Below are 55,437 nucleotides of genomic sequence, written 5' to 3'. Positions count from 1 at the left end.
GCCCAGGCCGCGCTTCCAGCGCACCTTCTCGCCCAGCATCAGCATCGACAGCAGGGTCGTGAACGGCACGCCCAGCTGGATCACCACCGCCGAGGCCGAGGGCGAGGCGGTCTTGAACCCCATGAACAGCAGGGCGAAGTTGCCGGCCCCCATCAGCAGGCCCACCGTGACGATCCGCCAGGGCGGGCGCGGGGCCGGCAGCAGCCACGGCAGGGTCACCGCCGCGACGATGGCGAACCGCACCGCCGCGTAGAACAGCGGCGGCACGCCCCAGTGGGCGACCACGATCTTGGAGATGATGTTGTTGCAGGCCCAGACCAGGCAGACCAGGACCAGCACGCCGAAGTCGCGCAGGGACATGGCTTGAGCGCATACGCGGGTCGAACACCTGTTTGCAACGAAAAGCGCCGCGCCCGCCCTTCGGAACGACCACGCGACGGCGTACCGAGGTTTCGATGTCGCAGTTGACCTAACGGCTAAACGGTCGTTTGTTAGTGAACAGCGTTCACATATTATGAGCGTCCGGATGAGCCGGACCCGGGCGCAAGGGTGGAAGCGGGATGGCCATCGAGCATTTCGACGTACTGATCGTGGGCGCGGGCCTGTCGGGCATCGGCGCCGCCTACCACCTGAAGCGCGACTGTCCGAAGAAGACCTACGCCATCCTCGAGGCGCGCGACGCCATCGGCGGCACCTGGGACCTGTTCCGCTATCCGGGCATCCGGTCGGACAGCGACATGTACACCCTGGGCTACGCCTTCAAGCCGTGGCGCGAGGCCAAGGCCATCGCCGACGGCCCCTCGATCCTGAAATACGTGCGCGAGACCGCCGACGAGAACGGCATCACCCCGCACATCCGCTACAGCCACAAGGTCAAGCGGGCCAGCTGGTCGTCGGAGACCGCGACCTGGACCGTCGAGGCCGAGCATGACGGCAGGACGGTGAAGGTCAGCTGCAATTTCCTGTCGATGTGCAGCGGCTACTACAATTACGACGCCGGCTACACGCCCGACTTCCCGGGCGTCGAGCGGTTCCAGGGCCGACTGGTCCACCCGCAGCACTGGCCCGAGGACCTGGACTACGCCGGCAAGACGGTGGTGGTGATCGGCAGCGGCGCCACGGCCGTGACCCTGGTGCCGGAAATGGCCAAGGACGCCGGCCACGTGACCATGCTGCAGCGCTCGCCGACCTATGTGGTCTCGCGCCCGGCCGAGGACGGCATCGCCAACTGGCTGCGCGCCAAGCTGCCGGCCATGACCGCCTACAACATCACGCGGTGGAAGAACGTCGGCATGCAGCTGCTGTTCTTCAACATCGCCCGCAAGAAGCCGGAGAAGACCAAGGAACGGCTGCTGGGCCTGGTGCGCGAGCACCTAGGGCCCGACTACGACATCGAGACCCACTTCACCCCGCGCTACAATCCGTGGGACCAGCGGCTGTGCCTGGTGCCGGACGCCGACCTGTTCGACTCCCTGAAGGCCGGGACGTCGTCGGTGGTCACCGACCAGATCGAGACCTTCACCGAGACCGGCATCCTGCTGAAGTCGGGCCAGACCCTGGAGGCCGACATCATCGTCACCGCCACCGGCCTGCGCATGCAGCTGCTGGGCGAGATGGAGATGGTGGTCGACGGCCAGCGCATCGCGCCGCACGAGACCACCAGCTACAAGGGCATGATGTTCAGCGGCGTGCCGAACCTGGCTTCGACCTTCGGCTACACCAACGCCAGCTGGACCCTGAAGGCCGACCTGACGGCCGAGTATGTCTGCCGCCTGCTCAACCACATGGACCGGACGGGCACGACGATCTGCACGCCGCGCCTGCCCGAGGGCGGGATGGAGATCGAGCCGTGGCTGGACTTCTCGTCCGGCTACGTCCAGCGCGCCCTGAAGATCCTGCCCAAGCAAGGCGCCAAGACGCCCTGGAAGGTGCACCAGAACTACGCCCTGGACCTGGTGGCCCTGCGCTACGGCAAGGTGGACGACGGCACGATGGAGTTCTCCAAGGCCAAGGCGCCGGCCAGGGCGAAGGCGGCGGCTTAGACCGGGGACATGCGCTCGCGCGTGTCCCCAACAGGCGCGGTGCGGGATTTGGGGACACGCACAAGTGCATGTCCCCGGCCTGTCATTTCGTCTTCTTCTTCGTCACCGAGACGTTCGCCGTCTTGAAGCTCTGGAGCACCTTCAGGGCGTATTCGGCGCGGGTCTTGACCTCGGACCGGGGGTCGCGTTCCAGGGCCGCCTGGTACCAGAGCTCGACCACCTCGATGTCGGCCATCGGTATGCCGCCCTTGAAGGCGTAGGCGCCCGGCCCCGGCTTGCGGCCGCCGGTGATGTCCGAGAACAGCTGGTCGGCCACCAGGATGCAGACGGCCTGGTCGCCCGCCTGCTCGGCCTGGCCCCACAGCTCCAGCGCCTTCTTGGTGTCCTGCTTGCCGCCTTCGCCGCTGGCGTACAGCTGGCCCAGCTTGCGGGCGGCCATCAGCGGGTTCTGCTTGGCGGCCATCTCGTACCACTTGCGCGCCTCGGCCGGGTCGCGGGCCACCACCGCGCCGGTCAGGTAGGCGGAGCCCACGACCAGCTGGGCGTCGCCGTCGCCGGCCCGGGCGGCCTCCTTGCACAGGGCCACGCCCCGACCGACCGTCGCCGTGTCGGCCATCAGCATCTGGCCCAGGCCGCACTTGGACTTTGCGTAGCCCATCTGGATGGCGCGGCCGTAGGCGGCCTCGGCGCCCTTGAGGTCGGGCGCGCTTCCCGTCAGACCGTATTGCAGGCAGCGGGCGCGCAGGTGCATGGCGTCGGGCCGCTGGTCGGCGGCCTTGGCGGCGTAGGCGCAGCCGCGCGGCGGGTCCGCCGGGATCTTGCCCCGCCCGACCACGAACAACAGGCCCGCATAGGCCTGGGCGTCGGCGCGGCCGCCGTCGGCCAGGGCCGCGAGGGCCTCGGGCGAACCCGTGGCCGCCTTGTCCAGCGCGGCCTTGAGATCGGCGTCGGGCGGCGGCGGCGTCCAGGCCTTGGCCGCGGTCTGGGCGAAGGCGGGCGGGCCGCCCGTCAAGAGGATCAGCCCCGCGAGGAGGAAGAGGCTGCAGGCGGCGAAGGGCGCTCTGGCGATGCGGAAGGCGATCGCGGGCGCGCGGGGCGCGGTCATCGGCGTGGACCCCTGGACGGACGCGCCAGCCTAGCTGGCCGCGCCCCGGCTCCCCATCAGGTGGATCACGCGGGCGACGCGGGCGAAGACCCGATGGCCCCCGCTAGGGCGCGAAGTCGACGACCGTGTTGGCGCCCAGCCACTCGGCCGCCCGATGCGGGTCCAGGCCCGGCGGCGGCGCGTCCCACCGCCGCGCGCCCAGGCCGCCGACGTCGAGATAGCGGCCCAGCAGGGTGAACCGGTCGAGGGCGAACGGAACGCCCTCCCCGCCCAGCGGCGTGTCGCCGTCCGCGACGTGGAAATGCAGGTGCGGCCCGGTGGTGTCGCCGGAGAACCCCAGCGCGCCCAGGACCTGGCCGCGCCGCACCCTGTCTCCGGCCTTCACCCGGACGCTGCCCGGCTTCAGATGTTCGTAGAAGGCCGTGCGCCCGCCCGGCAGGCCGAGGGCCACGAAGGTCCCCGCCGCGTCGCCGATCGCGTGCTTGGGATTGCCGGCGATGCTGGCGCTCTCGGCCATGCCGTCGCGCACGGCCACGACCTTCGCGTCGGCCACGGCAAGGACGTCGGCGCCGTAGCCCAGGGCGTCGGCGGGGCGATCCTTGTCGCCGCGCGTGATCCGCCCCTGCTCGTCGACCCGCACGAAGTCGACCGCGAACCTCCCCGGGATGCGCGTCCGCCCGCCGACCGCATAGGTCACCCGGCGATGGCCGCGCGGCCACTCGGCGGCGTGCACCGCCGCCCAGGGACCGCCGGCCAGGGGCGGGCCGAGGACGACGGTCGCGGTCGCGTCGACCGCGATGTCGGGCCCAGCCACGACGAAGGTCGCCTCGCCGGTCGCGTAGTCGATGCGATGACCCAGCCGATGCGGAACCTCGCCCGGCGGCAGGTCCAGCTCGACGAAGACGATCGCGCGGCGGCCAGGCGCGGTGACCGCGTCCTTGCCGCCCGCCGGCACGGACGCCAGTCGCGCGGCCAGGGCCGGGCCCGCGAAGTCGCCGAGCACCCGGCCCGTGGCGGCGTCCAGAACCTGGAGCCGCCTCGGCTCCAGCGGCTCCTGGCTGAAATTGGTCAGGTGCAGTTCGTAGACCAGCTGCGCCCGCCCCTCGACGACGACCGGCGCGGGCGGCTTGGGGACGACGATGTCGAACGCCTCCCGCACCGGCGGCGGGGCTTCCAGCGGCCGCGCGACGACGGGCGTCGACGCCAGGACAAGGCAGGCGGCAAGGCGCGCGACGCGGCTTTTCATGGCGATCTCCCCGATAGGCCGGACGTGGTGTCGCCGCGCCGCCGGATCAATCCTCGTCGTCGAAATCCGCGTCGTCGTCCTCGACAGGGGCTGGCTTGGCAACCGCCCCGCCCTTGCGCCGCACGAAGCGCAGCGCCGTGTGGGTCTTGGAGAAGGCGCAGACCTTGGTGTCCACCAGGCCCCGTTCGCGGACCTCGGCCAGGATCTCGACGTCCTTCAGCGGCGCGCCCTTGCCCTTCTGCGCCACGATCCAGATCGCGCCCTTCGGCCCCAGCCCACCGATCAGATCTTCAAGTTGATCGAAATCGGCCAGGTCCTCGACGCCCAGGAACAGCAGGTCGATGTCTTCCCAGGCCTCGACCGGTTCGACGCGCGTGCGCAGCTCGGCCAGGAACTCCGGATCGTCGAGATTGGCGATCACCACCGTCTGGCCCGGCTTGACGCCCAGCTTGTCCAGGCGGCCCGGCGGGTTCTGGATGGCGTGCAGCCACTTGGCGGCCTGGCCGGCGTCCAGCGTGAACCGCGTGCCGTCGCTCAGCACTAGGTCGTCGCCCTCGGCGCGCAGGCCGCGCAGGGCGTGGCCCTGGAAGTTGCCCTCCACCGCGCCGCGGAAGATCAGCTTCGGCGGCTCCCACAGCAGCTTGCCCGGCCCCTCGCCATCGCGGAGCTGACCCCAGACGCCCTTGGCTTCCCGGCCCATCTCAAGCGCCCTTGAACACGGGAGCGCGCTTCTCGAGGATGGCGTCGACGCCCTCCATGTGGTCCTCGGTGTGGTGCGCGATGGCCTGGGCCGAGGCGCTCATCTCCATCAGGGTGTCGTAGCTGGCGGTCGTGCCGTGCTTGAGCAGGCTCTTGGCCATGCGCAGGGCGTGCGGCGGCTGGGCGGCGATCCGCTCGGCCAGGGCCATGGCCTCGTCCATCAGCGTGTCGGCCGGCACGGTCCTGCTGACCAGGCCCCAGGCCTCGGCCTTGGCCGCGTCGATGACGTCGCCGGTGAACAGCAGCTCGGCCGCCCGGCTCATGCCGACGGTGCGCGGCATCAGCCAGGCGCCGCCGTCGCCGGGGATCAGACCCAGCTTCAGGAAGGTGACGCCGAACTTGGCGGTGTCGGCGGCGATGCGGATGTCGGTCATGCAGGCCACGTCGCAGCCCAGGCCGATGGCCGCGCCGTTGACGGCCGCGATCGACGGGACCTCCAGGCCGTAGATGGCCCGCACGATGCGGTGGATGTTCTTGCGGTAGCCGTCGCGCACCTTGACGCCGTTGCCGCCGAACGCCCCTTCCCGCGCCTTCATCGCCTTGACGTCGCCGCCGGCCGAGAAGGCCCGGCCCGCGCCGGTCAGGATCACGCAGCGGATGTCCTGGTCGTCGTTGATCGCCTCGCAGGCCGCCGCCACCTGGTCGCCGTCGCCCGGCGCGCCCAGGGCGTTCAGGGCGTCGGGACGGTTGAAGGTGAGGATCGCGACGTGACCGCGCTTCTCGGTAAGGACCAGGGGCGATGGGCCTTGGGGGGTGTCTTGCGACATGACGGGGCGCTCCTGCGGACTTTCGTTTTCGCCTGCATAGCGCAAATCCCCCAGCGGGAGGCAAGAGACCGACGCTCGTCGGACTTTGTTTTATAAACTAAGGTGAATCCCCGACTTTGCTGGCCAGTAACAAGACCCTGCGCTCCAGTTTGTGATCACACACAACACCTGGAAGAACTTGCGCGCTGAGAACAAGACGCAACAGCAGACCTGCGACGTTTTAGTCAAGCTGAGCCGTAAAAACCGTTAGCGCAGAAGAGAATCATAGGCTTCTACTACGGCAAGGGACGAATTTGAAAAGCGGTGGCGTGCAGTGCACATGTCCCACAGACATGCTTTGATCATCGAGGATGAAATCCTCATCGCGATGGAAGTCGAGACTTTGCTCGCCGAGCAAGGGTTCGACACCTTCGACATCGCGGAAAGCCCCCAGGAAGCGCTGGATTGCGCGCTCAGGCGTCCGCCGGACTTGATCACCGCCGACTATCGCATCGTCGGAGGCACCGGCGTCGAGGCGGTCACCGCCATCCTCGCCCGGCTGGGGCCCATTCCCGTGGTCTATGTCACCGGCAACGCCGACCAGCTGGGCGCCCGCACCCGCGCCGTGGTCGACAAGCCGATCTCGCCCCATCGCCTGGCCGAGGCCTGCGCCATGGTCCAGTCCGCCAACGCCTAGGCGACGCATCACGACACCCGCTATGCTGGCGGCCCTGCAGGGGAGCCGCGCATGCCCGCCATCGATCACGTCGTCGACAGTCTCGAGGCGCTCGAGGCCCTCTACACGCCGGCTCCGGTCCCGGCCTCGACCGTCAAGGTCGCCGACCACATCACCCCGCACTATCGCGCCCTGATCGAGGCCTCGCCGTTCCTGGCCCTGGCCACGGTCGGCCCCGAGGGCCTGGACTGCAGCCCGCGCGGCGACCAGCCCGGGTTCGTCCGCATCCACGACGCGCGGACGCTGATCCTGCCCGACCGCCGGGGCAACAACCGCATCGACAGCCTGCGCAACGTGGTCCGTGACCCGCGCGTGGCGCTGATGTTCCTGATCCCGGGCTCGGGCACCACCTTCCGAGTCAACGGCCGGGCGGTGGTCAGCGCCGATCCCGGGCTGCTGGCCAGCTTCGCCGTCGACGGCAAGGCGCCGCGCACCTGCCTGGTGGTCACCGTGGTCGAGGCCTACTTCCAGTGCGCCCGCGCCATCGTCCGCTCGAACCTGTGGAAGCCGGAAGCTCAGGTGGATCCCCGATCCCTGCCCACGCCCGGCGCGATGCTGGCGGCGATGAGCGGCGAGACGGTCGGCGGGGCTGAATACGACAAGGCTTGGCCGGAAAGGGCGGCGGCGAGCTTGTGGTGAACCGCCCCTCCCCCTGTGGGGGAGGCGATCGCTCAGCGATCGGTGGGGGGAGTTTCAGGATTGCCGGCCCGGGTGCGGTCGAGGTCGGATCACTCCCCCTCCGTCGGCTTCGCCGACACCTCCCCCACGGGGGGAGGACCAACGAAAAACGGCCCCGCCGGGAGGCGAGGCCGTTTGAAACACATTCAGTCGAGATGTCCCGAAGGATCTCAATCGTCGCGGTGAACCCGTTCCCGACGTTCATGGCGTTCCTGGGCTTCCAGGCTGAGCGTCGCGGTGGGCCGCGCGTCCAGTCGAGCCAAACCGATCGGTTCGCCGGTCTCTTCGCAGTAGCCGTAGGAGCCATCCTCGACTCGGCGCAATGCCTGGTCGATTTTCGAGATGAGTTTTCTCTGGCGATCCCGGGTGCGAAGTTCCAGCGCCCGATCAGTTTCCGACGACGCGCGATCGGCGAGGTCGGCATGGTTTTCAGTTTCGGCTTGCAGGTGGGAAACCGTTTCGCGAGATTCGCGGAGGATTTCTTCTTTCCAAGCCAGGAGCTTCTGCTTGAAATACTCAAGCTGACGCTCGTTCATGAAAGGCTCGTCATCCGAAGGACGATACGAGTCTGGTACCTTAAGAACAGTGGCCGTTTGCATTAACGCCTCACGCCCCGATGAACTTCGCCTAGGTCAGGCCGGGTGCTTATACCAAAACGATAGCCCGGTTCAATGAACGTCGCGTGAGCGGCGTGTTCACGACCGTGCACGGATGCCCCGTTCCTGGGGATATTCGATGAACCGCGTTCTTTAAGATACGGTTTCATCAGCGATCTCAGCCCAGCCGGGCCTGTTCCAGCTTGGCCGCCTCGACCGCCGCGCGGGTCTCGATCTCGTTGAGGATCGCTTCCAGCTTGGGGTCGTCGGTGGCTTCGCGATGCTCGCGCACGGCGCTCTTGAGTCGCGACAGCGTGCCGGTCGAGATCTCGCCGTCCAGGGTGGCCAGCTTCAGGGCGTCCAGCAGGTCCAGAAGGCCGCCGGCCCGCTTGACCGCCCGGCGCTTGCGCTCCATCGGGTCCATGTCGGCCTGCAGGGCCAACAGCGCGTCGAGCGAGCCGATCCCGGCCACGCCGCCCGCCTGGGCGACCCCGGAAGCGGCGCTGGCGCCGCCCACTGTCGGTAGGGAAAACCCCGATCCGCCGCCCGTCGGTTTGGCCCGCGACGCGCCAACCGCGCCCGCGCTCCCCGTGCTGGAAACCTTCATGACGAAACGCTGCTCCGACAAACGTTTGGAGGAGTCACCCCCGCCCCGTTAACCACATCTTGCTGAGCGCCGCTTGCGGTATGGTTAATGCCGGGCAGAATCTGCCGAAGCAGAATGCCGCAGGCGGAAATTGCACGCCTTTCGACTGATTTCATTGAACTTTTTCACCCAATTGAATTGGCCCGGTTCTGGCATGGGACGGCGTGGGGATGCCGCCCCGCCGTAGGAAAGCCATGTCTCGTTCATTCTTTGCTTCCGTTCTGGGCCTTGCTCTCGCCGCCGTGGCGCTCGTCGCGTCACCGGCCGACGCCAAGTCGCGCATCAAGGACATCGTCGCCTTCGAGGGCGTGCGCGACAACCAGCTGGTCGGCTACGGCATCGTCGTGGGCCTGAACGGTTCGGGCGACAGCCTGCGCAACGCGCCGATGACCAAGCAGAGCCTGGAAGCGATGCTGGAGCGCCAGGGCGTCAACGTCCGCGACGGCAACCTCAACACCAAGAACACCGCCGCCGTCATGGTCACGGCCAACCTGCCGCCGTTCTCGGCGGCCGGCGCGCGCATGGACGTCACGGTCTCGACCCTGGGCGACGCCAAGAGCCTGCTGGGCGGCACCCTGCTGGTCACCTCGCTGCAAGGCGCCGACGGCCAGACCTATGCGGTGGCCCAGGGCACGGTGCAGACCGGCTCGGTCTCGGCCGGCGGCGCCTCGGGCAGCTCGGTCACCAAGGGCGTGCCGACCGCGGGCCGCATCGCCGCCGGCGGCATCATCGAGAAGGAGACCGGCTTCCAGATGGTGAACATGGACGTGCTGCGCATGACCCTGCGCAACCCGGACTTCACCACCTCGCGCCGCATCGCCGACGCCATCAACCAGCGCTTCCCCGGCTGCGCCCAGGCCCAGAACCCGACCATCGTCGCCGTGCGCGCCCCGGCCGGCATGGACATGATCAGCTTCGTCACCAACATCGAGAACCTGGAGGTCGAACCCGACTCCCCGGCCAAGGTGATCATCGACGAAGTGGCCGGCGTCATCGTCATGGGCGACGACGTCCGCATCAGCCAGGTGGCGATCGCCCAGGGCAACCTGACCATCTCGGTCCAGGAGAACCCCGCCGTCAGCCAGCCGGCCCCGTTCAGCCAGGGCCAGACCAAGGTCGTCCCGCAGTCGACCGTCAGCGTCAACGAGGAGACCGGCCGCAAGCTGCTGACCCTGGGCGGCGGCGCCTCGCTCAAGAGCCTGGTCGGCGGCCTCAACGCCCTGGGCGTCACGCCGCGCGACATGATCTCGATCCTGCAGGCCATCAAAGCCTCGGGCGCCCTGCAAGCCGACATCGAGGTGATGTGATGAGCCTTCTCGCCGCCGCCATCGCCGCCCCGACCGTGATCGACACGGTCGGCAAGACCGCCGCCTCGACCGCCGAGCTGCTCAAGCGCGGCAAGATCCGCGAGACGGCCCAGAAGTTCGAGGCCTCGTTCCTGTCGGTGATGATGCAGTCGATGACCGCCGGCATGAAGACGCCGGAGATCGGCGGCGGCGGGGCCGGCGAGGACATGTTCAAGTCCCTTCTGGCCGAGGAGATGGCCAAGCAGGTCTCCAAGGCCGGCGGCATCGGCGTGGCCGCGTCGGTGCAGAAGGAAATGCTGAAGATGCAAGGTCTGAAGGAGTAGCCCATGGCCCTCAACGCCACCGATTGCGACGATCGCGTCGAACAGCTGATCATCCTGACCGAGCGCCTGACCGATCTGATCGCCAGGCAGTCCGCCGCCTTCGAGGCCCGCCGCCCGCACGAGGCGGCGCGTTACGTCGACGAGGTGGCCAAGCTGGCCAATCTCTACCGCCACGAGTCGACCAAGGTGCGCGGCAACGTCGCCCTGGTGCAGGGCGCCTCGCCGCAGCGCCGCCAGCGCCTGGTGCGCGCCACCGAGGCCTTCGACGCCGTGCTCGCCCGCCAGGGCCGCGCCGTCACCGCCGCCAAGACCGTCACCGAGGGCCTGGTCCGCGCCATCGCCGAGGAGATCGCCGTCCAGCGCCCCACCGGCGCCGGCTACGGCCCCGGCGCCCAGGCCACCGCCTACAAGCAGAACGGCACCGCGATCACGCTGAACCAGCGGGCGTAGGGCTGGCGGGTCAGCATCACTTCGCCTAGCTTCGCCGCTGAACAGGGGCGAGCGACGATCGATGGTGCAGCTTAGCGTGCTCTTGGCGGCGACCGCATTGGCGGCCTCTCCTGCGCCTGACCAGGATCAGATCCGCGCCGCCATCTTCGATGACGTCCAACTCAACGCCCTGGTCGGCAACGGCAATACGCTTGTTTCCGGCGGCTGGGTCATGGGCTACCAGCACGAAGCCACCGCGCCCCAGATCCAGATCCGTGATCTCGACTGCACTGATGGCGCGACGGACGCACGCTGTGATTTTGTCCTGGCGCGTCTGTCGAAGCCGACCATCGACATCTGGACCGGAAAACCGGTTCCCTTGCTCGTCAAATGCAAGGCGCGTCTCGTCAAGGAGGCCGAAGGCGCCTGGTCCGTGGCCCATACCCCGTCACCGGCGTCCGGAGGCCATTCCAGGACGACAATGACCTGCCGTAAGGCCTAGGCCGTCGCCTCGGCCGCCTTCGCCGTCACCACCTTCTTCCGCCGCTTCGGGTTCCCCACCGGGTTGCCCCAGAACGTGACCACCGCCAGCGTGCCCAGCAGGGTCAGGGTCAGGCCCGACACCGTCATCACCAGGCGATACGGCAGGCCGCCGACCTTGGCCGCGTGCAGCGGGTAGTCGAGATTGGCGATGCGCGAGCCCAGCGGCAGGGTCTGGGCGTCGCGCGTGGCGACCATCTTGCCGGTGGCCGGGTCGAACCAGGCCATGGTGCGGCCGTTCGGCAGCCATTCGGCCTGCTGGCGCAGGCGGATCGCGATCAACCCGCCCGGCTTGGCCGGCAGGCCGATGGTGCGGACCTCGGCGCCGGGATAGCGGGCCTGGGCCGCCCCGATCACCGCCGTCCAGTCCAGGTCCTTGGCCAGCTTGCCGCCCTTGATCTTCGGCGGGGCCGAGGCGGCCTTCATCGTCGCCGCCGACGAGAACGGCGCCCGCAGCGTGTCGGAGAACCACTTCAGGTTCATCGCCGCCCCCGTGGTCAGGGACAGGATCAGCAGCGGCGCCACCAGCACGCCCAGGTCGCGGTGGTGATGGACGATGGCCGCCCGCTTCATCATCCGGGGCCACGGCCGGACGTGGAACATCCGCCGGGTCGGCCACCACAGCCAAAGGCCGGTGCCCACGAAGCCCAGCCCGGCCAGGCCCGCGATCCCGCCGACGATCTCGCCGGTGTCGCCGTTGAACAGGTGGTGGTGGAAGTCGAACAGCCAGACCTCCGGCCGCGTCCAGTTCGACGTCCAGCTCTGGACGATCGCGCCGTCCTGGTCGGCGTAGGCGGCGTGCTCGCCCTTGTAGCTCAGCTTGTGCAGGCCCAGGCGCGGCGTCGCCAGCACGATGGAGCGCGGGCGGTCCTTGGCGGCGAAAATCCGCGTCGCCGCCGCGCCCAGGGCGGCCGCGTCCTGGCGCTGGGCGTCGGCGGCGTGCGGCACGGTGGCGCGCAGGAAGGCGTCCTCGTGCAGCAGTAGCGACCCCGTCAGCCCCATCAGGGCCAGCAGCAGGCCGATCAGCCCGCCGGTCCAGCGGTGGATCTGTCGGACGACCTTCATCAGAAGCGGGCTTCCCAGCCCAGGGTGGCCGTCCGGCCGCGCCCGGCGAAATAGCGGTCGACCGCCGGCGCCGTGGTGTCGGAGTTGTACGAGATGTACTGCTCGTCGAACAGGTTCTGGATCCCCAGCGACAGCGCGCCGACCGGCAGTTCATAGCGCACGAAGGCGTCGGCCAGGGTGTAGCCGGTGAAGTCGTCCTTCACGAGGGCGTTCTGCATGTCGCGCTTGATGTAGTTCTGGATCTGGAAGCGCAGGCCCCACTTGTCGCCCTGGTAATCGGCGGCCAGGTTCAGGCGGTCGGGCGAGATGTTGGCGCCGTCCAGGTCCTTGTCGACCTTGCCGTCGGCGTTGGTGTCGGTCCGGCCCTTCAGGTGGGCGTAGCCGGCCGAGACGACCAGCCCCTGGATCGGCGTGCGGGCCTTCAGATTGGCCTCCAGCCCCTCGATCTCGACCCGCTGGCGCTGGACGTCGAAGATGCCGCCGCTGTTCTTGATCAGCAGCTGGCCCAGCTTCGAGCTGGACCAGAAGTAGCTGACGCTGGCGTCGAACGGTCCGCGCTTCAGCTCGGTCCCGATCTCGCGGTTGTTCGACACGATCGGCTCGATGTTCAGATAGGTGTCGACGTCGACGCCGTCGACATTGATGCCGCGCAGGATCCGGCCGACGTCGGGCACGGTGTAGCCCTCGGCGTAGCTGGCGTAGACGCGCAGGCCCGTCACCGGCTCGACCACGATCCCGCCGTTGGCCAGCGTCGCCTTGAAGTCGGGATTGCCGCCGGCCACCTTGCGCGAGCCGTAGAAGGCCAGGGTGGTGAAGTCGTCGACCTTCAGCTCGACGTTCTCGAAGCGCACGCCGCCGGCCAGGTGCACCTTGTCGCCCAGCAGCGAGAGGTTGCCCTGCACGAACGGCGCGACGCTCTGGAACTTGGTCGGCGGCACCCAGGCGCGGCCGGTCTCGATCAGCACCTGCTCGGTGCGGTCGTTGATGGTGTCCAGGCCCACGGTGCCGGTCAGGCCCTTGATCCCTGGAACGGCCCGCTCGTAGCTGACCCGGGCGCCCAGCTTGCGCGAGCGGTTCGAGGACTGGTCGAACAGGGTGTTCAGCGGCGCGATGCGGACGTCCTGGAACGTGGCGTTGATGTCGCCGCCGAAGGTGTCGCGCGAGCGGTTGAAGAACAGCTGGGCGATCAGGTTGCCGCCCGCCAGGTCGCTGTTGACCAAGGAGGCCGACACCGTCTCGACGCGGTTGGCCGCCGGCTCGCCGGGCTGGACGCCGCGGAAGCTGGTGGTCGGCACATGGAACGTGCGGTCGCCGTTGGTGGCGGGCTTGGGATTGGTCGCCGAGATGGTGGTGGTGACGTAGTCGCCGTCGCCCTTCAGCTCGAAGCGGTTGGCCACCACGTCCAGGCGGGTGTTCTCGCCCAGCTGCCAGCCCAGGCGGGCGAAGAACGACAGGGCCTTGGAGTCCTGGACCTCGCCTTGGGTGCCGTCCATCCCCAAGCGGCGGCCGTCGCCGTCGTAGAAGGCGCCGCGCGCGTCGTAGGCAGCGCCGACGGTGGCGTCGAACGCCCCGCCGCGCCAGGCCACCAGGCCGGCCACCTTGCCGCCGACGCTGTCGCCCAGGTCGTCGCCGGCGCTGACCTGGGTCAGGACCTTGCCGGTGACGCCGTCGGCCTTGGGCGGGCCGACAGTCACCTGGTTGACCACGCCGCCGGTGGCGCCGATGCCCTGCAGGGCGTTGGAGCCGTAGATCACCTCCACCCGATCGATGAAGAACGGATCGATCGTGTAGCCGTCGCGCGAGCCGTCGCGGATCGGGGTCGATTGCGGAATGCCGTTGATGGCGTACAGCGGCGAGCGGCCGCGCAGGGTCTCGCCCGCCCCCGACAGCTTTTGGCGCGTCGGCGAGAACGACGGCGACAGGTTCGAGACCGCGTCGACCACCGAGCCGCTGATGGCGACCTGCTGGGTCAGGGCCTCGGAATCGATCACGTCCACCGTCAGCGGCAGGGCGCTGGCCGGCAGGATGGTGCGGGCGGCGGTGACCACCAGCTGGTCCACGTCGGTGGGCTCGGCCTTGTCCTCGGCGTGGGCGGCGGTCGCGATCGCCAGGGCCGTCAGGCTGAGGCCGGTCAGGATCGAGGCGCGCCGCGCACGGCTGATGGAGATGGTCCGCATGATGATCGACGCCCCGGCAGTTCGAATGATGGCGCCGTATAGCTGCTGTTGAGAGTGATTAGCAACAAACCGTAACGTGTAGGTCACCGCGGCCTAAGGTCGATCCGCCGCTCCACGCCCACCGCCTCGAGGAAATCCTCGTCGTGGCTGGCGATCAGCAGGGCGCCGTCGTAGCCGGCCAGGGCGCTCTCCACCGCCTGGACCGAGTCGAGGTCCAGGTGGTTGGTCGGCTCATCCAGGATCAGCAGCTTGGGCGGGTCGGCCGACATCAGCACGCAGGCCAGGGCCGCGCGCAGGCGCTCGCCGCCGCTGAGCGTGGCGACGACCTGGTGGGCGGCGACGTTGCGGAACAAGAAGCGCGCCAGGGCGGCGTGGGCCTCGTTGGCGCCGGCGGCCGGGTTCAGGCGGCGGAAGTTCTCCAGGATGGTCTGGGTCTCGTCCAGCACGGCGGCGCGCTGGTCCAGCAGGGCCGCCGGAACGCCGCGCGTCACGGTCCCCGTCGTGGGCTCCAACCCGCCCGTCGCCACCTTGATCAGGGTGGACTTCCCCGCTCCGTTGCCCCCGACCAGGGCCACGCGTTCGGGACCGGCCAGGCGGAAGCTCAAGTCAGACAAGACCGGCGGTCCATCCGGATAGGCGAACCCCACCGCGTCGAAGTCCAGCACCGTCCGTCCGGCGGGCAGGCCGCAGGACGGCAGGTCGAAGGCCAGGCGGCGCAGGCGCTCGACCTTCGCGTCGGCCGCTTCGCGGGCCTGGGCGGCCTCCTGGGCGGCGCGGTCGGCCAGCCGTCCTTCGCGTGCGCCGCTATTCTCGGCCCGCTCGGCCTGGGCGCCCAGCAGGATCTTCGGCTCGCTGCCCTTGGCGGCGAACTTGCGCCCGGCGGCGTCGCGGCGCGCCTTGCGCTCGCGGGCGACCTGGGCCTCGCGCGCGGCCTGGCGGACCTGGCGCTCGGCCGCCTCCAGGTCGTGCTCGGCGGCGGCCGCGGCCTTCTCCTTGCGCTCGGCGTAGAGGTCGTAGCCGCCGCCGTAGTTTGCCGCGCCCAGGCTGGTCAGCTCGACGATGCGGTCCATGCCGCGCAGCAGGGCCCGGTCGTGGCTGACCACCACCGCCCCGCCCTTCCAGCGCCGCAGGACGTCGGCCAGCAGCAGGCGGGCCCCGGCGTCGAGATTGTTGGTCGGCTCGTCCAGCAGGATGACGTCGGGCGCGGCCAGCAGCAGGCCGGCCAGGGCCAGGCGGGTCATCTGGCCGCCGCTGAGCTGGGCCGCCGGGCGCGAGGCGTCCCAGCGCGACAGCCCGACCTCGGCCAGGACGGCGGCGACACGGCCCGGCAGGCTCCAGTCGGCCTCGACCAGGTCCTCCTCGCTGCCCTCCTCCGCCTCGATCCGGCACAGCCGGTCCCAGGCCGGGCCGACGCCCAGCAGGTCGGCGACGCGCGCCCCCGGCGGCGGAGCGTGCAGCTGCGGCAGCACGCCGACCACGCCGGCGCGGCTGATCGTTCCCGAGGTCGGGGCGCGGCTCCCGGCGATCAGCGACAACAGCGTGGACTTGCCCACGCCGTTGCGGCCCACGAGGCCGATGCGCTCGGCCCCGATCGCCAGGGTCAGATTGTCGAAGAGGACGCGGCCGTCAGGCGTGTCGGCGCGAACGGAATCCAGGGTGATGAAGGCGGGCATGGGAAACCACGGTCAGGTCAGTGGGAAGGGCGAAACGGTCGTCCATCGCAATGTCCATGGTGGCCTCCATCGGTGAGCCCGGGATTTCGAGCACGGACGATCTAAGCGATCAACCGGCGTTCGGCAAGTTTCGACTCGACCGCAAGGATCGGGTGTCGGCCCGGATCGGCCGCCGTCAGGATCGGGCTCTCATCACAGGAGCCCGTCATGTCGTTCACCGTTTCCAGCCTGCCCATCGAGCCGTTCGCGCCGCTGTTCGCCCTCGACGACGACGCCCTGGCCGAGCGCGGCATGCTGCGCGTCGTCGCCGACGCGCCGTTCGCCTTTCCCTGCCGCGTCACCCTGGACGACGCCGCGCCGGGCGAGACCCTGATCCTGCTGAACCACGAGCACCAGGCCGCCGACACGCCGTTCCGCTCGCGCTACGCCATCTATGTCCGCGAGGCGGCCCAGGCTCCCGCCACGACCAAGGACGCGCTGCCCCCGGCCCTGCGCCGCCGCCTGCTGTCCCTGCGCGGTTTTGACGCGGCCGGCATGCTGCTCGACGCCGACGTGGTCGAGGGCGCGACGGCCGCCCCGGTGATCGAGCGGATGCTGGAAAACCCCGCCGTGGCCTACCTGCACGCCCACTACGCCAAGCCCGGCTGCTACGCCGCCCGCATCGATCGCGCCGCCTAGCTATTGTCCGACAACGGTAGCGCTCTCAATCGCAACTTAACCTTGATCTCCTACGGTGTGCTCAAGCCAGGGGGCTGAAGAGGGCGCGCGGGGGCTCATGAAGTGGACGTTCGGCAAACCTGAACCCATACCGTCGAACGAGATCGTCAGCTCGTACGTGCCCATCCTGCGCGGCTATCTGGCGGCGGCCGCGGCCTATTACTGCGTGATCAGCCTGTCGCATCCCTTCTACGAGAAGGGCGCGGCCCTGGTCCTGCTGGAAGGGCTGGCGGTGGCCGCCGCCGCGACCGGGCTCTGGTTCTGGCGCCGGCTGAAGACCCATTCGCCGGACATGCCGGCGATGGAAACCGCCGCCCTGGCGATGAACACGCTCTTCATGGCCAATGTCGCGGCCTATCAGAGCATCCATTTCGAGCCGGCCAAGCTGGTCTATTTCGTGCTGATGGCCCTGGTGTTCGCCACCTCGGCCCCCACCCGGCGCGTGGCCTTCGTCAGCGTCGGCGCGGCGATCGTCGGCCTGGTCGTCATGGCCCGCAACGCCCCCGGCGACCTGGTCAGCCAGTACGGCTTCATCGGCGTGGCCGGCGCCTTCGCGGCGCTGGGCATGTCGACCCTGATGCGCGGGGCGGTGATGCGCGAGCTGCGCGCCCGCCTGGCGTCCGACGCCCTGAACCGCAAGCTGGAAGCCGAGCTCGACGAGAACCGCCGCCTGCGCACCGAGGCCCAGGACCTGATGGTGGTCGCCCAGACCGCCAGCCGCGTGAAGACCGAGTTCCTCGAGACCATGAGCCACGAGATCCGCACGCCGCTGAACGGCGTGCTGGGCATGGCCCAGGCCATGGACCGCGACACCCTCTCGGCCAAGCAGCGCGCCCGCCTGGCCACCATCCACCAGTCCGGCGCCACCCTGCTGGACGTGATCAACGCCGTGCTCGACATCTCGCGGATCGAGGCCGGTAAGATGGAGATCGTCCGGGCGCCGTTCGACCTGGACGCCCTGGCCGACACCCTGCGCCAGCTCTACGGCGGCCTGGCCCACGACAAGGGCCTGGATTTCGCCCTGGAGGTCGAGCCCGGGGCCGGCGGCTGGCGCGACGGCGACGCCGCCCGTCTGCGCCAGGTGCTCAGCAACCTGATCTCCAACGCCATCAAGTTCACCGACGCCGGCCAGGTGACCGTGCGGATCGGCGGCGACGCCCAGACCCTGACCTGCGCCGTGACCGACACCGGCGTGGGCGTGCCCGAGGCGCGCCGCGCCCAGATCTTCGAGAAATTCGTCCAGGTCGACGGCTCCAGCACGCGCCGCACGGGCGGCAGCGGCCTGGGCCTGGCCATCTGCCGCGAGCTGATGACGCTGATGGGCGGCCAGGTCGGCTTCGAGAGCCCGGCGGCCGGCGGCGCCTGCTTCACCTTCGAGGCCCCCTGCCCCGCCCTGACGCCGGTGGGCCAGCCGACGAAGGTCGAGCCGGTCGCCGACGAGCCGGCGATGGGCGGCGCGCTGAAGATGCTGGTCGTCGACGACAACGCCACCAACCGCACCGTCCTGCAGGCCATGCTGGGCCATCTGGGCGTCGCCTGCGGCGTGGCCCGCGACGGCCACGAGGCGGTGGCGATGTGGGAGTCCGGTCCCTGGGACGCCATCCTGATGGACATCCACATGCCGGGCATGGACGGGCTGGAGGCGGGCCGCGTGATCCGTACCCGCGAGGCGGCCGAGGGCCGGACCCGCACGCCGATCCTGGCCGTCACCGCCAGCGTGCTGAGCCACGAGACCGAGCGCTACATGGCCGCCGGCATGGACGGCTTCGTGGCCAAGCCGATCGCCGCCCAGCGCCTGGTCGAGGCCCTGGACGTGGCCCTGAGCGCCCCGCCCGCGGGCGGCGCGGCGGCGGCGCTGGGGTAGACCTATCCCCTCGTCATCCCGGGCCTTGCGCCAGGGATTCCTGGTTCAGCTCGCACGCGAGGCGCAAGCGGTTCGCTGGCGAGCCGCCTCAACTGCACTTGCGACCGACAGAGGGGTTCCGGGCGCAAGGCCCGGGATGACGGCGCTATTTATGATGCGGAAGAAACCCGAGCTCAGAAGCTCAGCGCGCTCAGGTCGACGATGATCTTGAAGGCCCAGATGGCGCAGGCGACGCAGACGACCAGGGTGATGATGTCGTCGATCTCGGAACGCTGGCGCACGACCTTGGCGGCCTTGCCGCCCTTGCCCTTGGCCGGAGCCTCGGGGGCCGCCGGTTTCGCCTCTTCCTTCGCCGCCGCCTTGGCCAAGCTCGTCGTCCTCGAGGGCGCGCAGGATGCGCGATCCGTCCGCGCCATAGACACCAAGGGTGCTGAAGGTTGCGCTTCCAAAGGCGGTTTATTGTTCGTGAACGCTGTAACCTCCGCCGGTCCCGCCGCGAACTGATCCTCGACGACCAAGGAGGACGCGCGCCATGACACGAACCACGATGCGGAAGACGGCCTGGGCCAGCCTGGCGGCCGGGACGGTCCTGGCGGTCGCCGTCGGGACCTGGTCGATGGCCGGGACCGGCGGCACGGCCCAGCGGCCGGTGGTGCTGGAGCTGTTCCAGAGCCAGGGCTGCTCGTCCTGCCCGCCGGCCACCGCCAACCTCAACGCCCTGGCCGACCGGCCCGAGGTGCTGGCCCTGAGCTTCGGGGTCACCTACTGGGACCAGCTCGGTTGGAAAGATAGTTTCGCCAAGCCGGCCTTCACCGACCGGCAGAAGGCCTACGCCCGCGGCCTGGGCGCCCAGCTGGGCACGCCGCAGATGGTGGTCGAGGGCCGCGAGGACCTGATCGGCACGGACGCCCGCGACGTGGAATTGGCCCTGCGCCGCGCCCGCCCGGCCATGGACGCCACGGTCGCCGTGTCGCGCGGCCGGGTCGAGATCGGGGCCGGCCAAGCCCCCAAGGCCGGGGCCGACGTCTGGCTGGTGCGCTACGATCCACGCGTTCAGCAGGTGGCCATCCAGCGCGGCGAGAACAACGGCAAGACCCTGCCCCACCGCGACGTGGTCCGCGAGCTGACCCGGCTGGGCGGCTGGAACGGCGCCCCGGTGGCGTTCGCGACCACGCCGCCGGCCGATCCGGCCCTGCGGACGGCGGTGCTGGTCCAGGCGAAGAACGGCGGCCCGATCCTGGCGGCGGCGCGACTTTAGGCCCTGCTGACACCTGATGTCAGCAGTCTGTCGCCACCTGCCGCCACAGCGACATTTGTTCGCACCTTGTTCTTGTGTTAATCGCCGGTCTGCGCCCTACATATAGCCGTCTCGCCGTGGCTCCTCCCACGGCCCTACGCGTTCCGGAAAACATGGCTGAACAACTGAACTTCATCCGCGTGCGCGGCGCGCGGGAGCACAATCTCAAGGACGTCAGCGTCGACATCCCGCGGGGCGAGCTCGTGGTGCTGACCGGGCTTTCGGGCTCGGGCAAGAGCTCCCTGGCGTTCGACACCATCTACGCCGAGGGCCAGCGCCGCTACGTCGAGAGCCTGTCGGCCTACGCCCGCCAGTTCCTGGAGCTGATGAGCAAGCCGGACGTGGACCTGATCGAGGGCCTGTCGCCGGCCATCTCGATCGAGCAGAAGACCACCTCGCGTAACCCGCGCTCGACGGTGGGCACGGTCACCGAGATCCACGACTACATGCGCCTGCTGTGGGCGCGGGTCGGGGTTCCCTACTCGCCGGCCACCGGCCTGCCGATCGAAAGCCAGACCATCAGCCAGATGGTCGATAAGATCACCGCCCTGCCGGAAGGCACGCGCCTCTATCTGCTCGCTCCCGTCGTCCGCGACCGCAAGGGCGAGTACAAGAAGGAGATCGCCGAGTGGCAGAAGGCCGGCTTCCAGCGGCTGAAGATCGACGGCGAGTTCTATCCGATCGAGGACGCCCCCGCCCTCGACAAGAAGTTCAAGCACGACATCGACGTAGTCGTGGACCGCATCGTCACCAAGCCGGGCATGGAGCAGCGCCTGGCCGACTCCATGGAGCAGGCCCTGCGCCTGGCCGACGGCCTGGCCGTGGCCGAATGGGCCAACGTCGAGGAAGGTGAGAAGGAGCCGCGTCGGCTGCTGTTCTCGGAACGCTTCGCCTGCCCGGTCAGCGGCTTCACGATCGCCGAGATCGAGCCGCGGCTGTTCTCGTTCAACAACCCGGCGGGCGCCTGCCCGGCCTGCGACGGCCTGGGCGCCAAGCTGGCCTTCGACGCCGACCTGGTGATCCCCGACAAGGACCGCAGCCTGCACAAGGGCGCCGTCGCCCCGTGGGCCAAGGGGCCATCGCCGCTCTACACCCAGACCCTGCAGGCCCTGGCCCGCCACTACGGCTTCTCGATGGACGAGCCCTGGCACAAGCTGCCGGAAAGCGCCCGCCAGATCGTGCTGCAGGGCTCCAAGGGCGAGAAGATCAAGTTCGTCTACGACGACAACGCCCGCAAATACGAGGTGGCCAAGCCCTTCGAGGGCGTGCTGCCGAACCTGGAGCGCCGCTGGCGCGAGACCGACAGCTCGTGGGTCCGCGAGGAGCTGGGCCGCTACCAGTCCGACACCCCCTGCGAGGTCTGCCACGGCAAGCGCCTGAAGCCCGAAGCCCTGGCCGTGAAGATCCACGGCCTGGACATCGCCGCCGTCTCGAACCTGGCGATCCGCCCGGCCCGCGACTGGTTCACAGCGCTGGAAGGCCATCTGACCGACAAGCAGATGGAGATCGCCCGGCGGATCCTGAAGGAGATCAACGACCGCCTGCGGTTCCTGGTCGACGTGGGCCTGGACTATCTGAACCTGTCGCGCGGCTCGGGCACCCTGTCCGGCGGCGAGAGCCAGCGCATCCGGCTGGCCAGCCAGATCGGCAGCGGCCTGACCGGCGTGCTCTACGTGCTGGACGAGCCGTCGATCGGCCTGCACCAGCGCGACAACACGCGCCTGCTGCAGTCGCTGCAGGGCCTGCGCGACCTGGGCAACTCGGTGCTGGTGGTCGAGCACGACGAGGAAGCCATCCTCACCGCCGACTATGTGATCGACATGGGTCCGGCGGCGGGCGTGCACGGCGGCGAGATCGTCGCCGAGGGCAAGCCGGCCGACATCATGGCCAATCCGAAGAGCATCACCGGCCAGTACCTGACCGGCGCACGCGAGATCGAGGTGCCCGAACAGCGCCGCCCGATCAGCAAGAAGAAGATGCTCCGCGTCGTCGGCGCCAAGGGCAACAACCTGAAGGATGTGACGGGCGAGATCCCGGTCGGCACCTTCACCTGCATCACGGGCGTGTCGGGCGGCGGCAAGTCGACCTTCACGATCGAGACCCTGTACAAGGCCGCCGCGCGCCGCCTGAACAACGCCAGCGACGCCCCGGCCTCGCACGAGCGGATCGAGGGCCTGGAGAACTTCGACAAGGTCATCGACATCGACCAGTCGCCGATCGGCCGCACCCCGCGCTCGAACCCGGCCACCTATACCGGCGCCTTCGGCCCCATCCGCGACTGGTTCGCCCAGCTGCCGGAGAGCAAGGCGCGCGGCTACGGTCCCGGCCGCTTCAGCTTCAACGTCAAGGGCGGCCGCTGCGAGGCCTGCCAGGGCGACGGCCTGATCAAGATCGAGATGCACTTCCTGCCCGACGTCTACGTCACCTGCGACGTCTGCAAGGGCCAGCGCTACAACCGCGAGACCCTGGACATCCTGTTCAAGGGCAAGACCATCGCCGACGTGCTGGACATGACGGTCGAGGAAGCCGCCGACTTCTTCAAGGCGGTGCCGCCGATCCGCGACAAGATGGAGACGCTCAAGCGCGTGGGCCTCAGCTACATCAAGGTGGGCCAGCAGGCGACCACCCTCTCCGGGGGTGAAGCGCAGCGGGTGAAGCTGTCCAAGGAGCTCAGCAAGCGCGCCACCGGCCGCACGCTGTACATCCTCGACGAGCCGACCACCGGCCTGCACTTCGAGGACACCAAGAAACTGCTGGAGGTCCTCCACGAGCTGGTCGACCAGGGCAACACCGTGGTCGTCATCGAGCATAACCTCGACGTCGTGAAGACCGCCGACTGGCTGCTGGACTTCGGTCCGGAAGGCGGTGACGGCGGCGGCCAGATTGTCGCCGTGGGCTCGCCCCAGGACGTGGCCAAGGTCGAGGCCAGCTGGACCGGCCGCTATCTGAAGGACGTCCTGGCCCGCCACGAGGAACGGCGGCTGGAGCGCGTGGCCGAGCTGAAGAAGAGCAAGCGGGCCTAGGCTAGAAAACGTCGGCCCGGTCGGCCGGACCTTCCATCAGGCGATGGAAGGCGTAGCCGATCGGGCCGACCTGCACCGCGAAGGCCAGGGCATGGACCAGGCCACCGAAAACCCTGGACGCCATCGCGACAGGCCCGAAGGCCGTGTTCAGCGCGGCGGCCAGGGACGACGCCCGGAGCACCGGCGGCTGGGCCAGGCCCAGCGCGTCGCGCGCCCACGATCCCGCCCATTCGATCGCCATGGACAACAGCAGCGTCGCGACGAAGAGCGTCGCCAGCCGGACATGAAGCTTCCGGCTCGGACCCAACGCGCGCGCCAGGCGCAGGCGTCCGTCGGCGAGGGTCGCCGGCGCCGCCAGGGCCAGGCGGGCGCCCGCCGCGGTCAGCATCACGGCGCCCAGGTGCAGGGCCAGGCTCGTGGTGAGCGGCCCCGGCTCCAGGACCCTTGCGAGCAGGAAGACCCCGATCGGCGCCGCGATCACGATCGACATCACGGTCACCGGCGCCACGAGGACTAGAAGGCGGAGTTCGCCGCCGCCAAGGCGCGGCCAGGCCGCGCGGCGGTCGTCGGGCCGGATCGTCGCGCGAAGGACCGCCGCGCTCGCCACGGTCGTGGTCAGGACGTCCAGAACGAGGCCGCCGAGGCCCAACGGCACGGCGACGTCCGAAAGGCTCCGCCCCGCCGCGAAACCTTGCCAGGCCGCGACCTGGAAGCCGGCCAGGATGGTCCCGCCCACGATGAACACCAGCGCCCAGGACAGCGCCGCCAGCGGCCGTCGGGCGACCAGCCGGAAGCCGGACAGGACGCCGTCGGGCCAGGAAAGTGTCTTCACCCGCTCCCCCTAGTCGAACACCGCCGCCTGGTCGGCGGGATTCCTGCCGGTCAGGTCGCGATACAGAACCGCCATCGGGGCGTAGGCGACGACGCCCGCGAAGGTTCCGACCACCACGCGCGCCAGGTTCGGAACCAGGTGCTCGGGTTCGGCGGCGTAGCGCGCCAGTTCGATGATGAAGGGATCGTCGCCGATCTTCGCGTCGGCGCCGCCTTGCTTGAACACGTCGCCCAGCGCCGACAGCAACCATTCGCCGCCGCCGTAGGCCGCCAGAAAGAGCAGGGCGCAGACGATGGCCAGCCGATAGCGTCCGCGCGTCATCCGCCAGGACTCCGCGATCGCGATCCGCCGTTCGAAGAGCGTGATGGCGGGCGCTGACGAGAACCGCGCCAGCGACACCGCCGCCAGGACCAGAACGGTCACGAGCGTACTGGTCTTCGTCGCCAACTCGGAGTCACGGGCGACCGCGGCGACGATGACGACGAGGACGAAGACGCCGGCGAAAACGGCCACGAACATCAGGCACCAGACGAGTCCGAGGCGGAGCTCGTCGGCGCCCAGGCGCATCCAGCGACCGTCCGTCCGTTCCAGATCGGCGACCGCCCGGAAGACGGCGGCAGCCAGGATCGCCATGCCGAGGCACATCACCAGAAGGTTCGAGAACAGCACGCCGAACTGCAGCCAGCCGGCGCCCCGCTCCGCCCCGACATAGGACCACGGGCCCTTCAACCCATCGTACACGGCGTCCAGCAGGGTGCTGAACACGCTGAGCGGCAACAGGCAGGCGCCCCAGCCCAGCACCGCGAGCGGCGCGCGCCGCAGCAACGGAACGCCCGCGAGCACCAATCGGCTCAGCGTGGTCACGGTCATTCGGAGGGCCCTAGTCGAACACGGCGACCTGGTCGGCGACGGGATCGCCGACCAGGCTCCGACAGATGTAGGTCGCCGACGCGAACGGGATCAGCACGGCCAAGCCCACCAGCAGTCCCTGCGAGAGGAGGTGGCCTAGCACCACAGGCCGGACCAGGCCCGTCAGCGCGACCGCCAGGGACGGATCGTAAGTCAACGCGTTGTCCAGACCCAGCGCGGGGATCGCCGTCGCGAGCAGGAAACTGCCCAGGCCGCCGATAAGCCCGGCGATCAGCAGGGTGACGAGGAAGACGCCCAAGACCTTCCATCGCCGCGACCGCGTCAGCCGCCAGGACGCCATGAACCGCAACCGTCCATCCTGTACGGTCAAGGGGCCGGCCAGCGACAACCGGCTGGCCAGGACGATCGCCACGATCACGCCGAGCGCCAGGGCGGTGAACATGACGATGTCCTCCGAAGTCCCTCGCAAGCCGCCCACCGCGGTGACGGCCCCGCCCACGCCGACCGCCAGGAGGACGATGGCCAGGGCGAGGAAGACCACGAGCGACAGGAGGAACAGCCGGACCTCGTCGCCGCCGACCCTGATCCTTCCGCCTCGGACGACAGCCGCCGCCATGACCGCCATCACCAGAAGGAACACCAGGACGGCGATCAAGGTCGTCGCCGTACTGGCGGCCAGCAGGGACTCCGATTGCGTGAAGGCGGCCACTGTGTAGTGGCTCGAGATCACCGCCGTCACCCGCCCAGCGAACGTGGCCACCGCGCCGACCGCCGCAAGACCGAGAGTCGCCAGCGGTCGTCGACGTAGCAGGTCGAAGCCCGCCAGGACGGCCCGGCCGAACGCGAAATCCCCCACGCCCGGCGCCTAGCCGAAGGCGTCAGTCAGGTCGCGGCCCTTGAGCTGAGCGTAGATGGTCGGGGCCGGGGCGAAGACGATCAGCGACACCAGCACCGACATCAGGCCCTGCAGCAGCGAGCTGATCACCCCGCTCACCGACAACAGGTCCTTCAGCGACTTGGCCTCGTTCTGGAGCGCGTCGCCCACCGAGGCCAGGCCGCCGCCCATGGCGACGGCCGCGATCGAACCGACGGCGGCGATCATCACGAACAGCAGCAGATAGACCACCGCCGCCAGCACCGTGGCGATCAGATAGGTCCCGAACAGCGGCCAGAACCGACCCTTGGTCATGTCCCACGAGGCCTTCAGATCGATGCGGCCGGTGTCGAAGGCCAGGGTGCTGACGAACGACAGGCGCACCGACAGCAGGATCAGGCCGGCGATCAAGGCCACGAACGACACCAGGGCCAGCAGCACGCCCAGGCCCTGGCCGCCGATCGCCGTGCCCACGCCCGCCAGGATCGCCAGGCACAGCACGCCGATGAAATAGGCCCCGAACAGCACCAGATAGAGCAGCACCTGCACGGCCGCCTGACGCAGCTCGGCGCCGCCCAGCCGCAGATAGGCCCCGGCGCTGTCGTGCGGGCGCAGGACCAGGCGGTTGACCGCGGCCACGAGCACCGAATTGGTGATCAGCACATAGACCATGGAGGCCAGGAACAGAGGCCACAGGCCGCTCATCGCCGCCATGGTGGTCTGCGGATCGGGATCGGCCTCCAGCGCCTCGGTCAGGGCGGTCAGCTTGTCGCCGAAGGCCGACAGCACAAGGGCCGCGACGACGAAGGAGAGGATCGCCATGATCCCGGCCCAGATCGCCACCGTCTTGGGTTTCTCGCTCGCCGCCCGAAAGCCGGCCAGAGCCGCGTCCGTGGCCGAAAACTGATCCATCGCCATGCCCCGTTAAATCCCGACCACGCCTATCAAGGTTCGCGACCGTGCGACAGCCCCCGGGCCCGCTCCTTTTGAAGGGGCGGCGGAGATGTTCGCCCTGTGCAAACGCGCCCGCCAATTCTAACGTTCGTTTGACACGGTCGGAACAGGCCGGCGGGAGGACGATCATGAAGCTCTACGGCGAAGCCAATCCGGCTCCCAATCCGCGCCGGGTGCGCATCTTCGCGGCGGAGAAGGGGCTGGACCTGCCGGAGATCCGCATCGGCATGCGCCAGGGCGGCCACAAGTCGCCCGAGCACAAGGCGCGCAACAGCCTGGGCCAGGTGCCGGTGCTGGAGCTGGACGACGGCCAGACGATCAGCGAGAGCGTCGCCATCTGCCGCTATCTGGAAGCCCTGCACCCGGCGCCGCCGATGTTCGGGACCTGCGCCCTGTCGCAAGCGCGCGCCGAAATGTGGGTCCGGCGCATCGAGTTCCAGCTGATGGTCCCGGTCGGCATGTACTGGCGCCACGCCCATCCGCTGACGGCGTCGCTGCTGGTGCAGAACCGCCAGTTCGGCGAGTCCAACAGGCCCATCGCCGCCAGGGCCATGACCTGGCTGGACCGCGAACTGGCCGACGGCCGCGAATGGATCGCCGGCGACGCCTACGGGATCGCCGACATCGTGGCCCTGACGACGATCGACTTCGCCGGCTTCATCGGCCTGGAGGTGCCCGAGGAGGCCGGGCGGCTGAAGGCCTGGCGGGACCGGGCGTCGGCCCGGCCCAGCGCGAACGCCTAGAGGGGCGCCGGGGCCAGCTCGCTTTCGTGGAGGTCGTAATAGGCCCGGGCCGGGGCGGCCGTCAGCACGACCATCTGCACGGTGAAGAAGAACGGCGCCAGCAGCAGGTTGGCCAGGCCGGTCAGGGCCAGCATGACGATGTTGGTCGCCCCGCCCGACAGGCTGAGGATCAGGCCCGCCACGACGGTCTGGGCCACGCTGACCAGGAAGGTGATCACGAAGGCCAGGGCGTACATGCCCAGCAGGTGCCAGAAATGATGGTCGGTCAGGGCCCAGGTCCGGCGCAGCGACAGCTTGCCCTCGGCGAAGGTGGTGATCGACAGCAGCGACAGGCGGATGCCGAACCAGATCGACAGGCCGGCCACGGCGATGGCGCCCAGCACCTCGACCCAGCGGTTGGTCTCGACCGCGCCCAGGCTGATCAGCCCCGCGCCGATCAGCACCAGCACGGCGCTGGGCAGGGCGGTGACGATCAGGGCCACGGCCCAACCGACCAGGGCGACCACGAACTGCCGCCCCTCTTCGGCCCCGACCCGCAGATAGGCCATGCGCCGCTCCTGCGGATGCACCACCGCCCGCATGATCGCCACGCTGATCACCGACTGCAGGGCCACCGCGAAGGCGATCAGCGGCAGCAGCGTGCCCTTGCGGCGGGCGACGATGTCGATCAGCTCGCGCACGTCGTTGGTCCGCGACAGCAGCGCCAGGTCGGCCCGCACGGTGCCGCCGAACGCGAAGGCGACCACCAGGCCCAGCACGACCAGCATGGCGAAGTAGCAGGCGGCCCAGGCCAGCACGACCAGCGGCTTGCGGCGCGTCATGCGGACGCCTTCGAGGGCGGCTTGGACGGGCGAGAAGGTGGTCATGTCCGCAGGGTTCCAGGGGTCGGGGCGGGCTGGCGGCGATAGACGTCGACCAGGGCCGCGGTCCAGACCGGGATGAGATAGAAGAACACCAGGGCCACGCTGACCAGCTCGGGGATCAGCGCGCCCTCGGAAAAGCCGGCGACCGCCCGCAGATAGCCAATGGCGACCACCAGGATCACCGCCGGGGCGGCCAGGACCGCGCCCGCCGCCGCCAGGACCAGCACCACGCCGCGCGTGCGCCCGAAGGCGCTGAGCACCTGGATCCGGTCCAGGTCGACCGTGGCGGCCGGGGCCAGGGACAGGCGCAGGAACAGCCAGACCATGATCGCCATCGACAGCAGGGGCGGCAGGCTCGCGGCCAGGGCGCCGGGACCGTCCAGCGCGCCGCGCCAGGCGTCGACCGAGGTGATGTCCAGGCCGGGAGCGTTGCTCTTGGCGATCCCCACGACCACCGCCCCGACCAGCACCGCCAGCACGGCCATGACGACGGTCAGGATGACGGTGACCAGGGCCTGGACCGCCAGCAGCCGCCATTCCTGGACGCCCCAGCGCAGGCCCTTCCAGCCGGCGGGACCGCCGAACGCGTGGCGATAGAGGGCGCCGTAGGCCAGCGTCGTGGCGGCCAGCTCCAACGGCAGGCTCAGGAAGGCCAGGCCGGGCGACAGGGCGCGGGGCAGCAGGCCCAGCACGGCGCCGGCGACCAGGGCGGCCCAGCAGGCGCGCACCCCCGGCGTCCATCCCGCCATGCCGGCGCGAACGGTCCCGCCGATCGTCGCCGATCCCTCGCCCATCAAAGCCTCTCCCGTCCGCGATCGCGCGAACCCCTCAATCCCAAGAGACATAAGCGGTTCGCCCCCCGCTTGGCGACGAGTCGCGGCGGGTGTCACGCTGAATTTCGCCGGACGTGGCCGCGATGCCTCGTGGGCGCGCCGCGTGGACGGCTCAGGCCTTGCCCGCGCCCGAGGCCGCCAGTTCCTGATAGGCCTTGGCCCAGGGCGCGCCGACCAGGGCCATGGCGAAGGCGGCGATGACCGACAGCACGGCCGCGCCACAGGCGATCAACGGCCAGGAGGCCCGCAGCCAGACCTCGGGCGGCTGTCCCTTCAGGGGATCGAGGATTTCGGTCAGGCCCTCGCCGGTCCCGCTGGCCACCACCGCGAGCACGACGCCGCCGCCCACGATCGCGTAGAGCGCGATCTCCAGCACGATCAGGATCAGCGCCATCAGCAGCGCCATGCCAAGCAGCCGGCCGCTCTGGCCGCGCGTGAAGGCCCAGGATTCGAACAGGCGGAACTCCCCCTCGGCGAAGCTCATCGGCCCGGCCATCGACAGGCGCAGCACGCCCCAGATCAGCAGCCCCGCCGCCGCCAGGACCACCAGGACGATCAGGAAACCGGCGACCAGCTTGCCGCCGTCGCCCATCGCGGCCCCGGCCAGATAGACGATCATGCCCAGGATGAATCCACCGATCGCCACCGCGAAATAGGCCATCATGAACAGTATGCCCTGGACCAGCGTCACCAGGGCCAGCCACAGCTCCGACTTGCCCAGTCGCAGATAGGCCCAGCGCTTCTGGTCCGGCTGGAGCACGGCGCGGAACACGGCCCCGACGACCACGCCCTTGACCAGGGCGCCGCCCACCCAGCCGATGGCGTTCACGCCCATCAGGCTGCTCTGAAGCTGCATCATCCGCGCCAGCATGGCCGGGTCGTCGCCAGGCGTCGCCGCGGCCGAGCCCGGTTCGGGCATGGACTTGATGAAGGCGATGAACTGCGGGACCAGCGTCCACATCAGGCCGACCATCGGCCCGACCAGGGTCACCAGGATCACCAGCCCCCAGGCCAGCACCGCCAGCGGCGCGCGGCCGATCACCCCGAAGCCGGCCGTCGCCGCGCCCGAAACCGAAAACCTCGCCATCGTCGCCCCCGACGCTTCCCCGACAGGCGGGCAGCCTAGACACAGGTTTCATCCCGTGGCCAGCGGGGGTAAGAGGCGCCCATGAGCACTTCCCCCACTTCCGCCTCTCCCATCCACGTCATCGGTGGCGGCCTGGCCGGGTCCGAGGCCGCCTGGCAGATCGCCCAGGCCGGCGTCCCGGTCGTCCTGCACGAGATGCGCCGCCATGAGCCTTCCGGGCCCGTCCTCACCGACGCCCACCAGACCGACGGCCTGGCCGAGATGGTGTGCTCGAACTCGTTCCGCTCCGACGACTGGCAGTTCAACGCCGTGGGCCTGCTGCACGCCGAGATGCGCAAGCTGGACTCGCTGATCATGTCGGCCGCCGACCAGCATCAGGTGCCCGCCGGCGGCGCCCTGGCCGTCGATCGCGACGGCTTCTCGGCCGAGGTCACCCGCCGCATCCAGGCCCATCCGCTGATCACCATCGTCCGCGAGGAGATCGCCGGCCTGCCGCCCGCCGAGTGGGACAATGTGGTGGTCGCCACCGGCCCCCTCACCTCGCCCGCCCTGGCCGACGCCATCCTCGAGCTCTCCGGCGAAGGCCAGCTCAGCTTCTTCGACGCCATCGCCCCGATCATCCACGTCGAGTCGATCGACATGGACGTGGCCTGGCGCCAGTCGCGCTACGACAAGGAAGGCCCGGGCGGCGACGCGGCCGCCTACATCAACTGCCCCATGAACAAGGACCAGTACGAGGCCTTCATCGACGCCCTGCTGGACGGCCCCAAGGCCGAGTTCAAGGACTGGGAGCACGTGCCTTATTTCGACGGCTGCCTGCCGATCGAGGTGATGGCCGAGCGCGGTCGCGAGACCCTGCGCCACGGCCCGATGAAGCCGGTCGGCCTGACCAACCCGCGCGACCCGACCGTGAAGTCCTACGCCATCGTCCAGCTGCGCCAGGACAACGCCCTGGGCACGCTATGGAACATGGTGGGCTTCCAGACCAAGCTGAAGCACGGCGCCCAGGCCGAGGTGTTCCGGATGATCCCGGGTCTGGAGAACGCCCAGTTCGCGCGGCTGGGCGGGCTGCATCGCAACACCTTCATCAACAGCCCGCGCCTGCTGGATCGGTCCCTGCGCATGAGGCTGGCCCCGCGCCTGCGGTTCGCGGGCCAGATGACGGGTGTCGAGGGCTATGTCGAAAGCGCCGCCACGGGCCTGCTGGCCGGCCGCTTCGCCGCCGCCGAGCGCCTGGGCCGGACGCTGGACGCCCCGCCACCGACCACCGCCCTGGGCGCCCTGGTCGACCACGTCACCGGCGGCCACCTGGAAGCCGAGGGCAAGACCACCTTCCAGCCGATGAACATCAACTACGGCCTGCTGCCGCCGCTGGAAGCCCCCAAGGTCGACGAAGAGGGCAAGAAGATCCCGCTGAAGGAACGCGGCCGCGCCAAGAAGCGGCTGATGAGCGTGCGGGCGCTGAAGGACCTGGACGCGTGGACGGCCGGGGCGGCCTAGCCCCTCGGCCGCCTATGGGGTGACTTCCGGCGGCGGGCGGATGCGCCGGTAGCGCGCCTCGACCAGGCCGAACAGTCCGAAGGCGATCAGACCGGCAGCGACGAGGACGAGCGCCCCGCTGCCGAACGGCTGGTGCTCGATCGCCTGCAGCGCCCCGCCCCAACTGCGCGCCTCGCCGGCCCGCGCCTCCAGGCCGGCCAACACCAGGAAAACGCCCAGCGGCAAGCTGGCCAGGCCGCGCGCGCCGTAGCCGGCCTTGGCCAGGGGCACGACCCTGCGGCAGGTCTTGTCGTCGCAGTCGAGCCGCTTGCTGAAGTCCTGCATCAGACCCTGGACGACATTGCCGACCGCGAAAGCCACGACCGCCAGGCCGGCGGCGATCAGCAAGGCGTCGCCATAAGGCAGGTCGAGGACGGTCCGGGCGGCGTGATGGACGCTCTGTTCCTCATCGACCTCGCCGACATCTTCCAGTTCATCCAGCAGCTCGAAGGCCGACAGCGCCAGGCCGCCATAGACCAGTCCGCTGAACGCCTGGCCGGCCCGCACCGCCCAGGCCTTGAGCGTGCGTCCGTGCCGGTCGGCGTCGAACACGGCCTGCAGGACCCGCCAGGCCGCGAAGCCCGCGAGGCCGACGCCGATCGCGCCGATCAGCGCCCAGCCCAGCGGCCAGTCGGCCCAGGCGCGCAGCATGCCCTTGGCGCCCTTGGCGCGCGGCGTCAGGTCCAGGGCGGCCAGCAGGACGACGGTCCCCAGGCCCAGATAGACCAGACCCCGCGCCGCATAACCCAGCCGCGAGGCCAGCTCGATCGCCTTTGCGGCGTTCGTCCGCTGGACGCGCTTCACGAGCTTGCGGGGCAAGGCGTTGATCGAGGTCGACATGGTTCGTGCCCGGACAGCCCAACTGGATGAACCAACGGCGGCTTGGCGCGGGCGTTCCCTGGCCTCGTTCCGCACCTCATCAAGGGGCAGGCCTGTCTTTCGCTAAGTAAGTGATTTATGACTTAGCTGCAGGCGCCGGTCGTCAGGTCTGGCGCTTGCCTGGGCATCCGCGCGGGAAGCCGTCCCGCGTCGCCGATCATCGCGCGCTTTGCCGCTCGCCGATGCTAGGCAAGCATGTCACGGATAGGATGTACGGCAAAGGGGAGCCCGGCAGGGTGGCGGAGGCCTTCGAGATCGGCGACTTCAAGCCTGGCGTCCGGGCCAAGACCCGCTGCGACCTGATCGGCGCGCCGCCTTACAGCGAAGCCGAGGGCATGCTGGTGCGCCGCTTCCTGACCTCCGCCCACGACGAGGCCCTCAAGACCCTGGCCTTCTGGATGGAAGAGGCCGGCATGAGCGCCCGCCGCGACCACGCCGGCAACCTGGTCGGCCGCTACGAGGGCGCGACGCCGGACGCCCCGGCCCTGCTGGCCGGCTCGCACATCGACAGCGTCCGCAACGGCGGCCGCTATGACGGGGCCCTGGGCGTGATGCTGGGGATCGACGTGGTCGAGGCCCTGGCCCGCGCCGGCCGCCGCCTGCCCTTCGCGGTCGAGGTGATCGCCTTCGGCGACGAGGAGGGATCGCGCTTCCCCGCCTCCATGACCTGCAGCCGCGCCGTGGCCGGGACCGTCGATCCCAGCGTCATGGAGATGACCGACAGCGACGGCGTCAGCCTGGCCCAGGCCTTCGCCGCCTTCGCCCTGGACCCGACGCGCCTGGAAGAGGCCGCCCGCAAGCCCGGCGAGGTCTTCGCCTTCCTCGAGGCCCATATCGAGCAGGGCCCAGTGTTGGAAGCCGAGGGCCTGGCCCTGGGCGTGGTCACCGCCATCGCCGCCCAGAAGCGGCTGATGGTGCGGTTCGCGGGGGTGGCCGGCCACGCGGGCACCACGCCGATGAACCTGCGCAAGGATCCCGGCCCCGCCGCCGCCGAGGCGATCCTGGCGCTGGAGCGGATCTGTTCGGGCGGGAAAGACGGTCTGGTCGGCACCGTGGGCCGGATCACCGCCCTACCCGGCGCCTTCAACGTCATCCCCGGCGCGGTCGAGTATTCCATGGACGTCCGGGCCGAGGTCGCCGCCACGCGCGACGCGGCCGTCGAGGCCGTCACCGCCGAGATCCACGCCATCGCCGCGCGACGCGGCCTGGAGGCTTCGGTCACCCTGATGCAGGACCTCGCCGCCAGCCCCTGCGATCCCGGCCTGACCGCCCTGCTGGAGGACGCCGTCGCCGCGACCGGCCAAGCGCCGCGCCGCCTGCCCAGCGGGGCCGGCCACGACGCCATGGTCATCGCCGACCTCTGCCCCACCGCCATGCTGTTCATCCGCTGCGAGGGCGGGATCAGCCACAATCCGCGCGAGGCCGTGACCGAGGCCGACTGCGCCCTGGCGGCGACCGCCATGCTCCATTTCATCGACCAGCTAGAACGACGCGAACGCGCATGACCCAGACTTTCGGCGAACTCGACCACCCCGCCCGCCTGCTGATGGGGCCCGGCCCGATCAACGTGCACCCCCGCGTGCTGCGCGCCATGTCGGTGCAGCTGCTGGGCCAGTTCGACCCCGAGTTCACCGGCTACATGAACGAGACCATGGCGCTGTATCGTCAGGTCTTCCAGACCCAGAACCGCTGGACCTTCCTGATCGACGGCACCTCGCGCGCGGCCATCGAGGCGGCCCTGGTCTCGACCCTGGCGCCGGGCGACGACGTGGTGGTGGTCAACGCCGGGCGCTTCGGCCTGCTGCTGTCCGAGATCGCCGAGCGGTGCGACGCCCGCGTGACCCTGGTCGACGGCGAGTGGGGAACCGTGGTCGACCCGCAGGCGGTGGAGGACGCGGTCAAGCGCGTGCGCCCGCGCCTGGTGGCCTGCGTGCACGGCGACACCTCCACCACCATGGCCCAGCCGATCGAGGGGATCGGCGAGATCTGCCGGCGCTACGACGCCCTGCTCTATGTGGACGCCACGGCCACGATCGGCGGCATGTCGGTCCCGGTGGACGCCTGGCAGGCCGACATCGTCACCGGCGGCCTGCAGAAGTGTCTGGGCGGTCCGTCCGGCTCGGGTCCGATCACCATCAGCGACCGCGCGGCCGAGCACATCTTCGGCCGTCGCCACGTGGAGAAGGGCCTGGCGACCGGCGGGACGGTCGGCAACGGCCGCCGCATCGCCTCCAACTATTTCGACCTGGCGATGATCATGGACTACTGGTCCGACAAGCGCCTGAACCACCACACCGAGGCGGCCTCGATGCTGTTCGCGGCCCGCGAATGCGCCCGGGTGGTGCTGGAGGAAGGGCTGGAAGCCCGCTTCGCCCGCCACGCCCAGGCCGGCGCCGCGGTGGTGGCCGGGGTCGAGGCCATGGGCCTGCAGGTCTATGGCGACAAGGCCCACAAGATGACCAACGTCACCGCCGTGCTCGCCCCGGCCGGCGTCGACTACGACCGGGTCAAGGCCCGCATGCGCACCGAGTTCGAGATCGAGATCGGCGCGGCCTTCGGCCCGCTGGCCGGCAAGGTCTGGCGGATCGGGGCGATGGGCGTCAACGCCCGCAAGCACGCCGTGCTGCAGACCCTGGCGGCGCTGGAGGCGGTGTTGCGCTGGGAGGGCCTCAAGGCTCCGGCGGGCGCGGGCGTGGACGCGGCGGCGAAGGTCTTCGCATGACGACCTATCCCCGCGACCTCATCGGCCACGGCGAGCACCCGCCCCATGCCCAGTGGCCGGACGGTGCGCGCGTGGCCGTGCAGTTCGTGCTGAACTACGAGGAAGGCGCCGAGCGCTCCATCCTGCACGGCGACCCTCAGGCCGAGCACTTCCTGTCGGAGATGGTCGGCGCCCAGCCGATCCCCGACGCCCGGCACATGTCGATGGAGAGCCTCTACGAATACGGCTCGCGCGCCGGGTTCTGGCGTATCCGGCGGCTGTTCGAGGAATTCGGCCTGCCGCTGACCGTCTATGGCGTGGCCCAGGCCATGGAGCGCCATCCCGACGCCGTCGAGGCCATGCTGAAGTCCGGCTGGGAGATCGCCACCCACGGCTATCGCTGGATCGACTACCAGCACTTCCCCGAGGAGGTCGAACGCGAGCACATCGCCAAGGCCGTCGAGATCCACACTCGCCTGACCGGCGAGCGGCCGCTGGGCTGGTACCAGGGCCGCACCAGCCCCAACACCGCGCGGCTGGTCGTCGAAGAAGGCGGCTTCGTCTACGACGCCGACAGCTACGCCGACGACCTGCCCTACTGGGACGACCAGCACGGCAAGCCGCAGCTGATCGTGCCTTACACCCTGGACGCCAACGACATGCGCTTCGCCGCGCCCCAGGGCTTCAACAGCGGCGACCAGTTCTTCACCTATCTGCGCGACGCCTTCGACGCGCTGTACCTGGAGGGCGAGACCGCGCCGAAGATGATGAGCATCGGCCTGCACTGCCGGATCGTCGGCAAGCCCGGCCGGATCATGGCCCTGCGCCGGTTCCTCGAACACGTCACGAGCCACGACAAGGTCTGGGTCGCCAAGCGCATCGACATCGCCCGGCACTGGATCGCCACACACCCCTATCGAGGAACGAAGGCTTGAGCGCCCCGCCCCTGACCCTGGCCGACCTGAACCGGATGAACCGCACCGGCTTCGCCACCAGCCTGGGCTTCGCCTTCGAGCTGTCGCCCTGGGTGGTCGAGCGGTCGTACGACGCCGCGCCGTTCGCCAGCGTCGAGGCCATGCACGCGGCCATGATGGCCGTGCTGGACGCCGCGCCCGAGGCCGACAAGCTGGCCCTGATCCGCGCTCACCCGGAGCTGGCGAGCAAGGCGGCGATCGCCAAGCATCTGACCGCCGAAAGCAACGCCGAACAGGCCAGCGCCGGCCTCGACAGGCTGACGCCCGAGGAGTTCGAACGCTTCCACGCCCTGAACGCCGCCTATCGCGAGCGCTTCGGCTTCCCGTTCATCATCGCCGTGCGGCTGAACGACAAGACCTCGATCCTGGCCGCCATGCAGGCGCGCCTTTCCAACGACCGGGCCGCCGAGATCGCGGAAGCGATCAAGCAGATCGGCCTGATCTCCAAGCTTCGGCTGCAAGACGCGGTGACCGCCTAGATGGACTATGACGTCACGACCTGGCTGAACCTGGGCCTGCGCTGGCTGCACGTGATCGCCGGCGTCGCCTGGATCGGCGCCTCGTTCTACTTCGTCTGGCTGGACAACAACCTGCGCCCGCCGGTCCCCGAGAAGGACGGTGTGAAGGGCGAGCTGTGGGCCGTGCACGGCGGCGGCTTCTACCACTCGCAGAAGTACATGACGGCTCCGGCCCACATGCCCGACCACCTGCATTGGTTCAAATGGGAGGCCTACACCACCTGGCTGTCGGGCTTCGCGTTGCTGATCGTGCTCTACTATGTCGGCGCGCCGGTCTATCTGATCGACGCCTCCAAGCACGCCTTCAGCCAGGCCGGCGCGATCGCCACGGGCCTGGCCTTCATCTTCGGCGGCCTGCTGGTCTACGAGGGCCTGTGCCGCTCGCCCCTGGGCGCGAGGCCCCGGCTGTTCGGCGCGGTCTGGTTCCTGGCCCTGACCGGCGCGGCCTATGCGCTGACGCACCTGTTCAGCGACCGCGGGGCCTTCATCCACGTCGGTGCGATCATCGGCACCTGCATGGTCGGCAACGTGTTCCTGATCATCATCCCCAACCAGCGCAAGATCGTCGCCGACATGCTGGCCGGCCGGCCGGTCGACCCGCGCCTGGGCGCGATGGGCAAGCAGCGCTCGGTCCACAACACCCACATGACCCTGCCGGTCATCTTCATCATGATCAGCAACCACTATCCGGCGGTGACCGGTCACCCTCTGGCATGGCTGCTGCTGGCTGTGATCAGCGCCGGCGGGGTGTCGATCCGCTACTTCTTCATCCTGCGCCACCACGGGATCATCAAGCCGGGCTTCATCTTCGCCGGGGTGATGCTGGTGTTCTTCGCCAGCGTGATCGCCAGCCACAAACCGAAGGTGGAAAAGCTCTCCGACGTGCCCTTCCCCGTCGCCCAGGCCATCGTCCAGAAGCACTGCGTGACCTGCCACTCTGCTGCCCCGACCCACAAGGGATTCACCGCCCCGCCGAACGGCGCGGTCTTCGACACCCCGGCGGGCATGGCGCGTTATGCGGGCAAGATCCGGGAACGTGCGGTTGACTCCACCAGCATGCCGCTCGGAAACGAGACTCACATTACCGATCAGGAACGCGCCCAGTTGGGCGCCTGGATCGAAGCGGGAGCAAAGACGCCGTGACCACCCAGGTAGAGACGCCTTCGGCCGTACCGACCGACGACGCCGCTCCGGCGCCCCGCAAACGTAACGCCGAGCGGACGCGCAAGGCGATCCTGACCGCGGCGCTCAAGGAGTTCTCCCAGGCGGGCTACGCGGGCGCGCGGATCGAGAAGATCGTCAAGGCCGCCAAGTGCAACATCCGCATGCTCTACCACTACTTCGGCGACAAGAAGGGCCTGTACCTGGCGGTGCTGGAGGCCGCCTACGAGGACCTGCGCGGCCGCGAGGCCGAGCTGGAGATCGATTTCGACAAGCCGCTGGAAGGCTTCCTGGCCTTGCAGCGCTTCACCTTCGACTATTTCGAGAAGAACCCGCGCATCGATGGCCTGCTGCGCAACGAGAACCTGCTGCAGGGCAAGTTCGTGGCCCAGTCGCGCAAGGTCACCGAGACCGCCTTCCCGCTGCGCCGGACGATCGAGCACCTGATCGACAGCGGCCAGAAGCAGGGGATCTTCCGCGACAACCTGGACTGGGCCCAGATCTACGTGACCATCGCGGCCATGAGCCGCTTCCATCTGGCCAACGGCTATTCGCTGTCGGTGACCCTGGACACCGACATGAGCAAGCCGGAGTGGCGCCGGGCGCGGCTGGTGCATGCGTCGGAGCTGCTTGAGGGGTATCTGCGGAAATAGGTGCGGCGAGCACTTGCCCCCTACGGACCGCTTCGCAGTCGTCTTCCCCCACAGGGGGAAGAGCGCTCGGTACGCGAAGGCTCCGCCCCTATGGGGGCGGACAGACGGCGAAGCCGTCAGGTGGGGGCAAGCGGGTGAGCCATCGCCCTAGAACAACACGCCCTTCTCCAGCATCCCGTGCACGCCCTTCTCCCCGTTGACCGTCTGGGTCACGCGGAAGTCCACGGCCAGCGAACAGAACTGATAGGCCTGCACACGCGTCAGCGAAGTCCGCGAGACGATCAGCGCGATCATCTCGCGCAGCGCCTGCTTCATCGCCAGGTCCAGGTCCTCGTTGAAGCCGAAGGTCAGGTGGTGGGTCGGGCTCTCGGCGCTGGGCCAGGTCCGGACCCCGGTGTCGGCGGCCTTGTGCAGCACGAAGGTGAAGGTCCCGGTCAGGCCCATCTCCAGGGCGTTGACGCAGACCTCGCCGTCGCCCTGCCGGCCGTGGCCGTCGCCGGCGCTGAAGTTCGCGCCCGGAACCCAGACCGGCAGGAACAGGGTCGAGCCGGCGACCAGCTCCTTGCAGTCCATGTTGCCGCCGTGCTCGCGTGGTTCGCGGCTGGACAGGCGGCCGTAGCGCGGCGGCGGGGCCACGCCCGTGGTGCCGAAGAACGGCCGCAGCGGCAGGGTCGGGCCCCAGGCCGGCTTGCAGGTCCCCGCCCCCGCATCGACCGTGATGTGGCTGACATAGCGCTCCGGGAACTCGTCCTGCAGGGTCCCGGCCAGCGGGCGGACGGCGCAGTAGCCCCAGCTGTTGTTGGGCTCGATCGCCTCGATCCGCACCTCCAGGGTGTCGCCCGGCTCGGCGCCCGCGATGGCCACCGGACCGGTCAGGATGTGGGGGCCGATGCGCTCCAGCCGGGCGTCGTGGATCGTCTGCAGGGCGGGCGGGATCACCAAGCCGGAGTCCGGCGCCGGCATCACCTCGGGCCCGCCCGACACGCAGTCGATCACCACCGTGTCGCCGGGCGCGACGGTCAGCACCGGATCGAAGGCCGCGTCGAAGATGCCGAACCGCACGGTGTCCGGGGTCGAGGCCAGGTGATGCCGCATGAAGTAAGCCCTCTATTACCTGGGCTCAGTTGGCGCGCCCCGGCCCCGCCGCCCTAGGCTGGAGCGCCGAACCGAGCGCCGAAGATCGCGGGCGCCCATCCGGCGGGCAAAGCGGGGATCGGCATGACGCGCGGACGAGCGTCGGCGGGCCCCAAGGCGCTATCATGCTGGTCGCGGCCGGATATCCCGGTTATGAAGATTTTTCTTACTTGTGGAGCTCGCCCCGCATGGCGACCGATCCGGCGCTCGCAGCGTTCCTGGCCCTCGACGACGACACGGTCGCCGCCTATGCGGACGACCGGGCCGCGGCGCTCGGCCTGGCCCTGCCGCCGGAGACCCGCGCCGGGACGCTCGAGAACCTGGCCCTGCTGCGCCGCCAGGCCGCCACCTTCGCCATGGACCTGGACGCCGCCGCGCCGATCGAGGCGTTCGAGCCATGAGCCCCCCGGGTTCCGCCCTGGACTTCCGGTCGGCCCAGGCCGTCGCGGCGGACATCCGCGAAGGCCGGACCACCGCGCGCGAGGAGGCCGAGGCCGCCGTGGCCCGCGCGCGGACCGACCCGTTCAACGCCTACACTGCCCTCGTCGCCCAGCGCGCGCTGGCCCAGGCCGAGGCGATCGACGCCGACCTCGCCGCCGAACGGCCGGTGGGGCCGCTGGCCGGCGTCCCGTTCGCCGTGAAGAACCTGTTCGACATCGAAGGCGTGACCACGATCGCGGGCTCGAAGATCCGCCGCGACGCCGCCCCCGCCGCCCATGACGCCACCGCCGTCCAGCGCCTGACCGCCGCCGGGGCGGTCCTGGTCGGGGCGCTGAACATGGACGAGTTCGCCTACGGCTTCGTCACCGAGAACGCCCACGACGGCCCCACCCGCAACCCGCACGACCTGGCCCGCATCGCCGGCGGTTCGTCCGGCGGCTCGGCGGCGGCGGTCGCCGGCGGACTGGTCCCCCTGACCCTGGGTTCGGACACCAACGGTTCGATCCGGGTCCCCGCCAGCCTGTGCGGCGTGTTCGGCCTGAAGCCCACCCTGGGCCGGCTGTCGCGCCAGGGCGCCTTTCCCTTTGTCGAGAGCCTGGACCATGTGGGGCCGTTCGCCCGCTCGGTCGCCGACCTGGCACTCGCCTACGACCTGATGCAGGGCCCCGATCCGCTGGATCCGCTCTGCCGTCGGCCCGCCGAACCGGCCGCCCCTCGCCTGCAAGCCATCGCCGACGGACCGCTCCGCGTCGGCGTGCTGGGCGGCTGGTTCGCGCAGGGCGCCTTTCCCGAGGTGCTGGAGGCGCTGGAGATCGTCGCCGACGCCCTGCAGGCCCGGCGCGGGGTCGAGCTGCCCGGCGCCGAGCAGGCCCGCGCCGCCGCCTTCTGCCTGACCCCGATCGAGGCCGCCCACCTGCATGGGCCAGACCTGAAAACCCGGCCGCTGGACTACGATCCCGCCGTCCGCGACCGCCTGCTGGCCGGGGCCCTGGCGCCCGAAGCCGTCGCCGAGGCCGCCCGCCGCTATCGCCCGGTGTTCCGCGACGCCGCGCGTCGGGTGTTCGAGGACTTCGACGTGCTGCTGGCCCCCGCCTCGGTGTGCCCGGCCCCAGGCATCGGCCAGGCGACCATGGAGATGGACGGCCAGCCCGTCTCGGTGCGCAGGAACCTGGGCGCCTACACCCAGCCGATCAGCTATATCGGCCTGCCGGTGGTGGCCGCGCCGGTCAACCGCCCGGGCAAGCCGCCGATCGGCGTGCAGATCATCGCCCCCGCCTGGCGCGAGGAAATGGCCCTGGCCGCCGCCCTGCGGCTGGAACGAGCCGGCGTCGTGGCCGCCCACCGTCCGCCGCCCGTCCCGCCCGGCGAGGTCCGCGCATGACCGTCAACGAACCCGACGTCGTCGCTGAAGTCACCGCGCAGATCGACGCCTACGAGACGGCGTTGATGACCAACGACGTCGAGGCGCTGGACGGCTTCTTCCGCGACGCGCCCCAGACGGTCCGCTACGGCGTGGCCGAAAACCTCTACGGCTTCGAGGCGATCGCGGCGTTTCGAATCGGCCGTTCGGGCGGCTCGCCCCAGAGGTCGCGCCTAAGGACTGAAATCACCACGTTTGGGCGAGACTTCGCAATCGCCAACGTCGAATTCGTGCGCGAAGGGGCAAAACGCACCGGCCGTCAAAGCCAGACCTGGATACGCACCGAAACGGGCTGGAAAATCGTCTCCGCGCACGTGTCGCTTCTGCAGGACGGCGTTGATCAACGCCTTGCGCCGTAAGCGACAGATCGTCCGCACCATGAAGATAAGTAATAAATCCCTGACTTATGATCTGCTTTTGGGCAGTCGTGTCTCTGCGTGGTCAAATAGTAACAACCAGGGCAAAAACTTCACCAAACGGCGGTCGATACGTCATCAATCCTTTGGATTCGGCTCGCTCATTGTGCATTGCACCCTCAAGCGTCGGGCCGCCGACGCATGAAGGGGATACTTCAATGACCACCGCCACCAAGCTGCGCAGCCGCCTCCACCGCGGCGCCGCCCTCACCGCCCTGGCCCTGGCCGTCGGCGCCGCCGCCCCGGCCTTCGCCCAGGACACCAGCGCCGTCACGCTGGACGACGTGATCGTCACGGCCCAGAAGCGCGCCGAAAACATCCAGGAAGTTCCCGTCTCGGTCGCCACGATGGGCGGCGAGAAGCTGGAAGCCCTGTTCGCCGGCGGCGAGGACGTGCTGGCCCTGTCGAGCCGCGTGCCCGGCCTGTTCGTCGAAAGCTCCAACGGCCGCGCCGCCCCGCGCTTCTACATCCGGGGCCTGGGCAACACCGACTTCGACCTGGCCGCCTCCCAGCCGGTCTCGGTGATCATGGACGACGTGGTCATGGAAAACGTCGTGCTGAAGAGCACGCCGATCTTCGACGTCGACCAGGTTGAAGTGCTGCGCGGCCCGCAGGGCACGCTGTTCGGCCGCAACACCACCGCCGGCATCGTCAAGTTCGACAGCGTCAAGCCGAGCCAGACCTACAAGGCCAACGCCGCCCTCACCTACGGCTCGTACAACTCGTGGACCGCCGAAGGCGGCGTCGGCGGCCCGCTGGTCGAAGGCAAGCTGGCCGGCCGCATCTCCGTGCTGGGCCAACACCGCGCCGACTACATCGACAACACCTTCACCCACGTGAAGGACGCCATGGGCGGCTATGACGAATACGCCATCCGGGGCCAACTGCTGTGGACCCCGACCGAGGACCTGAGCGTCCTGCTCAACGCCCACAACCGCAGCCTGGACGGCACGGCCGCGATCTTCCGCGCCAACATCCTCACCAAGGGCAGCAACCAGATCAACGGCAACTTCGACCGGGATTCCGTCTTCTACAACGGCGGCGGCAGCAACCCGCAGAAGTACGACGGCAACGGCGAGAGCCTGAAGATCGACTACGACTTCGGCCCCGTGACCCTGACCTCGATCAGCGCCTACGAGACCACCAACGGCTACAGCCGCGGCGACATCGACGGCGGCGTGGCCGGCGTCGGCCCGGGCTTCATCCCGTTCGACTCCGACACCAAGGACGGCATCGACGACCTGGACCAGTACACCCAGGAACTGCGCTTCGCCTCGGACACCGACGGCCCGCTCACCTGGCAGGTCGGCGGCTACTACTTCAAGTCCGACATGCTGCTGACCACGGACGCCGGCTTCGCCAAGGCGACCCTGAACCACAAGAACACCGCCTGGGCGGGCTTCGGCCAGGTCACCTACCAGATCACCCCGGCCCTGAAGATCGCCGGCGGCGCCCGCTACACCGACGACAAGAAGACCATGACCATCGTCGGCTCGACCGCCCCGAAGGTCGAGGTGTCGGACAGCAAGGTCTCGTGGGACCTGTCGGCCTTCTACGACGTCAGCGACGACTTCAGCCTGTACGCCCGCGCCGCCCACGGCTTCCGCGGCCCGACGATCCAGGGCCGCGACGTGGTCTTCGGCGCCAACCCGTCGGTGGCCCAGTCGGAAACCATCCAGTCGTACGAAGTCGGCTTCAAGAGCGAGCTGCTGGACCGCCGCATCCGCTTCAACGGCGCGGCCTTCACCTATGAGGAAAAGGACCCGCAGTTCAGCGCCATCGGCGGCGCGGGCAACAACACCCTGCTGATCAACGCCGACAAGGGCGAAGCCTACGGCGTTGAGTTCGACGGCGAGTTCAAGGTCACCGAGAACCTGCTGCTGACGGCCGGCTACAGCTACAACCACACCAAGATCAAGGACAAGGATCTGGCCGTGGCGGTCTGCGCCCAGTGCACGGTCACCGACCCGCTGAACACCGCGGGCCAGGCCCTGGTCGACGGGAACCCGTTCCCGAACGCGCCGAAGTACGTCCTGAACTTCACCGCCCGCTACAGCTACCCGATCGGCGACGGCGAGCTGTTCGCCTACACCGACTGGTTCAAGCAGGGCTACACCAACATCTTCCTGTACCAGTCCAAGGAGTTCTACTCGAAGGGCGACTTCGAGGGCGGCCTGAAGCTCGGCTACGCCAAGCAGGACGGCGCCTACGAGATCGCCGCGTTCGCCCGCAACATCACCAACGAGGTGAACCTGCGCGGCGCGATCGACTTCAACAACCTGACCGGTTTCGTCAACGAGCCTCGGATCGTCGGCATCTCGATCAGCGCCCGGCGCTAGTCCCGACGTCCCGCCCGGCCCCGGCCGGGCGGTCCCGAAGGATCGCCATCGTTCCCGCCATGCTCCCGGTTCGCGCCGGGAGCATGGTTCGTTTCGGAGGGGTCTCCCCCTTCATCACACGATGAGATAAGTCCTTCGGATGACGACCCAAAAGATCATTTTCGACACCGATCCCGGCATCGACGACGCCATGGCGCTGCTCTTCATCGAGGCCAGCCCCGCGCTCGACCTGGTGGCCGTGACCACCGTGTTCGGCAACGCCGACATCGACACCACCACCCGCAACGCCCTCTACCTGAAGCATCGCTTCGGCCTGACGGCCCCGGTCTTCAAGGGCACCGACAAGCCGCTGACCCGGCCGCGCAATCCCTCGCCCACCTTCGTGCATGGCGAGAACGGCCTGGGCGACGTCGAGCTGACGGGCCTGGTCGCCGCCGAGCCCGAGGCCAAGCCGGCCTATCAGGCGATCATCGACCTGGCCCGCGCCAACCCCGACGAGATCACCCTGGTGGCGGTCGGACCGCTGACCAACCTGGCCCTGGCCCTGAAGGCCGATCCCGAGGTCGCCACCCTGCTGAAGGCCGTGGTGATCATGGGCGGCGCGTTCGGCGTGGCCGGCAAGCCGGGCAACGTCACCCCGGTGGCCGAGGCCAATATCTGGAACGATCCGGAAGCCGCCGACCTGGTGTTCACCGCCCCTTGGCACGTGACGGCCGTCAGCCTGGACGTCACCACCCAGGTGGTGATGAACCCGGCCTATATGGACGCCCTGGAAGCGGCCGGCGGCCCGGCCGGCGCCTTTCTCAACGCCATCTCCAAGCCCTATGCGGCCTTCTACGGCGGCCGCGACGGCATCGTCGGCTGCTGCGTGCACGACGCCGCGGCGGTGGCCTACGTGATCGATCCGTCGCTGTTCGAGGTCCGCAAGGGCTCGATCCGCGTGATCACCGACGGCATCGCCCTGGGCCAGACCTGCCAGAAGGTCGAGGGCGAACTGTTCGGGCCGAGCGCCTGGGACGACCAGCCGATCCAGGCGATCACCGTCGGGGTCAAGGCCGAGGGGCTGTTGAAGCTGTATCGCGAGACCATGAGCGCCTAGGCGGCTAACGCTTGCCCCCTACGGATCGCTTCGCGATCGTCTTCCCCCGGAGGGGGAAGAGCGCCGTAAAGGCTCCGCCCCCTATGGGGCGGACAGACCGCGTAGCGGTCAGGTGGGGGCAAGTGTTCGCCGCGCTATCCCCGCCGATACCGCTCCACCCCGGCCACGTACGTCCGCTCGACCACCCGGTCATCCCCCAGCACCGTCAGCGCGAACAGCCGGTCCTCCAGGCTCTTCGCCGCCGGCAGCCGCCGCGCCAGCAGCGGCGTGGCCGCCAGGTCCAGCACCAGGAAGTCGGCGATCTTGCCGTGTTCCAGGCTGCCGATCTCGTCCTCCAGCCCCAGGGCCCGCGCCCCACCGAGCGTGGCCAGGTAGAGGGCGTGGAACGGGTCCAGCGCCTCGCCGCGCAGCTGGCCCACCTTGTAGGCCTCGCCCAGGGTGTGGAGGATCGAGAACGTCGTCCCCGCCCCCACGTCCGTGCCGATCCCGACCTTCACCCCGTGGGCGCAGGCCGTCTGCAGCGGAAACAGGCCCGAGCCCAGGAACAGGTTCGAGGTCGGGCAGAAGGCGACCGCCGAGCCCGCGTCCGCCAGCCGGTCGAACGCCTCCGCGCCCAGGTGGACGCAATGGGCGAAGACCGAGCGCTTCCCGACCAGGCCGAAGCGGTCGTAGACGTCCAGATAGTCCTTCGCCTCCGGGAAGAGCCGGGCGGTGTCGGCGATCTCGCGCAGGTTCTCCGACAGGTGGGTCTGCATCCACAGGCCCGGATGCTCGGCCAGCACCTCGCCGGCCATGGTCAGCTGTTCGTCGCTGCAACTGATCGCGAAGCGCGGGGTGACCGCGTAGCCCAGGCGCCCCTTGCCGTGCCAATCGGCGATCAGGCTCTGCATGTCGGCCCGGCTGCTCTCGACCGTGTCGGTCAGGCCGGGCGGGGCGTTGCGGTCCATCAGCGACTTGCCGGCGATCAGCCGCATGTCGCGCTTCAGGGCGGCGGCGAACAGCGCCTCGACCGAGACCTTGTGCACCGAGCCGAACACCAGGGCGCTGGTCGTGCCGTTGCGCAGCAGTTCCTCGACGAAGAACTCGGCGGTCTCCTCGGCGTGGCCCCGGTCGGCGAAGGCGGCCTCGGCCGGGAAGGTGTGGCGCTCCAGCCAGTCCAGCAACTGCTCGCCGTGGGCGGCGATGATGTCGACCTGCGGGAAGTGGATGTGGGTGTCGACGAAGCCGGGGACGATCAGCTTGCCGCGCAGGTCCTCCACCGGCGTGTCGCCCAACTCGTCGGCCAGCTTGGCGTAGTCGCCGCAGGCGACCACGCGGCCGTCATCGACCAGCAGCAGGCCGTCCTCGTGGAAGGCGTGCGCCTCGCCATCGGTGATGCTCGGGTCGTCCTCCAGGTGGAGGATCGACGCCCTATAGGCTTGCAAGCTGGAGATCCTTCGTAGCAGCGCGGGCGGCCTCGAGCCGCATCAGCAGGTCGGCGACCACCGAGACGGCGATCACCTCGGGGGCCTTGTTCTTCAGGTGCGGCAGGCCGATCGGACAGGTCATGCGGGCCACCGCCCCATCGCCGAAGCCGTCCTTGCGCAGCCGGCTCAGGAACCGGGCCTTCTTGGTGTCCGACCCGATCAGGCCCAGATAGCCGAACGCCCCGCCGGCCAGGGCCGACGAGGTCAGGGCGTAGTCCAGGTTATGGTCGTGGGTCATGATCAGGATGTAGGCGTCCGGCCCCGCGCCCATGGCGGCGGCGGCCAGCTCGGCGGGCGTGCCCACGGTCACGCCGGGGATCGGCGCCGTCTCCGGCCGGGTGTCGTACCAGGAGAGACGGAACGGCAGCGGCTCCAGGGCCCGGGCCACGGCCTGGCCCACATGGCCGGCCCCGAACAGCAGCACCGGCGGACGCGGCAGGTCCTGCGGCTCGACCAGCACGTCGCCCAGGGTCGGCCGCGCCCCGCGCGCGGTCGCCGGCTCGCCCGCCAGGGTGATGGCCGCGCCGTCGGGGCTGGAGGCCGCGACCGGGGCGATGGTCTTGAGCAGGGCGCCGGGGTTGAAGCGGGTGCGCACCTCGAAGGGCTGGGCCGCGTCCAGCCGGCGCGCGGCGTCGGTCAGCCAGTCGACGGCGGACTTGTCCAGGCGCTCGATCAGCAGCCGCACGCGGCCGCCGCAGCACTGGGCCAGCAGCGGACCCAGCGGATAGTCCTGCAGGGCGAAATGGACCTGGGTCAGCAGCATCCGCCGCGCCTGATCGGCGACCTGGTGCTCCAGGTTGCCGCCGCCGATCGTACCGGCCTGGCCGCCGGCCCAGACCACCATCTTGGTCCCGGCGTCGCGCGGGGCCGAGCCCTCGACAGCCAGGATGGTCACCAGGGCGACAGTCTCGTCGAGGGCCAGCTGGGCCAGGGCGGAGCGGGCCCAGTTCACGGCGCCGCCCTCCGCTTGACATCTTCCACCGCCATCAGGATCCGCTCCGGCGTCGCCGGCGCGTCCAGGGCGGGGAACACCTTGTGGTCGGCCACAGACGCCACCGCGCGGTTCACCGCCGACAGCACCGACAGGGCCAGCATCAGCGGCGGCTCGCCCACGGCCTTGGAGCGGTGCACCGTCTCCTCGAAGTTGCGGCCCGCTTCCCAGAGAGCGATGTTCATCACCGCCGGACGGTCGCCGCAGGTGGGGATCTTGTAGGTCGACGGGGCGTGGGTCAGCAGACGGCCGTCGGCGCTGAACACCAGCTCCTCGGTGGTCAGCCAGCCCATGCCCTGGACGAAGCCGCCCTCGATCTGGCCGAGGTCGATCGCCGGATTAATCGAGCGGCCGGCGTCGTGCAGGATGTCGACCCGCGTGACCTTCATCTCGCCCGTCAGGGTGTCGATCAGCACCTCGCTGCAGGCCGCCCCATAGGCGAAGTAGTAGAACGGCCGGCCGGTGTGGGTCTTGCGGTCGTAGTGGATCTTGGGCGTGGCGTAGAAGCCGGTCGACGACAGCGACACCCGGGCCAGGTGCGCCTGGCGGCACAGCACCTCGAACGGGACCAGCTCCGCCCCGGCCCGCAGACCTTCGGGGGTGAACTCGACGTCGCCCTGCGCGCAGCCCCACTTCTTCGCGGCGAATTCGATCAGCCGCGCCTTGATCGTGTTAGCCGCGTTCAGGGCCGCCATGCCGTTCAGGTCCGTGCCCGACGAGGCGGCGGTGGCCGAGGTGTTGGGCACCTTGTCGGTGACGGTCGAGCTGACCTTCACCCGGTCGACGCCCACCTTGAAGGCCTCGGCGACGATCTGGGCCACCTTGACGAACAGCCCCTGCCCCATCTCGGTGCCGCCGTGGTTCAGCAGGATCGAGCCGTCGGCGTAGAGGTGCAGCAGCGCCCCGGCCTGGTTCAGGTGGGTGGTGGTGAACGAGATGCCGAACTTCACCGGCGTCAGGGCCAGGCCCTTCTTCAGCACCGGGCTGCGGGCGTTGTAGGCGTCGATCCCCCGCTGGCGGGCCTCGTAGTCGCAGGACGCGGCCAGCTCGGCCAGCAGCTGCGGCGCGACGTTGTCCTCGACCGTCTGATGATAGGGCGTCAGGTTCCGCCCCTCGCCGCCATAGAGGTTGCGGCGGCGCACCTCCAGCGGGTCCAGGCCCGCGGCCTGGGCGACGGCGTCCATCACGTGTTCGATTGCGGCCATGCCCTGCGGCCCGCCGAAGCCCCGGAAGGCGGTGTTCGACACGGTGTGGGTCTTGAAGCGGTGCGAGACGATCTCGACGGCCGGCAGGAAGTAGCAATTGTCGGCGTGGAACATCGCCCGGTCGTTGATGGCCATCGACAGGTCGGTGGTCGAGCCGCAGCGTGAGGCGAGCTCCAGCGAAAGGCCGATCAGTCGGCCCTCGTCGTCGAAGCCGACATCGTAGCCGATCTCGAAGTCATGCCGCTTGCCGGTCATGACCATGTCCTCGTCGCGATCCGGACGGGCCTTGGCCGGGCGGCCGGTCTTGACCGCCACCAGGGCCGCGGCGGCGGCGAACAGCGAGGCCTGGGTCTCCTTGCCGCCGAACCCGCCGCCCATCCGGCGCACCTCGACGGTGACCGCGCTGCTGGGCACGGCCAGCACGTGGGCGACCAGGTGCTGGACCTCGCTGGGATGCTGGGTGGACGACCAGATGTGGACGTCGCCGCCCTCGCGCGGCGTGGCCAGGGCGACCTGGCCCTCGAGATAGAAGTGGTCCTGGCCGCCGATGGCGAAGGAGCCCTGCAGCCGCCGGGGCGAGGCCGCCAGGGCGGCGGCCGCGTCGCCGCGCGCCATGCGCTGGCTGGCCTCGATCTTGAGGTCGGCCTCGCGGGCCTGGCCGATGGTGATCGCGGCCGGCAAGTCCTCGTACTCGACCACGGCCTTGGCCGCGGCGGCGCGGGCGGCGGCGATCGAGGTGGCGGCCACGGCGAACAGGCTCTGGCCGACGCAGACCACCTCGCCGTCGGCGAACAGCCTGTCGTCGTGGATCACCGGGCTGACGTCGTTCTCGCCGGGGATGTCCTGGGCCGTCAGCACCGCCACCACGCCCGGCGAGGCGCGCACGGCCGACAGGTCCATCGACACGATCCGCGCGTGGGCCTTCTGGCTCATGCCCAGATGGACATGGAGCAGGCCGGGCGGTTCGGGGATGTCGTCGACATAGATCGCCGCGCCCGAGACGTGGCGCAGGGCGCTGTCGTGCGGCAGCGAGGCGTGGACGCCCTGGAAGACGACCGGCTCGACCAGCTTGGCGCCCGAGTCAGCCATGGGCCGCCTCCGGAACGCGCGTTTCCAGGTCCGGCCGGGCCGACTCGATGAACACCTTGCGCAGCATGTTGCCGGCGGTCATGGCCCGATAGGCGGCCGAGGCGCGGGCGTCGGTCAGGGGCGTGAAGTCCCCGGCCAGGGCCTCGACGGCGGCATGGATCGTGGTCCGGTTCCACAGCTGGCCGACCAGAGCCTCTTCGCAGGCCGTGGCCCGCTTGGGCGTGCCGGCCATGCCGCCATAGGCGATGCGCGCCTCGGTCACGACCTCGTCCACGATGCGGATGTTGAACGCTCCGCACACCGCCGAAATGTCCTGGTCGAAGCGCTTCGACAGCTTGAACACCTTGAACAGAGCGTTCGGCGCGGGCTCTGGGACCAGCACCGCCTCGACGAACTCGCCGGGGACGCGGTCCTGCTTACCGTAGGCGATGAAGAAGTCTTCCAGCGGGATCGTCCGCCGCTCGTTCCAGCGCCGCAGCACCAGGCTCGCGCCCGCCGCGATCAGGGCCGGCGGCATGTCGCCGATCGGCGAGCCGTTGGCGATGTTGCCGCCGATCGTCCCGCTGTTGCGCACCTGGGTCGATCCCAGCCGTCGCATCATCGCGCCCAGGTCGGGATAGAGTTCGCTCAGCATCTCCAGGGCGTCGACATAGCGCACGCCGGCGCCGATCCGCAGCCGACCGTCCTCGCGGGCGATGGTCTTCAGCGCGTCGACCCGGCCGATGTCGATCAGGGTCTTGAGCGGCTTGCGCAGCTTAGTCACCCACAGGCCGATGTCGGTGGCGCCGGCCACGATCACCGCGTCCGGGTGGGCTGCATAGGTCGCGGCCAGTTCGTCCACGCTCAACGGGGCGAACCAGCGCCGGGTGAGACCGGCGATCGGATCGGCGTAGTCCAGGGCGAGCGCCTGGTCGCGGCGGAGGTCCGCCAGTTCACGCGCCACATCGGGCGCGGCCTCGGGTTGGATCGTCTCGGCCGCCGCGATGATCGGGCCATAGCCGGTGCAGCGGCACAGGTTGCCGGCCAGCACCTCGTCGACCGGCGCGTCCGCGCCCTTGGCCGCCACGGCCCGGCCATACAGCGACATAACGATGCCCGGCGTGCAGAAGCCGCACTGCGAGCCGTGATGCTCGACCATGGCCGCCTGCACCGGGTGCGGCTCGTCCTTGCCCAAGCCTTCGACGCTGATCACCGCCTTGCCGTCCAGCATCGGCACGAACTGGATGCAGCTGTTCACGGCCCGCCAGGCCACCTTCGAATTGGGGCCCTCGCCCTCCAGCTCGCCGACCAGCACGGTGCACGAGCCGCAGTCGCCCTCGGCGCAGCCTTCCTTGGTCCCGGTGCGGCGCAGGTCGCCGCGCAGGTGCTCCAGCAGGGTGCGGGTGGGATCGACGTCCTTGGCCTCGACCACCTCCCCGTTCAGCAGGAAGCGCACGGAAGCCATCTCAGCTGCCTCGATAGGTCGAGTAGCCGAACGGCGAGACCAGCAGCGGCACATGATGGTGCTGGGCCGGATCGGCCACGGCGAAGTCGATCGTCACCACGTCCAGGAACGGCGGATCGCTGACGGCCGCGCCCGTCGCCTTGAAATAGTCGGCCACCGCGAATTCCAGCCGGTAGCCGCCGGCCGCCAGGTCCGAGCCCTCGACCAGCCGCGCCCGGCCGTCGGCGTCGGTGCGGATTTCGCTCAGCAGGCTGACCGTCTCCCCGCGCCGCGCGGAAACCCGCACGGCCACCCCGGCCGCCGGGCGACCGATCGCCGTGTCGAGGATGTGGGTGGTCAGGCCGCTCATGCGTTCGTGCTTCCCTGTTCGGCGTCGCCGCGCGACATTCTAGACCCATGGGCCTTGCGGGCGATGCTGAAACCGCCCCGCCCGCAAGTCCAGCCCGCAGGCCGTTCCGTCTCGCCAAGACGGCCAACCGCCTTGCAGGACGGCGCTCGGCGCCCGCCGGATAGGCGTTATATAAGTCTTTTATTACTTAGCGAGCCAGCCGCGATCGCCCGCCGAGCGCCCCGAACCGTAAAAAACGCCGTCGGCCCTTGGGTAAGGTTGGAAATACGTCGCCAACACCGGTAGCTAGGCCCTGACGGATCGCACCGACTTCCAGACCAGACGATCCGCGCCGCTTCACCTTGCGCAGTCACCGAGGACCGATCGATGGACGAGGATTTCCGTAAAGCCGCCCTGGACTATCACCGTCTGCCGCGGCCCGGAAAACTGCAGATCGAGGCCACCAAGCGGATGGCCACCCAGCGCGACCTCGGCCTGGCCTATTCTCCCGGCGTCGCAGCCCCCTGCGAGGCCATCGCCGCCGATCCCGATACCGCCCGCGACTACACCGCCCGCGGCAACCTGGTGGCCGTGATCTCCAACGGCACCGCCGTGCTGGGCCTGGGCAATATCGGCCCGCTGGCCTCCAAGCCGGTGATGGAGGGCAAGGCGGTCCTGTTCAAGAAGTTTGCCGGCATCGACGTGTTCGACCTCGAGGTCGACGCCGAGGATCCCGACCGCTTCATCGAGGTGGTCGCTGCCCTGGAGCCCACCTTCGGCGGCATCAATCTGGAGGACATCAAGGCTCCGGAATGCTTCGTCATCGAGCGCAAGCTGCGCGAGCGGATGAACATCCCGGTCTTCCACGACGACCAGCACGGCACCGCCATCGTCTGCGCCGCCGCCGTCCGCAACGCCCTGGTCGTGCAGGGCAAGACCCTCCAGGACGTCAAGCTGGTCACCTCGGGCGCCGGCGCGGCCGCCCTGGCCTGCGTGGACCTGCTGGTCTCGATGGGCCTGCCGGTCGAGAACGTGACCCTGACCGACATCAAGGGCGTGGTCCACGCCGGCCGCGAGCCGGACATGCCCGAGAACATGGCCCGCTACGCCCGCCAGACCGACGCCCGGACCCTGCCCGACGTTCTGCCCGGCGCGGACATCTTCCTGGGCCTTTCGGCCCCGCGCGTGTTCAAGGCCGAGTGGCTGCCGCTGCTGGCGGAGAACCCGCTGATCCTGGCCATGGCCAATCCCGAACCGGAGATCCTGCCCGAGATCGTCGCCGCCCAGCGTCCCGACGCCATCATGGCCACCGGCCGCAGCGACTATCCCAACCAGGTCAACAACGTCCTGTGCTTCCCGTTCATCTTCCGCGGCGCGCTGGACGTCGGCGCCTCGGAGATCAACGAGGCCATGAAGGTGGCGGCCGTCGAGGCCATCGCCGAGCTGGCCCGCGCCGAGGCCTCGGAAGTGGTGGCCAGCGCCTATGGCGGCGTCGCCCCGATGTTCGGCGCCCAGTACATCATCCCCAAGCCGTTCGACCCGCGCCTGATCCTGCAGATCGCCCCGGCCGTGGCTCGGGCGGCCATGGACAGCGGCGTCGCCACCCGGCCGATCGCCGACTTCGACGCCTATCGCGCCGAGCTGGAGCTGTTCGTCTATCGCTCGGGCCAGCTGATGCGACCGGTGTTCGAGCGGGCCCGCAAGGCCACCAAGGCCGCGGCCAAGACCGGCGGCCTGCGCGTGGCCTATGCCGAGGGCGAGGACGAGCGCGTGCTGCGCGCCGTCCAGACCGTGCTGGACGAAGGGCTCTGCAAGCCGGTCCTGATCGGCAAGCGCGAGACGATCGTCGCCAAGGCGTCGGAGATGGGCCTGCGGCTGGACTTCGACGGCCGCGTCGAGATCCTCGATCCCTCGGCCGACAAGGCGCTGTTCGCCCCGCTGGTCGAGCGCTACCAGGGCCTGGTCAGCCGTCGGGGCGTTCCGCCCCTGGCCGCCGAGCGCCGGGTGACCAACCGCCGGACGGTCTCCGCCTCGATGCTGCTTCAGGCCGGCCACGTCGACGCCGCCCTGGTGGGCGGGGCCGGCGACTGGTGGCAGCACATGACCTATGTCCTGCCGATCATCCCCAAGCGCGAGAACGTCGGCCGGGTCTACGCCCTGTCGGCCCTGATCATCGACAACGGCACGCTGTTCTTCTGCGACACCCACGTGAATGTCGACCCGACCGCCGAGCAGGTGGCCGAGATGACCCTGCTGGCCGCCGAATCCGTGCGCCGGTTCGGCCTGACGCCCAAGGCGGCCCTGCTGTCGCACTCCAGCTTCGGCGCCAGCAACTCGCCGACCGCCCGCAAGATGCGCGAGGCCCTGGCCCTGGTCCGCGAGCGCGCGCCCGAACTGGAGGTCGACGGCGAGATGCACGCCGACGCCGCCCTGTCCCAGGCCCTGCGCGACCGCCTGGTGCACGACAGCGCCCTGAAGGGCTCGGCCAACCTGCTGGTCATGCCCACCCTGGACGCGGCCAACATCGCCCTGACCCTGCTCAGCGCCGCCACCGAGGGCCTGCTGGTCGGGCCGCTGCTGCTGGGCATGAGCCGGCCGCTGCACGTGCTGACGCCCAGTGTCACCGCGCGCGGCATCGCCAACATGACCGCCCTCGCGGTGAACCAGGCCGCCGCCGAACGCGAGTTGCGCGGAGCCTAGGCGCGCCGTTCGCCCGCGATTCCGGACACGAAAAAGGCCCCGCAGGAACCCCTCCACCGTCTCAGCGACGGGGAAAGGCTCCAGCGGGGCCTGATCTTCAGGTCGAAAGGCCGGCCGAACGCTCCGCGCCCGGCCGTATTCCGATCCTTAGAGGATGCGCAGGTTGCCGGCCGAGGTCTTGCCCGAGCGGCGGTCCTGTTCCAGTTCGTAACCGACTTGCTGGCCTTCGTTCAGGCCGCGCAGGCCGGCGCGTTCAACGGCCGAGATGTGCACGAAGATGTCGCCGCCACCGTTGTCCGGCTGGATGAAGCCGAAGCCCTTGGTGCTGTTGAACCACTTCACCACGCCGGTACCGGCTTCGCCGGTGCCGCCGCCGCCGTAGCCGCCGCCGCGCGGGGCGTCGTAGCCGCCGCCGCGGGGAGCGCCGCCGAAGTCGCGCGGCGGACGACGCGAGGCCGCCGGAGCCGCGCCTTGGCCGGTCACGCGCAGATTGCCGGCCGAGGTCTTGCCCGAGCGGCGATCCTCTTCCAGCTCGTAAGCCACCTGATCACCTTCGTTCAGGCCCGACAGGCCCGAGCGTTCAACCGCGGCGATGTGGACGAACACGTCCTGGCCGCCGTCCTCGGGCTGAATGAAACCAAAGCCCTTGGCCGGGTTGAACCACTTAACGACACCGTTCGCCATCTTATCCTCAAAACCTCATTCAGCGGGCCAGTTGCCGACCCGCGTCCTTCCATCCTGCTCTCATGACGCAAATCCGAGGAACGCGCTACGGGGTTTGATGGCAGAATCTCAGGCGGAAGCCGGTCTGGGCGATAAATTTTCGCGTGACACGGGTCGATCGCGACCGAAACGCCACCGGAAGTGGCATCGAAGCCACACATCGGGAGCCCTGAACAAGCTTGGCTTTGGAGG

At 69.7% G+C, this 55,437-nt stretch carries 51 protein-coding genes and 1 pseudogene (1 of these 52 only partly in view); 25 read left to right on the top strand and 27 right to left on the bottom strand.

Annotated features, from left to right (window positions below; translation table 11 throughout):
- Positions 1-360: the 5' portion of a DMT family transporter gene (locus tag WAE60_RS18020; RefSeq protein WP_029907318.1), read on the bottom strand. It extends 534 nt beyond the left edge of the window; only the first 360 of its 894 coding nucleotides appear in the window; it begins with the start codon at positions 358-360; its stop codon lies off the left edge, out of view.
- Positions 361-560: 200 nt separating this feature from the next.
- Between WAE60_RS18020 and WAE60_RS18015 the strand changes: the two genes are divergently transcribed.
- Complete coding sequence (locus tag WAE60_RS18015) at positions 561-2,042, top strand: NAD(P)/FAD-dependent oxidoreductase (protein WP_337687752.1); 1,482 nt, start codon at positions 561-563, stop codon at positions 2,040-2,042.
- Positions 2,043-2,124: 82 nt separating this feature from the next.
- Here the strand turns inward: WAE60_RS18015 and WAE60_RS18010 are convergent, their stop codons facing one another.
- The 4 genes from WAE60_RS18010 to WAE60_RS17995 form a co-directional block, all read right to left on the bottom strand.
- Complete coding sequence (locus WAE60_RS18010; RefSeq protein ID WP_337687751.1) at positions 2,125-3,147, bottom strand: tetratricopeptide repeat protein; 1,023 nt, start codon at positions 3,145-3,147, stop codon at positions 2,125-2,127.
- A 103-nt stretch (positions 3,148-3,250) separates the two neighbouring features.
- Positions 3,251-4,393 (bottom strand): M23 family metallopeptidase, encoded by a 1,143-nt coding sequence (locus tag WAE60_RS18005; protein WP_337687750.1) that lies wholly within the window; start codon positions 4,391-4,393, stop codon positions 3,251-3,253.
- Positions 4,394-4,439: 46 nt separating this feature from the next.
- Positions 4,440-5,093 carry a DUF3052 family protein gene (locus WAE60_RS18000; RefSeq protein ID WP_029907322.1) on the bottom strand — a complete coding sequence of 218 codons (654 nt, stop codon included), beginning with the start codon at positions 5,091-5,093 and terminating at the stop codon, positions 4,440-4,442.
- A gap of 1 nt (position 5,094) precedes the next feature.
- The gene (locus tag WAE60_RS17995) at positions 5,095-5,919 is read right to left on the bottom strand and encodes a crotonase/enoyl-CoA hydratase family protein (RefSeq protein ID WP_337687749.1); all 825 of its coding nucleotides are present in this window, start codon (positions 5,917-5,919) and stop codon (positions 5,095-5,097) included.
- 319 nt (positions 5,920-6,238) lie between these two features.
- On the opposite strand from WAE60_RS17995, the gene WAE60_RS17990 reads away from it, so the two are divergent.
- Together WAE60_RS17990 and WAE60_RS17985 are read left to right on the top strand one after the other, a co-directional pair.
- Positions 6,239-6,595, top strand: coding sequence for a response regulator (locus WAE60_RS17990; protein ID WP_029907324.1), 357 nt, complete (start codon positions 6,239-6,241; stop codon positions 6,593-6,595).
- Positions 6,596-6,646: 51 nt separating this feature from the next.
- Positions 6,647-7,273: a pyridoxamine 5'-phosphate oxidase family protein gene (locus tag WAE60_RS17985; RefSeq protein WP_029907325.1), complete on the top strand. Its 627-nt coding sequence runs from the start codon at positions 6,647-6,649 to the stop codon at positions 7,271-7,273.
- Between the two features lie 209 nt (positions 7,274-7,482).
- Here the strand turns inward: WAE60_RS17985 and dksA are convergent, their stop codons facing one another.
- The gene (gene dksA / locus WAE60_RS17980; RefSeq protein ID WP_012287706.1) at positions 7,483-7,911 is read right to left on the bottom strand and encodes an RNA polymerase-binding protein DksA; all 429 of its coding nucleotides are present in this window, start codon (positions 7,909-7,911) and stop codon (positions 7,483-7,485) included.
- 175 nt (positions 7,912-8,086) lie between these two features.
- A complete protein-coding gene (locus WAE60_RS17975; RefSeq protein ID WP_029907327.1) occupies positions 8,087-8,515 on the bottom strand; it encodes a flagellar assembly protein FliX in 429 nt (142 codons plus the stop codon).
- A gap of 233 nt (positions 8,516-8,748) precedes the next feature.
- On the opposite strand from WAE60_RS17975, the gene WAE60_RS17970 reads away from it, so the two are divergent.
- The 4 genes from WAE60_RS17970 to WAE60_RS17955 all read left to right on the top strand — a co-directional run bounded on the left by WAE60_RS17970 (position 8,749) and on the right by WAE60_RS17955 (position 11,115).
- Positions 8,749-9,861: a flagellar basal body P-ring protein FlgI gene (locus WAE60_RS17970; protein WP_029907328.1), complete on the top strand. Its 1,113-nt coding sequence runs from the start codon at positions 8,749-8,751 to the stop codon at positions 9,859-9,861.
- Positions 9,861-10,184 (top strand): rod-binding protein, encoded by a 324-nt coding sequence (locus WAE60_RS17965; RefSeq protein WP_029907329.1) that lies wholly within the window; start codon positions 9,861-9,863, stop codon positions 10,182-10,184. Before WAE60_RS17970 ends, WAE60_RS17965 begins: the two co-directional genes overlap by 1 nt.
- 3 nt (positions 10,185-10,187) lie before the next feature.
- The gene (locus WAE60_RS17960; RefSeq protein WP_029907330.1) at positions 10,188-10,634 is read left to right on the top strand and encodes a hypothetical protein; all 447 of its coding nucleotides are present in this window, start codon (positions 10,188-10,190) and stop codon (positions 10,632-10,634) included.
- A gap of 61 nt (positions 10,635-10,695) precedes the next feature.
- A complete protein-coding gene (locus tag WAE60_RS17955; RefSeq protein ID WP_029907331.1) occupies positions 10,696-11,115 on the top strand; it encodes a hypothetical protein in 420 nt (139 codons plus the stop codon).
- Here the strand turns inward: WAE60_RS17955 and WAE60_RS17950 are convergent.
- The 3 genes from WAE60_RS17950 to WAE60_RS17940 all read right to left on the bottom strand — a co-directional run bounded on the left by WAE60_RS17950 (position 11,112) and on the right by WAE60_RS17940 (position 16,068).
- Positions 11,112-12,218, bottom strand: coding sequence for a PepSY domain-containing protein (locus tag WAE60_RS17950; protein WP_029907332.1), 1,107 nt, complete (start codon positions 12,216-12,218; stop codon positions 11,112-11,114). The genes WAE60_RS17955 and WAE60_RS17950 overlap by 4 nt on opposite strands.
- The gene (locus WAE60_RS17945) at positions 12,218-14,395 is read right to left on the bottom strand and encodes a TonB-dependent receptor (protein ID WP_029907333.1); all 2,178 of its coding nucleotides are present in this window, start codon (positions 14,393-14,395) and stop codon (positions 12,218-12,220) included. The genes WAE60_RS17950 and WAE60_RS17945 overlap by 1 nt, the downstream gene beginning before the upstream one ends.
- Positions 14,396-14,478: 83 nt before the next feature.
- The gene (locus WAE60_RS17940; protein ID WP_337687748.1) at positions 14,479-16,068 is read right to left on the bottom strand and encodes an ABC-F family ATP-binding cassette domain-containing protein; all 1,590 of its coding nucleotides are present in this window, start codon (positions 16,066-16,068) and stop codon (positions 14,479-14,481) included.
- A 207-nt stretch (positions 16,069-16,275) separates the two neighbouring features.
- Between WAE60_RS17940 and WAE60_RS17935 the strand changes: the two genes are divergently transcribed.
- Positions 16,276-16,746: a DUF1203 domain-containing protein gene (locus tag WAE60_RS17935; RefSeq protein ID WP_029907335.1), complete on the top strand. Its 471-nt coding sequence runs from the start codon at positions 16,276-16,278 to the stop codon at positions 16,744-16,746.
- Positions 16,747-16,843: 97 nt separating this feature from the next.
- On the top strand, positions 16,844-18,649 hold the full coding sequence (locus WAE60_RS17930) for an ATP-binding protein (RefSeq protein ID WP_337687747.1): 1,806 nt from the start codon (positions 16,844-16,846) through the stop codon (positions 18,647-18,649).
- A gap of 173 nt (positions 18,650-18,822) precedes the next feature.
- Here WAE60_RS17930 and WAE60_RS17925 read toward each other — a convergent pair whose 3' ends face one another.
- On the bottom strand, positions 18,823-19,017 hold the full coding sequence (locus WAE60_RS17925; protein ID WP_029907337.1) for a hypothetical protein: 195 nt from the start codon (positions 19,015-19,017) through the stop codon (positions 18,823-18,825).
- Positions 19,018-19,181: 164 nt separating this feature from the next.
- Here WAE60_RS17925 and WAE60_RS17920 point away from each other — a divergent pair, with 164 nt between their 5' ends.
- Positions 19,182-19,907 (top strand): DUF1223 domain-containing protein, encoded by a 726-nt coding sequence (locus tag WAE60_RS17920; RefSeq protein WP_337687746.1) that lies wholly within the window; start codon positions 19,182-19,184, stop codon positions 19,905-19,907.
- Between the two features lie 152 nt (positions 19,908-20,059).
- On the top strand, positions 20,060-22,969 hold the full coding sequence (gene uvrA / locus WAE60_RS17915; protein ID WP_337687745.1) for an excinuclease ABC subunit UvrA: 2,910 nt from the start codon (positions 20,060-20,062) through the stop codon (positions 22,967-22,969).
- 1 nt (position 22,970) lies between these two features.
- Here the strand turns inward: uvrA and WAE60_RS17910 are convergent, their stop codons facing one another.
- The 4 genes from WAE60_RS17910 to WAE60_RS17895 are packed head-to-tail and all read right to left on the bottom strand — an operon-like array spanning position 22,971 to position 26,457.
- Positions 22,971-23,801, bottom strand: coding sequence for a hypothetical protein (locus WAE60_RS17910; protein ID WP_337687744.1), 831 nt, complete (start codon positions 23,799-23,801; stop codon positions 22,971-22,973).
- 9 nt (positions 23,802-23,810) lie between these two features.
- Positions 23,811-24,671, bottom strand: a complete 861-nt coding sequence (locus tag WAE60_RS17905; protein ID WP_337687743.1) for a hypothetical protein — start codon at positions 24,669-24,671, stop codon at positions 23,811-23,813.
- A gap of 10 nt (positions 24,672-24,681) precedes the next feature.
- Positions 24,682-25,527 carry a hypothetical protein gene (locus WAE60_RS17900; protein WP_337687742.1) on the bottom strand — a complete coding sequence of 282 codons (846 nt, stop codon included), beginning with the start codon at positions 25,525-25,527 and terminating at the stop codon, positions 24,682-24,684.
- 9 nt (positions 25,528-25,536) lie between these two features.
- Complete coding sequence (locus WAE60_RS17895; RefSeq protein WP_029907343.1) at positions 25,537-26,457, bottom strand: hypothetical protein; 921 nt, start codon at positions 26,455-26,457, stop codon at positions 25,537-25,539.
- Positions 26,458-26,627: 170 nt separating this feature from the next.
- On the opposite strand from WAE60_RS17895, the gene WAE60_RS17890 reads away from it, so the two are divergent.
- On the top strand, positions 26,628-27,242 hold the full coding sequence (locus tag WAE60_RS17890) for a glutathione S-transferase (protein ID WP_337687741.1): 615 nt from the start codon (positions 26,628-26,630) through the stop codon (positions 27,240-27,242).
- On the opposite strand, the gene WAE60_RS17885 is transcribed toward WAE60_RS17890, so the two are convergent.
- The 3 genes from WAE60_RS17885 to WAE60_RS17875 form a co-directional block, all read right to left on the bottom strand.
- Positions 27,239-28,108: a hypothetical protein gene (locus tag WAE60_RS17885; protein ID WP_337687740.1), complete on the bottom strand. Its 870-nt coding sequence runs from the start codon at positions 28,106-28,108 to the stop codon at positions 27,239-27,241. The genes WAE60_RS17890 and WAE60_RS17885 overlap by 4 nt on opposite strands.
- Positions 28,105-28,899 (bottom strand): hypothetical protein, encoded by a 795-nt coding sequence (locus tag WAE60_RS17880; RefSeq protein WP_029907346.1) that lies wholly within the window; start codon positions 28,897-28,899, stop codon positions 28,105-28,107. The genes WAE60_RS17885 and WAE60_RS17880 overlap by 4 nt, the downstream gene beginning before the upstream one ends.
- Positions 28,900-29,050: 151 nt before the next feature.
- Positions 29,051-30,025, bottom strand: coding sequence for a hypothetical protein (locus WAE60_RS17875; protein WP_029907347.1), 975 nt, complete (start codon positions 30,023-30,025; stop codon positions 29,051-29,053).
- Between the two features lie 81 nt (positions 30,026-30,106).
- Here WAE60_RS17875 and trmFO point away from each other — a divergent pair, with 81 nt between their 5' ends.
- Positions 30,107-31,525, top strand: a complete 1,419-nt coding sequence (gene trmFO / locus WAE60_RS17870; RefSeq protein WP_029907348.1) for a methylenetetrahydrofolate--tRNA-(uracil(54)-C(5))-methyltransferase (FADH(2)-oxidizing) TrmFO — start codon at positions 30,107-30,109, stop codon at positions 31,523-31,525.
- 12 nt (positions 31,526-31,537) lie between these two features.
- On the opposite strand, the gene WAE60_RS17865 is transcribed toward trmFO, so the two are convergent.
- Complete coding sequence (locus WAE60_RS17865) at positions 31,538-32,404, bottom strand: DUF1206 domain-containing protein (RefSeq protein WP_337687739.1); 867 nt, start codon at positions 32,402-32,404, stop codon at positions 31,538-31,540.
- Between the two features lie 275 nt (positions 32,405-32,679).
- Here WAE60_RS17865 and WAE60_RS17860 point away from each other — a divergent pair, with 275 nt between their 5' ends.
- From WAE60_RS17860 to WAE60_RS17835, 6 genes are read left to right on the top strand one after another with little or no spacing between them, the layout of a single operon-like run.
- Positions 32,680-33,948: an allantoate amidohydrolase gene (locus WAE60_RS17860; protein ID WP_337687738.1), complete on the top strand. Its 1,269-nt coding sequence runs from the start codon at positions 32,680-32,682 to the stop codon at positions 33,946-33,948.
- A complete protein-coding gene (locus WAE60_RS17855) occupies positions 33,945-35,165 on the top strand; it encodes an alanine--glyoxylate aminotransferase family protein (RefSeq protein ID WP_337687737.1) in 1,221 nt (406 codons plus the stop codon). The genes WAE60_RS17860 and WAE60_RS17855 overlap by 4 nt, the downstream gene beginning before the upstream one ends.
- Entirely contained in the window at positions 35,162-36,079 is a 918-nt protein-coding gene (gene puuE / locus WAE60_RS17850) for an allantoinase PuuE (protein ID WP_337687736.1), read from the top strand. The genes WAE60_RS17855 and puuE overlap by 4 nt, the downstream gene beginning before the upstream one ends.
- Positions 36,080-36,114: 35 nt before the next feature.
- Complete coding sequence (uraD, locus tag WAE60_RS17845) at positions 36,115-36,597, top strand: 2-oxo-4-hydroxy-4-carboxy-5-ureidoimidazoline decarboxylase (RefSeq protein ID WP_337687790.1); 483 nt, start codon at positions 36,115-36,117, stop codon at positions 36,595-36,597.
- Positions 36,598-37,779, top strand: a complete 1,182-nt coding sequence (locus WAE60_RS17840; protein ID WP_029907354.1) for a urate hydroxylase PuuD — start codon at positions 36,598-36,600, stop codon at positions 37,777-37,779. It begins immediately after the preceding gene.
- Positions 37,776-38,450 carry a TetR/AcrR family transcriptional regulator gene (locus WAE60_RS17835; protein ID WP_029907355.1) on the top strand — a complete coding sequence of 225 codons (675 nt, stop codon included), beginning with the start codon at positions 37,776-37,778 and terminating at the stop codon, positions 38,448-38,450. The genes WAE60_RS17840 and WAE60_RS17835 overlap by 4 nt, the downstream gene beginning before the upstream one ends.
- A gap of 147 nt (positions 38,451-38,597) precedes the next feature.
- Here the strand turns inward: WAE60_RS17835 and WAE60_RS17830 are convergent, their stop codons facing one another.
- Positions 38,598-39,545: an acetamidase/formamidase family protein gene (locus WAE60_RS17830; RefSeq protein WP_337687735.1), complete on the bottom strand. Its 948-nt coding sequence runs from the start codon at positions 39,543-39,545 to the stop codon at positions 38,598-38,600.
- A 227-nt stretch (positions 39,546-39,772) separates the two neighbouring features.
- Between WAE60_RS17830 and WAE60_RS17825 the strand changes: the two genes are divergently transcribed.
- From WAE60_RS17825 to WAE60_RS17805, 5 genes are all read left to right on the top strand, one after another.
- Complete coding sequence (locus WAE60_RS17825; RefSeq protein WP_029907357.1) at positions 39,773-39,985, top strand: DUF4089 domain-containing protein; 213 nt, start codon at positions 39,773-39,775, stop codon at positions 39,983-39,985.
- Positions 39,982-41,406: an AtzE family amidohydrolase gene (locus tag WAE60_RS17820; RefSeq protein WP_337687734.1), complete on the top strand. Its 1,425-nt coding sequence runs from the start codon at positions 39,982-39,984 to the stop codon at positions 41,404-41,406. Before WAE60_RS17825 ends, WAE60_RS17820 begins: the two co-directional genes overlap by 4 nt.
- Positions 41,403-41,804, top strand: coding sequence for an oxalurate catabolism protein HpxZ (gene hpxZ, locus WAE60_RS17815; RefSeq protein WP_029907359.1), 402 nt, complete (start codon positions 41,403-41,405; stop codon positions 41,802-41,804). The genes WAE60_RS17820 and hpxZ overlap by 4 nt, the downstream gene beginning before the upstream one ends.
- 215 nt (positions 41,805-42,019) lie before the next feature.
- Positions 42,020-44,200 carry a TonB-dependent receptor gene (locus tag WAE60_RS17810; protein WP_337687733.1) on the top strand — a complete coding sequence of 727 codons (2,181 nt, stop codon included), beginning with the start codon at positions 42,020-42,022 and terminating at the stop codon, positions 44,198-44,200.
- 139 nt (positions 44,201-44,339) lie between these two features.
- Positions 44,340-45,299: a nucleoside hydrolase gene (locus tag WAE60_RS17805; RefSeq protein WP_337687732.1), complete on the top strand. Its 960-nt coding sequence runs from the start codon at positions 44,340-44,342 to the stop codon at positions 45,297-45,299.
- A 134-nt stretch (positions 45,300-45,433) separates the two neighbouring features.
- Here WAE60_RS17805 and guaD read toward each other — a convergent pair whose 3' ends face one another.
- From guaD to uraH, 5 genes are read right to left on the bottom strand one after another with little or no spacing between them, the layout of a single operon-like run.
- A complete protein-coding gene (guaD, locus tag WAE60_RS17800) occupies positions 45,434-46,723 on the bottom strand; it encodes a guanine deaminase (protein WP_337687731.1) in 1,290 nt (429 codons plus the stop codon).
- Positions 46,710-47,717 (bottom strand): xanthine dehydrogenase accessory protein XdhC, encoded by a 1,008-nt coding sequence (gene xdhC / locus WAE60_RS17795; protein WP_029907363.1) that lies wholly within the window; start codon positions 47,715-47,717, stop codon positions 46,710-46,712. Before xdhC ends, guaD begins: the two co-directional genes overlap by 14 nt.
- On the bottom strand, positions 47,714-50,050 hold the full coding sequence (xdhB, locus tag WAE60_RS17790; RefSeq protein WP_337687730.1) for a xanthine dehydrogenase molybdopterin binding subunit: 2,337 nt from the start codon (positions 50,048-50,050) through the stop codon (positions 47,714-47,716). The genes xdhC and xdhB overlap by 4 nt, the downstream gene beginning before the upstream one ends.
- Complete coding sequence (xdhA, locus tag WAE60_RS17785; RefSeq protein ID WP_337687729.1) at positions 50,043-51,494, bottom strand: xanthine dehydrogenase small subunit; 1,452 nt, start codon at positions 51,492-51,494, stop codon at positions 50,043-50,045. The genes xdhB and xdhA overlap by 8 nt, the downstream gene beginning before the upstream one ends.
- 1 nt (position 51,495) lies before the next feature.
- A complete protein-coding gene (uraH, locus tag WAE60_RS17780; RefSeq protein ID WP_337687728.1) occupies positions 51,496-51,843 on the bottom strand; it encodes a hydroxyisourate hydrolase in 348 nt (115 codons plus the stop codon).
- A 366-nt stretch (positions 51,844-52,209) separates the two neighbouring features.
- On the opposite strand from uraH, the gene WAE60_RS17775 reads away from it, so the two are divergent.
- Entirely contained in the window at positions 52,210-54,522 is a 2,313-nt protein-coding gene (locus WAE60_RS17775; RefSeq protein WP_337687727.1) for an NADP-dependent malic enzyme, read from the top strand.
- Positions 54,523-54,669: 147 nt separating this feature from the next.
- On the opposite strand, the gene WAE60_RS17770 is transcribed toward WAE60_RS17775, so the two are convergent.
- Positions 54,670-54,867, bottom strand: coding sequence for a cold-shock protein (locus tag WAE60_RS17770; protein WP_026171987.1), 198 nt, complete (start codon positions 54,865-54,867; stop codon positions 54,670-54,672).
- Between the two features lie 135 nt (positions 54,868-55,002).
- Positions 55,003-55,206: pseudogene (locus tag WAE60_RS17765) on the bottom strand (cold-shock protein); the annotation flags it as partial.
- Between the last annotated feature and the right edge of the window lie 231 nt (positions 55,207-55,437).

This window comes from Caulobacter sp. CCG-8, from assembly GCF_037402475.1.
In the GTDB taxonomy this organism is placed as follows: Bacteria; Pseudomonadota; Alphaproteobacteria; order Caulobacterales; family Caulobacteraceae; genus Caulobacter.
Note: the sequence above shows the minus strand (reverse complement) of the source record. Positions and strands in the feature narration are given on the sequence as shown.

Excerpts from the sequence above, each read along its gene's own strand:
- WAE60_RS17885 (WP_337687740.1), bottom strand. The coding sequence starts at position 28,108 with ATGACCACCTTCTCGCCCGTCCAAGCCGCCCTCGAAGGCGTCCGCATG.
- xdhB (WP_337687730.1), bottom strand. The coding sequence starts at position 50,050 with ATGGCTGACTCGGGCGCCAAGCTGGTCGAGCCGGTCGTCTTCCAGGGC.
- WAE60_RS17905 (WP_337687743.1), bottom strand. The coding sequence starts at position 24,671 with ATGACCGTGACCACGCTGAGCCGATTGGTGCTCGCGGGCGTTCCGTTG.
- WAE60_RS17995 (WP_337687749.1), bottom strand. The coding sequence starts at position 5,919 with ATGTCGCAAGACACCCCCCAAGGCCCATCGCCCCTGGTCCTTACCGAG.
- WAE60_RS17890 (WP_337687741.1), top strand. The coding sequence starts at position 26,628 with ATGAAGCTCTACGGCGAAGCCAATCCGGCTCCCAATCCGCGCCGGGTG.
- uraD (WP_337687790.1), top strand. The coding sequence starts at position 36,115 with ATGAACCGCACCGGCTTCGCCACCAGCCTGGGCTTCGCCTTCGAGCTG.
- WAE60_RS17820 (WP_337687734.1), top strand. The coding sequence starts at position 39,982 with ATGAGCCCCCCGGGTTCCGCCCTGGACTTCCGGTCGGCCCAGGCCGTC.
- WAE60_RS17990 (WP_029907324.1), top strand. The coding sequence starts at position 6,239 with ATGTCCCACAGACATGCTTTGATCATCGAGGATGAAATCCTCATCGCG.
- WAE60_RS17895 (WP_029907343.1), bottom strand. The coding sequence starts at position 26,457 with ATGGATCAGTTTTCGGCCACGGACGCGGCTCTGGCCGGCTTTCGGGCG.
- WAE60_RS17960 (WP_029907330.1), top strand. The coding sequence starts at position 10,188 with ATGGCCCTCAACGCCACCGATTGCGACGATCGCGTCGAACAGCTGATC.
- hpxZ (WP_029907359.1), top strand. The coding sequence starts at position 41,403 with ATGACCGTCAACGAACCCGACGTCGTCGCTGAAGTCACCGCGCAGATC.
- WAE60_RS18010 (WP_337687751.1), bottom strand. The coding sequence starts at position 3,147 with ATGACCGCGCCCCGCGCGCCCGCGATCGCCTTCCGCATCGCCAGAGCG.
- WAE60_RS17985 (WP_029907325.1), top strand. The coding sequence starts at position 6,647 with ATGCCCGCCATCGATCACGTCGTCGACAGTCTCGAGGCGCTCGAGGCC.
- WAE60_RS17935 (WP_029907335.1), top strand. The coding sequence starts at position 16,276 with ATGTCGTTCACCGTTTCCAGCCTGCCCATCGAGCCGTTCGCGCCGCTG.
- WAE60_RS17970 (WP_029907328.1), top strand. The coding sequence starts at position 8,749 with ATGTCTCGTTCATTCTTTGCTTCCGTTCTGGGCCTTGCTCTCGCCGCC.
- WAE60_RS17840 (WP_029907354.1), top strand. The coding sequence starts at position 36,598 with ATGGACTATGACGTCACGACCTGGCTGAACCTGGGCCTGCGCTGGCTG.
- trmFO (WP_029907348.1), top strand. The coding sequence starts at position 30,107 with ATGAGCACTTCCCCCACTTCCGCCTCTCCCATCCACGTCATCGGTGGC.
- WAE60_RS17965 (WP_029907329.1), top strand. The coding sequence starts at position 9,861 with ATGAGCCTTCTCGCCGCCGCCATCGCCGCCCCGACCGTGATCGACACG.
- puuE (WP_337687736.1), top strand. The coding sequence starts at position 35,162 with ATGACGACCTATCCCCGCGACCTCATCGGCCACGGCGAGCACCCGCCC.
- WAE60_RS18005 (WP_337687750.1), bottom strand. The coding sequence starts at position 4,393 with ATGAAAAGCCGCGTCGCGCGCCTTGCCGCCTGCCTTGTCCTGGCGTCG.
- WAE60_RS17830 (WP_337687735.1), bottom strand. The coding sequence starts at position 39,545 with ATGCGGCATCACCTGGCCTCGACCCCGGACACCGTGCGGTTCGGCATC.
- WAE60_RS17940 (WP_337687748.1), bottom strand. The coding sequence starts at position 16,068 with ATGCCCGCCTTCATCACCCTGGATTCCGTTCGCGCCGACACGCCTGAC.
- WAE60_RS18000 (WP_029907322.1), bottom strand. The coding sequence starts at position 5,093 with ATGGGCCGGGAAGCCAAGGGCGTCTGGGGTCAGCTCCGCGATGGCGAG.
- uvrA (WP_337687745.1), top strand. The coding sequence starts at position 20,060 with ATGGCTGAACAACTGAACTTCATCCGCGTGCGCGGCGCGCGGGAGCAC.
- WAE60_RS17805 (WP_337687732.1), top strand. The coding sequence starts at position 44,340 with ATGACGACCCAAAAGATCATTTTCGACACCGATCCCGGCATCGACGAC.
- WAE60_RS17945 (WP_029907333.1), bottom strand. The coding sequence starts at position 14,395 with ATGCGGACCATCTCCATCAGCCGTGCGCGGCGCGCCTCGATCCTGACC.
- dksA (WP_012287706.1), bottom strand. The coding sequence starts at position 7,911 with ATGCAAACGGCCACTGTTCTTAAGGTACCAGACTCGTATCGTCCTTCG.
- uraH (WP_337687728.1), bottom strand. The coding sequence starts at position 51,843 with ATGAGCGGCCTGACCACCCACATCCTCGACACGGCGATCGGTCGCCCG.
- WAE60_RS17955 (WP_029907331.1), top strand. The coding sequence starts at position 10,696 with ATGGTGCAGCTTAGCGTGCTCTTGGCGGCGACCGCATTGGCGGCCTCT.
- WAE60_RS17810 (WP_337687733.1), top strand. The coding sequence starts at position 42,020 with ATGACCACCGCCACCAAGCTGCGCAGCCGCCTCCACCGCGGCGCCGCC.
- WAE60_RS17855 (WP_337687737.1), top strand. The coding sequence starts at position 33,945 with ATGACCCAGACTTTCGGCGAACTCGACCACCCCGCCCGCCTGCTGATG.
- WAE60_RS17825 (WP_029907357.1), top strand. The coding sequence starts at position 39,773 with ATGGCGACCGATCCGGCGCTCGCAGCGTTCCTGGCCCTCGACGACGAC.
- WAE60_RS17865 (WP_337687739.1), bottom strand. The coding sequence starts at position 32,404 with ATGTCGACCTCGATCAACGCCTTGCCCCGCAAGCTCGTGAAGCGCGTC.
- WAE60_RS17920 (WP_337687746.1), top strand. The coding sequence starts at position 19,182 with ATGACACGAACCACGATGCGGAAGACGGCCTGGGCCAGCCTGGCGGCC.
- xdhA (WP_337687729.1), bottom strand. The coding sequence starts at position 51,494 with ATGGCTTCCGTGCGCTTCCTGCTGAACGGGGAGGTGGTCGAGGCCAAG.
- WAE60_RS18015 (WP_337687752.1), top strand. The coding sequence starts at position 561 with ATGGCCATCGAGCATTTCGACGTACTGATCGTGGGCGCGGGCCTGTCG.
- WAE60_RS17950 (WP_029907332.1), bottom strand. The coding sequence starts at position 12,218 with ATGAAGGTCGTCCGACAGATCCACCGCTGGACCGGCGGGCTGATCGGC.
- WAE60_RS17880 (WP_029907346.1), bottom strand. The coding sequence starts at position 28,899 with ATGGGCGAGGGATCGGCGACGATCGGCGGGACCGTTCGCGCCGGCATG.
- WAE60_RS17930 (WP_337687747.1), top strand. The coding sequence starts at position 16,844 with ATGAAGTGGACGTTCGGCAAACCTGAACCCATACCGTCGAACGAGATC.
- WAE60_RS17875 (WP_029907347.1), bottom strand. The coding sequence starts at position 30,025 with ATGGCGAGGTTTTCGGTTTCGGGCGCGGCGACGGCCGGCTTCGGGGTG.
- WAE60_RS17975 (WP_029907327.1), bottom strand. The coding sequence starts at position 8,515 with ATGAAGGTTTCCAGCACGGGGAGCGCGGGCGCGGTTGGCGCGTCGCGG.
- WAE60_RS17775 (WP_337687727.1), top strand. The coding sequence starts at position 52,210 with ATGGACGAGGATTTCCGTAAAGCCGCCCTGGACTATCACCGTCTGCCG.